Origin of the sequence: Colwellia sp. Bg11-28 (assembly GCF_002836245.1) — a bacterium.
Classification (GTDB): Bacteria; Pseudomonadota; Gammaproteobacteria; order Enterobacterales; family Alteromonadaceae; genus Colwellia; species Colwellia psychrerythraea_A.
In genome coordinates this window covers 1-57671 of the sequence record NZ_PJBA01000002.1, presented here as the reverse complement: position 1 = coordinate 57671, position 57671 = coordinate 1, and the positions used below count along the sequence as shown (strand labels likewise).

General features: G+C 37.5%; 50 protein-coding genes (1 of these 50 running past the window's edge). 22 read left to right on the top strand and 28 right to left on the bottom strand.

The features are described 5' to 3' along the window. Window positions 1-2060, top strand: the 3' portion of a protein-coding gene (locus tag CXF79_RS02175) for a TonB-dependent receptor plug domain-containing protein (protein WP_011042540.1). Its footprint begins 394 nt before the window's first position; 2060 of the gene's 2454 nt are visible here — the last part of the coding sequence; its start codon lies off the left edge, out of view; the stop codon is at window positions 2058-2060. Window positions 2061-2150: 90 nt separating this feature from the next. Here CXF79_RS02175 and CXF79_RS02170 read toward each other — a convergent pair whose 3' ends face one another. Then, entirely contained in the window at window positions 2151-3986 is a 1836-nt protein-coding gene (locus CXF79_RS02170; protein WP_011042539.1) for a protein kinase domain-containing protein, read from the bottom strand. 157 nt (window positions 3987-4143) lie between these two features. Next, a complete protein-coding gene (locus tag CXF79_RS02165) occupies window positions 4144-5742 on the bottom strand; it encodes a sigma 54-interacting transcriptional regulator (protein WP_101153730.1) in 1599 nt (532 codons plus the stop codon). Window positions 5743-6152: 410 nt separating this feature from the next. Here CXF79_RS02165 and megL point away from each other — a divergent pair, with 410 nt between their 5' ends. Continuing rightward, complete coding sequence (gene megL, locus CXF79_RS02160; RefSeq protein WP_101153728.1) at window positions 6153-7394, top strand: methionine gamma-lyase; 1242 nt, start codon at window positions 6153-6155, stop codon at window positions 7392-7394. A gap of 178 nt (window positions 7395-7572) precedes the next feature. Here the strand turns inward: megL and CXF79_RS02155 are convergent, their stop codons facing one another. Together CXF79_RS02155 and ylqF are read right to left on the bottom strand one after the other, a co-directional pair. Beyond that, window positions 7573-8007: an HIT domain-containing protein gene (locus tag CXF79_RS02155; protein ID WP_101153726.1), complete on the bottom strand. Its 435-nt coding sequence runs from the start codon at window positions 8005-8007 to the stop codon at window positions 7573-7575. 93 nt (window positions 8008-8100) lie between these two features. Continuing rightward, the gene (gene ylqF, locus CXF79_RS02150; RefSeq protein WP_101153724.1) at window positions 8101-9033 is read right to left on the bottom strand and encodes a ribosome biogenesis GTPase YlqF; all 933 of its coding nucleotides are present in this window, start codon (window positions 9031-9033) and stop codon (window positions 8101-8103) included. 570 nt (window positions 9034-9603) lie between these two features. On the opposite strand from ylqF, the gene CXF79_RS02145 reads away from it, so the two are divergent. The 5 genes from CXF79_RS02145 (at window position 9604) to CXF79_RS02125 (ending at window position 14170) form a co-directional block, all read left to right on the top strand. Further along, on the top strand, window positions 9604-10950 hold the full coding sequence (locus CXF79_RS02145; protein WP_011042534.1) for a DUF3422 family protein: 1347 nt from the start codon (window positions 9604-9606) through the stop codon (window positions 10948-10950). Between the two features lie 395 nt (window positions 10951-11345). Then, window positions 11346-12164: a ribonuclease H family protein gene (locus CXF79_RS02140; RefSeq protein ID WP_011042533.1), complete on the top strand. Its 819-nt coding sequence runs from the start codon at window positions 11346-11348 to the stop codon at window positions 12162-12164. A gap of 120 nt (window positions 12165-12284) precedes the next feature. Continuing rightward, window positions 12285-13553, top strand: a complete 1269-nt coding sequence (locus tag CXF79_RS02135; protein WP_101153722.1) for an MFS transporter — start codon at window positions 12285-12287, stop codon at window positions 13551-13553. Between the two features lie 76 nt (window positions 13554-13629). Further along, window positions 13630-13866, top strand: coding sequence for a hypothetical protein (locus CXF79_RS02130; RefSeq protein WP_011042531.1), 237 nt, complete (start codon window positions 13630-13632; stop codon window positions 13864-13866). Window positions 13867-13960: 94 nt separating this feature from the next. Next, on the top strand, window positions 13961-14170 hold the full coding sequence (locus CXF79_RS02125) for a hypothetical protein (protein WP_101153720.1): 210 nt from the start codon (window positions 13961-13963) through the stop codon (window positions 14168-14170). Between the two features lie 3 nt (window positions 14171-14173). Here CXF79_RS02125 and CXF79_RS02120 read toward each other — a convergent pair whose 3' ends face one another. The 12 genes from CXF79_RS02120 to CXF79_RS02065 all read right to left on the bottom strand — a co-directional run bounded on the left by CXF79_RS02120 (window position 14174) and on the right by CXF79_RS02065 (window position 28602). After that, window positions 14174-14518, bottom strand: a complete 345-nt coding sequence (locus CXF79_RS02120; protein ID WP_011042529.1) for a YajD family HNH nuclease — start codon at window positions 14516-14518, stop codon at window positions 14174-14176. 165 nt (window positions 14519-14683) lie between these two features. Further along, complete coding sequence (locus CXF79_RS02115; RefSeq protein WP_011042528.1) at window positions 14684-15061, bottom strand: acyl-CoA thioesterase; 378 nt, start codon at window positions 15059-15061, stop codon at window positions 14684-14686. A 273-nt stretch (window positions 15062-15334) separates the two neighbouring features. Next, window positions 15335-19624, bottom strand: coding sequence for an alpha-1,6-glucosidase domain-containing protein (locus CXF79_RS02110; protein WP_101153718.1), 4290 nt, complete (start codon window positions 19622-19624; stop codon window positions 15335-15337). 148 nt (window positions 19625-19772) lie between these two features. Next, window positions 19773-22796, bottom strand: a complete 3024-nt coding sequence (locus CXF79_RS02105) for a TonB-dependent receptor (RefSeq protein ID WP_101153717.1) — start codon at window positions 22794-22796, stop codon at window positions 19773-19775. Between the two features lie 629 nt (window positions 22797-23425). Next, window positions 23426-24220, bottom strand: a complete 795-nt coding sequence (locus CXF79_RS02100) for a transporter substrate-binding domain-containing protein (protein WP_041736795.1) — start codon at window positions 24218-24220, stop codon at window positions 23426-23428. Window positions 24221-24665: 445 nt separating this feature from the next. Further along, the gene (locus CXF79_RS02095) at window positions 24666-25268 is read right to left on the bottom strand and encodes a CAP domain-containing protein (RefSeq protein WP_011042522.1); all 603 of its coding nucleotides are present in this window, start codon (window positions 25266-25268) and stop codon (window positions 24666-24668) included. Between the two features lie 206 nt (window positions 25269-25474). Beyond that, on the bottom strand, window positions 25475-25849 hold the full coding sequence (locus CXF79_RS02090) for a cupin domain-containing protein (RefSeq protein WP_011042521.1): 375 nt from the start codon (window positions 25847-25849) through the stop codon (window positions 25475-25477). A gap of 106 nt (window positions 25850-25955) precedes the next feature. Then, window positions 25956-26396 (bottom strand): SRPBCC family protein, encoded by a 441-nt coding sequence (locus tag CXF79_RS02085; protein ID WP_011042520.1) that lies wholly within the window; start codon window positions 26394-26396, stop codon window positions 25956-25958. 136 nt (window positions 26397-26532) lie between these two features. Beyond that, on the bottom strand, window positions 26533-26829 hold the full coding sequence (locus CXF79_RS02080) for a hypothetical protein (protein WP_101153715.1): 297 nt from the start codon (window positions 26827-26829) through the stop codon (window positions 26533-26535). 110 nt (window positions 26830-26939) lie between these two features. Then, window positions 26940-27299, bottom strand: a complete 360-nt coding sequence (locus CXF79_RS02075) for a VOC family protein (protein WP_011042516.1) — start codon at window positions 27297-27299, stop codon at window positions 26940-26942. A 106-nt stretch (window positions 27300-27405) separates the two neighbouring features. Next, a complete protein-coding gene (locus CXF79_RS02070) occupies window positions 27406-27654 on the bottom strand; it encodes a hypothetical protein (protein WP_101153714.1) in 249 nt (82 codons plus the stop codon). Window positions 27655-28002: 348 nt separating this feature from the next. Continuing rightward, window positions 28003-28602, bottom strand: coding sequence for a TetR/AcrR family transcriptional regulator (locus CXF79_RS02065; protein ID WP_232769054.1), 600 nt, complete (start codon window positions 28600-28602; stop codon window positions 28003-28005). A gap of 111 nt (window positions 28603-28713) precedes the next feature. Here CXF79_RS02065 and CXF79_RS02060 point away from each other — a divergent pair, with 111 nt between their 5' ends. The 4 genes from CXF79_RS02060 to CXF79_RS02045 all read left to right on the top strand — a co-directional run bounded on the left by CXF79_RS02060 (window position 28714) and on the right by CXF79_RS02045 (window position 31667). Beyond that, window positions 28714-29469 carry an SDR family NAD(P)-dependent oxidoreductase gene (locus tag CXF79_RS02060; protein ID WP_011042512.1) on the top strand — a complete coding sequence of 252 codons (756 nt, stop codon included), beginning with the start codon at window positions 28714-28716 and terminating at the stop codon, window positions 29467-29469. An 87-nt stretch (window positions 29470-29556) separates the two neighbouring features. Next, window positions 29557-30135, top strand: coding sequence for an FMN-dependent NADH-azoreductase (locus CXF79_RS02055; RefSeq protein WP_011042511.1), 579 nt, complete (start codon window positions 29557-29559; stop codon window positions 30133-30135). 100 nt (window positions 30136-30235) lie between these two features. Beyond that, window positions 30236-30589 carry a DOPA 4,5-dioxygenase family protein gene (locus tag CXF79_RS02050; RefSeq protein ID WP_101153713.1) on the top strand — a complete coding sequence of 118 codons (354 nt, stop codon included), beginning with the start codon at window positions 30236-30238 and terminating at the stop codon, window positions 30587-30589. 178 nt (window positions 30590-30767) lie between these two features. Continuing rightward, entirely contained in the window at window positions 30768-31667 is a 900-nt protein-coding gene (locus CXF79_RS02045; protein WP_011042509.1) for an MBL fold metallo-hydrolase, read from the top strand. A 265-nt stretch (window positions 31668-31932) separates the two neighbouring features. Here CXF79_RS02045 and CXF79_RS02040 read toward each other — a convergent pair whose 3' ends face one another. Both CXF79_RS02040 and CXF79_RS02035 read right to left on the bottom strand, forming a co-directional pair. After that, window positions 31933-32478, bottom strand: coding sequence for a carboxymuconolactone decarboxylase family protein (locus CXF79_RS02040; protein WP_011042506.1), 546 nt, complete (start codon window positions 32476-32478; stop codon window positions 31933-31935). A gap of 55 nt (window positions 32479-32533) precedes the next feature. Then, a complete protein-coding gene (locus CXF79_RS02035) occupies window positions 32534-32812 on the bottom strand; it encodes a DUF1330 domain-containing protein (RefSeq protein WP_011042505.1) in 279 nt (92 codons plus the stop codon). A 117-nt stretch (window positions 32813-32929) separates the two neighbouring features. Between CXF79_RS02035 and CXF79_RS02030 the strand changes: the two genes are divergently transcribed. After that, entirely contained in the window at window positions 32930-33826 is an 897-nt protein-coding gene (locus tag CXF79_RS02030) for a LysR family transcriptional regulator (protein ID WP_011042504.1), read from the top strand. Between the two features lie 724 nt (window positions 33827-34550). Next, window positions 34551-34943 carry a hypothetical protein gene (locus tag CXF79_RS02025; RefSeq protein ID WP_011042503.1) on the top strand — a complete coding sequence of 131 codons (393 nt, stop codon included), beginning with the start codon at window positions 34551-34553 and terminating at the stop codon, window positions 34941-34943. Between the two features lie 224 nt (window positions 34944-35167). On the opposite strand, the gene CXF79_RS02020 is transcribed toward CXF79_RS02025, so the two are convergent. Next, window positions 35168-36055 carry a LysR family transcriptional regulator gene (locus tag CXF79_RS02020; RefSeq protein ID WP_101153712.1) on the bottom strand — a complete coding sequence of 296 codons (888 nt, stop codon included), beginning with the start codon at window positions 36053-36055 and terminating at the stop codon, window positions 35168-35170. A gap of 153 nt (window positions 36056-36208) precedes the next feature. Here CXF79_RS02020 and CXF79_RS02015 point away from each other — a divergent pair, with 153 nt between their 5' ends. The 5 genes from CXF79_RS02015 to CXF79_RS01995 all read left to right on the top strand — a co-directional run bounded on the left by CXF79_RS02015 (window position 36209) and on the right by CXF79_RS01995 (window position 41738). Continuing rightward, complete coding sequence (locus CXF79_RS02015) at window positions 36209-36364, top strand: hypothetical protein (protein WP_232769053.1); 156 nt, start codon at window positions 36209-36211, stop codon at window positions 36362-36364. A gap of 69 nt (window positions 36365-36433) precedes the next feature. Continuing rightward, on the top strand, window positions 36434-37201 hold the full coding sequence (locus CXF79_RS02010) for a glutathione S-transferase family protein (protein ID WP_011042500.1): 768 nt from the start codon (window positions 36434-36436) through the stop codon (window positions 37199-37201). Window positions 37202-37232: 31 nt separating this feature from the next. Then, complete coding sequence (locus CXF79_RS02005) at window positions 37233-38135, top strand: MBL fold metallo-hydrolase (RefSeq protein WP_011042499.1); 903 nt, start codon at window positions 37233-37235, stop codon at window positions 38133-38135. Between the two features lie 274 nt (window positions 38136-38409). Further along, window positions 38410-40452, top strand: a complete 2043-nt coding sequence (locus CXF79_RS02000) for an alkyl/aryl-sulfatase (RefSeq protein WP_101153711.1) — start codon at window positions 38410-38412, stop codon at window positions 40450-40452. 383 nt (window positions 40453-40835) lie between these two features. Further along, window positions 40836-41738, top strand: a complete 903-nt coding sequence (locus tag CXF79_RS01995; protein WP_101153710.1) for a hypothetical protein — start codon at window positions 40836-40838, stop codon at window positions 41736-41738. Window positions 41739-41907: 169 nt separating this feature from the next. Here CXF79_RS01995 and CXF79_RS01990 read toward each other — a convergent pair whose 3' ends face one another. Then, the gene (locus CXF79_RS01990; protein ID WP_101153709.1) at window positions 41908-42465 is read right to left on the bottom strand and encodes a helix-turn-helix domain-containing protein; all 558 of its coding nucleotides are present in this window, start codon (window positions 42463-42465) and stop codon (window positions 41908-41910) included. Between the two features lie 59 nt (window positions 42466-42524). Here CXF79_RS01990 and CXF79_RS01985 point away from each other — a divergent pair, with 59 nt between their 5' ends. Beyond that, window positions 42525-43724: a benzoate/H(+) symporter BenE family transporter gene (locus tag CXF79_RS01985; protein WP_269801439.1), complete on the top strand. Its 1200-nt coding sequence runs from the start codon at window positions 42525-42527 to the stop codon at window positions 43722-43724. 119 nt (window positions 43725-43843) lie between these two features. Continuing rightward, entirely contained in the window at window positions 43844-44362 is a 519-nt protein-coding gene (locus CXF79_RS01980) for a DUF1697 domain-containing protein (protein ID WP_011042493.1), read from the top strand. A gap of 74 nt (window positions 44363-44436) precedes the next feature. Here the strand turns inward: CXF79_RS01980 and CXF79_RS01975 are convergent, their stop codons facing one another. The 3 genes from CXF79_RS01975 to CXF79_RS01960 form a co-directional block, all read right to left on the bottom strand. Then, complete coding sequence (locus tag CXF79_RS01975; RefSeq protein ID WP_101153707.1) at window positions 44437-45081, bottom strand: LiaF domain-containing protein; 645 nt, start codon at window positions 45079-45081, stop codon at window positions 44437-44439. A 364-nt stretch (window positions 45082-45445) separates the two neighbouring features. Beyond that, window positions 45446-46018, bottom strand: a complete 573-nt coding sequence (locus CXF79_RS01970) for a tRNA-(ms[2]io[6]A)-hydroxylase (protein ID WP_011042490.1) — start codon at window positions 46016-46018, stop codon at window positions 45446-45448. A gap of 395 nt (window positions 46019-46413) precedes the next feature. After that, window positions 46414-47049 carry a sulfotransferase gene (locus CXF79_RS01960; protein WP_011042489.1) on the bottom strand — a complete coding sequence of 212 codons (636 nt, stop codon included), beginning with the start codon at window positions 47047-47049 and terminating at the stop codon, window positions 46414-46416. Window positions 47050-47640: 591 nt separating this feature from the next. On the opposite strand from CXF79_RS01960, the gene CXF79_RS01955 reads away from it, so the two are divergent. Both CXF79_RS01955 and CXF79_RS01950 read left to right on the top strand, forming a co-directional pair. Next, window positions 47641-49509 carry a GNAT family N-acetyltransferase gene (locus tag CXF79_RS01955; RefSeq protein WP_101153706.1) on the top strand — a complete coding sequence of 623 codons (1869 nt, stop codon included), beginning with the start codon at window positions 47641-47643 and terminating at the stop codon, window positions 49507-49509. Between the two features lie 17 nt (window positions 49510-49526). Continuing rightward, complete coding sequence (locus CXF79_RS01950) at window positions 49527-50480, top strand: histone deacetylase family protein (RefSeq protein ID WP_101153705.1); 954 nt, start codon at window positions 49527-49529, stop codon at window positions 50478-50480. 122 nt (window positions 50481-50602) lie between these two features. Here the strand turns inward: CXF79_RS01950 and CXF79_RS01945 are convergent, their stop codons facing one another. From CXF79_RS01945 to CXF79_RS01925, 5 genes are all read right to left on the bottom strand, one after another. Further along, window positions 50603-51916, bottom strand: a complete 1314-nt coding sequence (locus tag CXF79_RS01945; protein ID WP_101153704.1) for a hypothetical protein — start codon at window positions 51914-51916, stop codon at window positions 50603-50605. Window positions 51917-51920: 4 nt separating this feature from the next. Further along, window positions 51921-52721, bottom strand: coding sequence for an outer membrane lipoprotein-sorting protein (locus CXF79_RS01940; RefSeq protein WP_011042485.1), 801 nt, complete (start codon window positions 52719-52721; stop codon window positions 51921-51923). A gap of 64 nt (window positions 52722-52785) precedes the next feature. Continuing rightward, window positions 52786-55125 carry an efflux RND transporter permease subunit gene (locus CXF79_RS01935; protein ID WP_101153703.1) on the bottom strand — a complete coding sequence of 780 codons (2340 nt, stop codon included), beginning with the start codon at window positions 55123-55125 and terminating at the stop codon, window positions 52786-52788. Window positions 55126-55232: 107 nt separating this feature from the next. Further along, entirely contained in the window at window positions 55233-56000 is a 768-nt protein-coding gene (locus CXF79_RS01930) for a TetR/AcrR family transcriptional regulator (protein WP_101153702.1), read from the bottom strand. Between the two features lie 354 nt (window positions 56001-56354). Then, window positions 56355-57671: hypothetical protein (locus CXF79_RS01925; protein ID WP_232769052.1), on the bottom strand; the 1317-nt coding region annotated here is incomplete at its 5' end.

Sequence of the window (57671 nt, the reverse complement as noted above, 5' to 3'; positions counted from 1 at the left end):
TACAAGAGAATGTTGGTCGCGGTAGTGCAGGTACAGATTTAAGCTCTATCCCTATGACAGCTATTTCACACATTGAAATTTTACGTGATGGTGCTGCAGCACAGTATGGCTCTGATGCTATTGCTGGTGTTATTAACATCGTACTAAAAGACGATTTAGGCGGTAGTGTTTGGGCACAATATGGCCAAACAAGTGAAGGCGATGGTGAATCAACTGAATTTGGTGGCAACTATGGCTTTGGCGTTGGTGATAAAGGCACATTAAACTTAACGTTTGAATATGCTGATAATGGAGAGATGAACCGAGCAACGCCAACCACATGGTTTGACGCAATTGACGAACCTCGCCAATTATTACTTGTTGGTGAAGCAGCAACAGAGATGACTAGCCTCTGGGCAAACTTTTCTTATGAATTAGGCGAAAGCAGTGAATTATACGCTTTTGGTGGTTTCACCACTAAAGAAGGTGAATCTTTAGGCTTTTATCGTCCTGCCGATGATAACCGCGTATGGAGTTCATTATACCCTGAAGGTGTAACACCTAAGCTTGGCTCAAAATCAGAAGATTATTCAGTCGCTGTTGGTTTTAAAACACAAGTTGCAGACTGGGATATAGATGCCAGTGTAGTAACGGGTGAAAATAGATTTGAATTTAGTAACTTAGAATCTCTAAACGCAAGTTATGGTCCAGATAGCCCAACATCAGCTTATGATGGCGCGCTAATTTATAGTCAAACCACTTTTAATCTTGATGCAGTAACCGCTGTAGACTTAGGATTTTTTGATGAAACCTCTTTAGCTTTTGGTGCTGAGTTTCGTATAGATGGTTTTGCTCAAGAAGCTGGTGATATGGTCACCTATGCACGTGGTGATACCCTTTGTGCTGAATCAGTAAACCCAACGGGCGACCCATTAATGACTGGTTGTATGGGTGGTGATATCACTACACCTGGTATGCAAGGTTTCCAAGGTTATAGCCCTGCAATGGCAATAGATACCGACAGAAATAGTTTTGCGTTATATTTTGATACTGAAACAGCAGTTACTGAAGACTGGTTAGTTGCTGCAGCCGTTCGTTATGAAGACTATGATGACTTTGGTAGCACGGTTATTGGTAAGTTATCGACCCATTTAAGCTTAACAGAGAATCTTGCTATTCGAGCTTCAGCATCGACAGGTTACCGTGCACCAGGTATGCAACAAGCTAACTTCACTCAACGTTCAATTTCGTTAGATAATGGTGAACTTGCCGATTTAGTAACTTTACGTCCAAATGAAGAATTGGCTGAAGAATTAGGTTTTACTGACCTTAAAGAAGAAAATTCTACTAACTTCTCGGTTGGTGTTATTTACACTAATGGTAACTATTCATCGACTCTAGATGTTTATCAAATAGACATCGATGATCGTATTGTTTATTCAGGTAATATTTCTCGCGGAATTAACGATGAGATTGATGCTTTCTTCGATCGTCACTCTGGTCCTGGTGACTCGTTAGATGGCGTAAAAAATGCCTCAATATTTACCAACGCAATAGATAGTGAAACCTTTGGTCTTGATTGGGTAAACCAATATACGCAAGAACTGAGCAGTATGGATGTTGTTTATGAGCTTTCTTATCACCATAACAACACTGAAGTAAGTGCTATTAATACTTCTTCTTCTATCGTACCAAATGAAGTTGTTTTTGATAACGCACAAAGACTATTAGTAGAAAAAGCACAACCTCAAGACAGAGCCTCTTTATCAGCCATGTTTGATATGGACACCTGGTCGGTAACAGGTCGCATGACTTATTACGGTGAAGTAACTTCAGCTTCTTACGGTACGCCTGAAAATACTTGGGGTGCTAAAAGTTTATTTGACGTAACGGCTCAATGGGAAGTTACCGATAATATTAATATTAGCGGTGGTGTTCTTAACTTAACTGATGAATATCCTGATGAATGGGGCACAAATGGTTCTCCATTTACTGACCTTGGCTTCAAATATGGTTGGACTAGTTTCCCGTTCTCTCTTGCAGGACGTGAATATTACGTAAGAGCTTCATATAACTTCTAACGTTAATTAGTAAATCAAACAATAAGCCAGCTTTGCATAACTTGCCTCGCTGGCTTTTTTATCCCCTCTATTTCACTTAACCAACTAATGCTAAAGTTTAGGGTTTTTTGGATAAAACTTGTCTGGCATACTGCTGATGTGTTCAAAAAAACGGGTATCTTTGTAGGGAAGTTTCATAAAACCTGAAATGCCAACACCGTCAATAGTCGGTAACAATGTCAGTACCTTCGCTAAACAGTCTGTAAACTCGGCTTCTTTCTCATGATTCAACAACATTAAATAGCTATGAATCTTTAAATGCTTGGGTAGCACTTCAAAAATAATACAACCAGTATGATGAATTAAATTGAGCTCGGCCAAAACAGACATTAACTCATCTGGCAGGTGTAAGTATTCATCAGGATCTTTACCATCCTCAAAATAAGAATGTAAGCGGGTTATATCATCAACATCAGGTACATCACTCACTTCAAACTGTATCACTTGAGTTTCATCGGCAACAAAGGGCTGATTTTCTTTAATACGTTCTACGTGAAGCGTGTTTCGGGCGTTAAATAAACAACTTTTGAACATACCGACACGGAATATGCCCTGAGCCAAATAAATAATATTGTTCACTGCACTAGTAAACGCGGTTTTGAGTGCTTCATCAAATAACGTTAAGTTAGAATCAATGTAAACCCCCTCTTTCGCCCAACGAATCGCAATGCCGCCTACCACAGGAAAATTACCAAGCCGACTTAATGCAGCAATGAACGCTTTTTCATTATCCCCCATACCCATAAGATAGTTTTTATAGTATTTGTCCAACTGAGCATCATCAATGTTCGATAAACTATCATGCCCTGTTTGCTCGCGTAAAAATGATTTTCGTGAACCATATACTACGGTATCAATTTGCTCACCTTGAGGTTTTACCCAAACTGGAATTTGTGCAATGGCGTTAATCTTGGTTGGTTTATCTGCCAATACAACTTGTTTAAGGTAAGTGAGATTATTAAAAAAGTAATCACCTGCTTGCGCTCTAAGTTTCTCATCATCGCTTAACATCCCCGTTAAGACTTGAGCCAGTAATTTTGGTAAACCCAAGGCATTCGGTGGTATCACTTTTACGCCATATCGGCATGACTGACCTGAAGCGAGTGCATATAACGTCGCTGCTAAGCCCTGTTCATCAAAACGAGGACTAGATAGACCACCATTGAGCTGTTCAGGCCCAATAAAATAAACATCTCCTAAACGTGCATTGCTATGTTGTAAGTCACTGCTCATTAGGTCCATCACATTAGTACTAGTGCTTTGCTTGTCACAATCAAGTTGTGCACTAACGGATGAGCCCCAATCAATAAGTTGTACCTTGCCTGTGCTTTTATCGTAAACCAAGTTTGAAGGCTTTATATCGCCATGCACAATAGGTTTTAACTGTCGGTGATTATTAGCTTGGCGTAAGTACAGTAATATATCGGCTAATTGCAATGCGATACTGACCACCAACTCTGGTGCTAATGGCCCTACTTGCAACGACAATTGCTCTAAATCTATGCCAGGGGCTCGCGTCATTTGCAGAATTGATTGTCGCTTTATTTTCTGATAATCAATTACTTCTGGAATTTGTGGGTGGCTAAGTTGCCCTTGAATCTCGGCCTCTTCTGCCAACCTATCTTGCACATGTTGAGGTAAATTAATGCGAGAAAACTTAAAGACAACGGGCAATTGATCTGCTGAACTACCTTTGCGCTTGATACCTGAGAAAACAAAGCCATAGGCTCCTTTACCTAACAGTGCAACATCCTCAAAGCCGAGTTGCTTTAATTGCTGCTGACAAAGATCAACCCATTGTTTTAACTTAGTCGCATCTTTATGACTGAGTAAGTAAATGGATTGCTCTTGGGCAATGTAGAAATGCTGTAATTTTTTATTAGTCACAAGTTGTTTCTATTGTTATGGGGTAAGAAAAATATTCAGTAAAAGAAAATAACGCTTGCTGAATACGCTACCGATTATTGTTTTAAACTACAAGATTAGAATGAAATTTCAGCTTTTTCTTTTACTGATTTAGTAAATTTAAATCTACACTCAAACATTATTTTATGCCATGTTCTCTTAGTTTCATCGCTATTTTATTGTGTGAGACATTTAAACGCTCAGCCAATTTTCGTGTTGTCGGAAATAACGGATGGAGATGTTCAAGTAATTTAGCTTCAAAATCAGCTTGAGCACTAGACCAATCTTTAATTGTTTGAATATCTATATCATTACTAAGCTGTTGTTTACCAGCATGCTTATTGAGGACTTGTAACAAGTCATCAGAACAAATATCACCGCCATTATTCAAAGCAACAACACTGAATAAAACATTTTGTAGTTGCCTAATATTTCCTGGCCAAGCGAATCCCTGTAATAAACTAAGTGCTTGTGCAGTAAGTTTTGGCTTTGCAATATCTGTTTGTTGACTGTTACTGACTTGTTTAGCCGCATTTTCAATAAACAAGTTAGCCAAGAGACTCATGTCTGCCATACGCTCTCTTAGTGGTGGTAAATCGATACTCAGCACATTTAAGCGATAATAAAGATCTTCTCGAAAGGTTTTCTGACTAATGAGTTTGGCTAAGTCTTGGTGACTGGCACTGACAATACGTATATTAGCAACCAGTTCTTTAGTACCACCAACACGACGATAAGTGAGATCTTGTAAAAATCGTAACAATTTTGCTTGTAAATACGGTGACATTTCTGCAATTTCATCTAAAAATAAACAACCACCTTCAGCTAGTTCAATTAATCCAGGTTTACCGCCTTTTTGGGCCCCCGTAAATGCGCCACTAGCATAACCAAATAACTCACTTTCTAATAAATGTTCAGGTAATGCTGAGCAGTTTATCGCTAAAAAAGGCGCTTTAGATCTTGAGCTCGCTTGATGTAATGCTCGAGCGATTAACTCTTTACCTGTACCGGTTTCACCACTGATTAATACCGGTAAATCTAATTCCGCAAAGCGCTTACTTTGCGCCTTAATTAAACTGATGCTTTTTGATTGGCCAATAATACTATCAAAACTGTGATCTTGATGACTTTGCATTAATGAGATTTGACGCCCTAGAGTGTTCATTGAGCGAAAAAGTAGCACTGAGCCACTTACTTGCCCAGTATTGTCTTGTTCTAAGGTTGAGCTGTTACTCGATACTACGGGACTTATATCAAGAATGTAGGCCTTCCCTTCAATTGTCACGGCTTGGCTGGTGGCGGTATTGGTGAGCATAGCTTTATTAATTTGCCCAAGAAACGCTTCGATTGGCTTGCCCAAGTAATCCGTTGTAACCAACTCAGGTTCAGTTGCATCCTTTGACGGCTTAAGCTTATGACTTGCCTTGTTCATAGCCAAAATCAGTCCATTACTATCAACATCGATAATAGGCTCAGGCATTTTATCTAATAAGGCTTGTAAATGACTCTCTCGTTGTTCACTCGGTAATAAATTAATCACCTCTACACTGTTAACGCCAATAACTGAGGCTAAGCATTCTCTAATTGACGAAAGCGTTAACGCAGCATATTCAACATGCACATAGGTAAAACAGCTGGTAATTTCTACGGTTTTTAAATTCCAAGCTTGCTTGGCAAATATAGCTAATATTTCTTGGGAAATACCTATTCTATCGCTTGATTCAATAACAACACGCATAAGATGACACATCTACAGATATAGTGTACTACAAATATTACATAGTAATAAAATTAGTACAAGCTGTATTTATCCCATTAAAACAGTGAATAACTAGTGCTTCGTGGATGCAATAGGAAAACACACTATCATTTTGTAATTATTTTAGTACAAGCATTCTTAAGTTTATTTTAAAAAGCCTGTATCTACTTGTTAAATAAACGTTTTATTTAGTTGGCAACATAGTTGCAGGCTAGTAAATAAAGAATAAATGAAAGAATGAAGAAATCAATAGATTAAGAAGAAACATGAGTTCTACATGGCTGCTTAGTGATATAGCTGCAACAAATCATTCTGTCTATATCACTGAAATCCATGTTTCCTCCATCAAATAAAGCATAATAATAATTACAACTTATAGAAGAGAAACTATGACCCAGTTTAAGAGCAAAAACATTGAAACTAACGCTATTCACGCCGGCAGAATTAATGATACACAGTTTGGCTCGCTTGCTACGCCTTTATATCAAACATCTACTTTTATCTTTGATAATGCTCAGCAAGGTGGCGATCGTTTCGCCGGTGAAAGCGAAGGTTACATTTACACGCGCTTAGGTAACCCAACAACTCGCCAATTAGAACAACGCGTTGCGGCTATGGAATGCATGGATGATGCAGCTGCAACCGCAACAGGTATGGCTGCTGTCTCAGCAGCGTTACTGACTAACTTGCAAGCTGGCGATCATATGATTTCATCTAAAGCGGTTTATGGTTGCTCATTTGCGCTAATGAATCACATGCTGAAGAAATTTAATATCGAGGTGACGTTTGTCGATATGACTGAGCCTGACAATATCAAAGCAGCCATCAAGGAAAATACTAAGTTAGTCTTTTTAGAAACCCCCATCAATCCAAACTTAGTGGTATTAGATTTGGAAAAGATTTGCGCCATTGCCAAAGCGCACAACTTATTATCGATAGTAGACAATACTTTCCTTACCCCTGTATTACAACAGCCTGCAAAATTTGGTGCTGATATTGTGGTGCATAGTGCAACTAAATACCTTAATGGTCATGGTGATGTTGTCGCCGGCATCGTCTGTGCTAATTTTGAAATGATCAACGAAATAAAAATGACGACCCTTAAAGATATCGGTGCCACCATAAGTCCTCATGATGCTTGGTTGATTATGCGCGGCCTTAAAACTTTGCCGATTCGAATGGATAGACATTGTAGTAATGCACAAACAGTCGCAGAGTTTTTAGAACAACACCCTATGGTTGATGAAGTTTACTATCCTGGTCTTAAAAGTCACTCTGGGAACAAGTTTGTGGGTAATCAAATGAAAGCCGCAGGTGGTGTAATTGCTTTTGAATTAAATACCGACTTGACGGGTGGAAAAACCTTTATTGATGCAATGGAGCTTTTTTCAATTGCTGTCAGCTTAGGTGATGCAGAGTCATTAATTCAACACCCTGCGTCAATGACACACTCGCCTTATACCCCCGAAGAAAGAGCAGATGCGGGCATCAGTGATAGCTTAATTAGGATCTCTGTCGGTTTAGAGAATGTCGATGATATTATCAGTGATTTAACCCAAGCTTTGGAAAAAGTGAAACTGCCAAGCAGCGATAAAGTCACCAATATTAATCAAGCAAATAATGCAGCATAACGAGTTGTAGCGATATTCATTCAAGATGAATGTTATAAGTTAATTATAAAAAAGCCTCAATAAGCAATTAGCTTGTTGAGGCTTTTTATTACAATCATCGGTGATATATGGAATAACAAACTAGCTTTGAGTCATTGCATACTAACTGACCATTATCTATTTACCAATTACTGACCAATTATTTATCAGAGAAAATAATCGCTAATTGCGGTAATAACTTTTCTTTGAGCGTCGCTATTTCTTCATCAGAATAAGGTGTTAATGGTTGTTGGCCCCAAATTGGCTTCGGCCATTGTGCATCATCTTTAAAACGTACAACATGATGAACATGCAGTTGCTCAACAACATTACCTAACGCAGCAACATTCATTTTGTCACCAGCAAAGACTTGCATTAATAACTCACTCAATAAGCTCGACTCATTAAGCAATTGTTGCTGTTGGTCCCACTCAAGTTGGAACACTTCACTAATATCGGCAACTTTAGGTACTAAAATAAACCAAGGGTAAGCACTATCATTACATAGTAGTAATTTACACAAAGGAAAATCAGCCAACTCAATACCATCTGTTGCTAATTGAGGGTGTAAATTAAATGTTGTTACTTCACTCATTATAAATACCTTGTTATGAATACATATTATGTAAATTGACTATGATAATTTACCGTTAAATAGCTTGCCGTTAAAAACTGACTATACAACTAATTAACGTTTATTTTTACGACCACGACCACGGGCTGCCTTTTTAGCTTCTCTAGCGGCAATGCGTTTCTCTTCAAGTTCAGTGAAGTGCGCGTTCTCAGCATCAATGATATCCGGTAATTCAAAGGAAATAGTACCCAAGGTTTTATCACGAATTTCATTTATCAAAATGACAGACGCTTTATGTAAATCAACGCGACCGCCACTTTTAATACAACTGCGTTTACGGCCAATCGCTTCAATTAAGTCTTCTTCGTGTGCAGGTAACTCGCTAAGTTTATAACGCTCCATTATACGTTTAGGATAATTCTTGAGTAGGTAATCCGCAGCAAAATAAGCAATATCATCATGATCAAATGCTGTATCTTTTACCGCACCTGATACCGCTAAACGATAGCCAGAATTTTCATTCGCTATTTTAGGCCATAACATACCTGGGGTATCGAAAAGGTATAACCCCTCTTCAAGACGAATACGTTGCTGACCCTTAGTTACCGCGGGTTCATTACCCACTTTTGCTTTTGCTTTGCCTACTAAGGTATTGAGTAATGTCGATTTACCAACGTTAGGTATCCCCATTATCATCGCGTTAATTTGCTTACCTTCTTCATCTTTATTCGGCACAAGTTTACGTATTAAGTTGACAAGGTTCTTTGCTACACTCGGCTGCTCTGTGGTTAGAGCAATCGCTTTTACATTATGCTGCGACTCTAAATAATCTAACCAAACTTTGGTGCTTTCAGGATCAGCTAAATCACTTTTATTAAGGATCTTTATCAGTGGTTTATCACCTCTGATCTCAGTGATCATAGGATTTTCACTACTAAAGGGTAAACGCGCATCACACACTTCAATCACCACATCAATTTGCGGTAATATTTCTTTTATTTCTTTTTGTGCTTTGTGCATGTGGCCTGGAAACCAGTTAATCGCCATGAAAATCCTAATGTAACTATTATAATGGCGCAATTTTAACAAGCTTTTAGCTAACGTGGCTAGCCATACTCGTTAATAATACTAAACGAATTCATTAATGGGTTAAGTAATGCTCTTTGTACTGACGGTTTTGATACGTTAAAGCTGATTAAAGCTGTGACTGATATAGTTAATATTGGTTTCATCTAGTGAAAAATATCCTTGGATTGATTGCTAATTTCACGTTTGGTAGATGTAAGAATCAGCTGCTGATTATGAAATCCATAAAATGGTATTAGATCAATACTCAACTAAGAATAAATTTACAGATTAATCCGTCAGCTCAGGTATTCACTCGCTTTAAAGGAATGTTCCTCGTTTTTTCCTTAGGTAACTATCCCCCCTTCTTTCAAGCTTTCTGGAGAGTATATACCGTTTATTCAGCGCCAAAATACCCCCGTTATTGAAAAATGACTTACTATGTCCGTTGGCAGTAATTTTAAAATCCTCCCTAAGGGGGATATAACTAAACGGGTATAACGGCTAACATATACTCAATACAAAAACACAAATAGCGTCGAGAGTTGTACTTTGTTAAATAAATTAATATCTAATGAATTATCTGAAAATACAGTACTACCTTTATCTTCGTTGCATAAAATAGCGATTCATCCGTTACGTGAAAAACTTTATAACGAATTGCATAATAGACCTTTTCAATCAATATCATCGCCCGCTCAGCTCACGCATATTGCTATTCAGCATCAAGGGGAATTAAAGCAGCAAGAGCATGATTTCATCTCACTTTTATGTAATAGATTTCAAGTAAACTCTCCCGCTAAGTCAATGCCATGTTTCTATCAAGACTTTGGTTTATTCAGTCTTCGCTGGGAGCGCCATTTAGAATATTCCACCTATACCTTTATCCACCAAGCGCCATTAACTGACCAACCTTTTGTTAAAAATGCGATTGATTATGTTCCCAGCAATTGGTTTGAGCAAATGCCCGGTCAAGTTATCGCGGCAGTTCATTTGATTATTGAATCTGAGAATATAGATAAAGCGAAAACACACAAGGTTGAACAATTTTTTGACAATATGTCATTGATCGCCAGTGCTCCCGTACATTCACAGGCGAAAGTCTGGAGTTCATTTAAATTACATGAAGATGGTTTTGGTCGTTTTCTGATATACCAAGAAGACTTGTCACCTGCACAGCTTGGGCGCCTAGCACAGCAATTATTACAGCTTGATACCTACCGTTTAATGGCAACACTGGGTTTACCGCTAGCACAAGCAATTAATAGTGAGCTGAATCAACTCGACATCCAACTGCAACAAGTGACAACTTACATCGCGTTAGGTACTGAAAAAAGTGATAGAGAGCTACTAACACAAGTCTCTAAAATAGCAGCAAAAGTGGAAGATTATCGTAGCCAAAGCACTTACCGATTTTCTGCTACAAATGCCTATTACGACGTGGCATTGCAACGAATGGAAGAATTAAAAGAAGAAGAAATCCCTGGTTATATGACCTTGCAAGAATTCTTAATGCGTCGAATTACCCCGGCAGTTAAAACCTGTCAAACAGCGTCTAATCATTTAGAAGATATCTCTAAAAGAGTGACCCGTGCCAGTGATTTATTACGCACACGTGTTGAAATGGTACTACAGGAGCAAAACCAAACCTTATTAAAATCAATGAATCATCGTGCTCACGTGCAAATGCGCTTGCAACAAACCGTTGAAGGTTTATCTGTTGCTGCAATAAGTTATTATGGCATGCAATTATTCGAAACTATGCTCACCTCATTACCAACCTTAGGTGTTGAATATAATCATGAACTAGTGAGTGGTTTTGCTGTACCTATTGTCATTGGCATTGTATTTGTTGGCACACGCTTAATACATAAGCGCTTGATGAAAGGGTTAAAATAGTTCTTATAGCCGTAAACATTCAAACCAAGGTAAAAGCAAAAAGTTCCCCTATGTCCCCTCTCTTTTTGAGGGAGCACCCTTAATAAAAAAATGTGCTTCGGTCATGAATTGCACGGGCATCCTGAAAATCCTATCTTGAAGTTTCATGGGTATAAGCACTTGAGCAACATCACTTCATCGTTGCTCTGACTTATAATGGAACAACCATTATTTCATCACAGCGCCTTGAATTGAAATTGCTCAAGTACTCTGAAACATGCATCTTGAATGATAACGGGTATATAATCCCTTTCTTCCTATTTTTTAGTAGCTAAGCATTAACTTATTGCTGATAATGCTAATCATTAAGTATCTTTATCATTAAATATCTTCAAATAAGAGCTAGCTATTAAGTTATGAGTAAAAAATTCTATGTGATCTGGAAAGGCGCGAAAACAGGTATATTTACCACGTGGCCAGAAGTTCAGCAACATACTGCGGGTCGCTCTGATGCTCAGTATATGGGCTTTGAATCTAAAAGTGCTGCCGAGCAAGCTTTCGCAACAACTTACACAAAAGCATTGATGCAACGCTCTTTAAGTAAGAAAGGTACAGCAAGTTCTGCACCTACATCGAGTCGCACAGCAACCAGCAAAAAAACCAGTAAAAGTGCTAGCGCTAAAACTACCGCTGTTAGTCCAAATGGTCCAAGCGATATTGAAATATACTGTGATGGTGCTTGCTCTCCTAATCCAGGTAAATCAGGCACTGGCCTTGCGGTTTATGAATTAGGCAAAGTTACCTCGCTGTATTACGGTTTGTATTTGCCTAATGGCACCAATAATACTGCCGAGTTAAGCGGCATGCTTTCTGCTTTTCAAATTGCACAACACTTTATCGATAAAAACAGCGAGCAAAGTATTTGTATCTTATCCGACTCTAAATACTCTATCGATTCAATTACAAAATGGGCGAAAGGTTGGAAAGCAAAAGGCTGGACCCGTGGTAAAGGTGAGGAGATTAAAAACTTAGCATTAATACAACAATGTTATGCGCTTTATAAAACCATGCATACCAAAATAACCATTCGCCATGTTAAAGGTCACGCAAATATAGAAGGCAATGAACTGGCAGATAGAATGGCAGTACTTGCTAGAAAGCAGCAACAAGTTAATATGATCCGCTATAGCGAAACAATCAACATAAAAGCTATTCTTGCTATGGACTCTGGTTAGACTGATGTTGATGCCTACGTTAATTGACCATAACTTAAGCTGAGTTGAACTAAACTAAATTAAACTAAATAAACAATAATAGAGCTGAGCTAACCAGATCTTAATTAAACTGATAAGAATATGCTAACGAATATCCTAATTACTATTACGTTATTATTAATAACAGCCTTTGTTCTCTCTCGCGTATTTACCTTACCGAGAAACATTTGGATATTATTTATCTCTCAGCCTTTAGTGATGTCTGCATCGCCTATTATTGTTTTTATTGGCGGTATTTTATCCAGTAAAATGGCCAACGATCCTTCTCTAGCAACCCTGCCAATTACCTTAATGATTTTAGGTGTCGCTGCGGGCTCAATTCCTGCCGCTATGTTAGCTAAAAATAAAGGCCGAAAGTTTGCCGTTTACACCGGATTAAGTTGTTCTTTAATTGCCGTAATTGTTGCGTTATTTTCAGCAAAACTAGCGCTGTTTGAACTCTTTTGTTTTGCTAGCATGTTAATTGGCATCGGTGGAGCCTTCACACAACAGTTACGCTTTGCAGCAATTGAGAGTAGCTTGAATAAGGAAGATGTCCCTAAAATATTATCTATTTTAATGCTAAGTGGCGTCTTTGCTGCATTTTTAGGTCCTGAAGTAGCTGTAGCGGGAAAAGATTGGCTAAACTCTCCTTATGGTTATGCGGGCTCTTTTCTATTTTTAGCCGCGCTGATCCTTTGCGCCATGATAATGATGTTAGCCTTTAAAAATCCTCCCGTTAGTGCAAATGAGACCATTGGAGAACCAAGAGAATTAAAGGTTATAGCTAAACAGCCTATATTTTTAATTGCTGTTTGTACCGCGACCATTGGATATGCATTAATGAGTTATTTAATGACCGCGACACCTATTAGCATGCACCATATGCAAGGACACAGCTTACAAGAAACTAAATGGGTCATACAAAGCCATATTGCCGCCATGTATATCCCGTCATTATTCACCCCTTGGTTAGTAAAATATCTAAAACTAAAAGGGCTGATGCTCATTGGCATATCAATTTATGCTGTAGTTGCTCTGATAGCCTTATCAGGCCATGAAGTGATGCATTATTGGTGGGCACTTATTTTATTAGGTATTGGTTGGAACTTCTTATTCTTAACTGGCACCTCTTTATTACCCGAGAGTTATCACGCCAGCGAGCGTCATAAAGTTCAAGCAACCAATGACTTTGTCTTATTTGGTTTTCAAGCAGTAGCTTCTCTATTAGCTGGTTGGGTATTGTTTAATGCGGGTTGGCACTGGGTTGTGATAACGAGTCTCCCCTTTATTCTTGTACTGTTTACTGTGGTTGGTTTTTATCATAAACATCAGAAAAAGTTAACATTGAATATGCTGAAAACTAATTAAGACTATAATTTATACCAATCGAATTAAAGTATTATGGTCGAGAACCTTAAATCAATAAAAAAAGAAGGATGTAATTATGAGTGGAACAACTATGGTCGTTGTTATTGTCTGTGTCGTCTTCGGTATTTTATATAAAATGTATAACAAACATTTAGAGTTTAAAGCGAAAACGATTAGCCATAACAATAGTACTGACTCACTAAATGATGAACTAAAAAAAGAAATTATAGCACTCACCGAGCGCGTACAAGTATTAGAAAAAATTGTCACCGACGAAGGCTACCAAGTGCAAAAAGATATTAATAAACTTTAAAGTAATCTAAAAGGTAAACTATAAGACTAGCTATAAATTATAGGCATAACTTATAGGTACAAACTTCACCTATTATTGACGGAGTGCTGATGCAATGAAACTCATAATGAAAACTGAATTTGATAACCTCAGAGTCAATCCTCTACATGATTATGAAACCGATAGTAATGGAGAAAAGCAGGTCGTCAAAATTTATTATGGTGAATTACTGATTGCCAAAAAATTAAAAATTAAAAAATCCATTCGCTTTTTTGGCATAGCGACTTATCAGCAGTATCTAACGCAAGAAGATGTATTGAAGTAAGAGTTATTTCTTCAACATTGATTTTAAATCCGCAAAGGGATTATACGTGGCAGTATCTTGGTTGGTATCGCCCGCTTTTACTTCGGTTGTATAATTAGCATGGTCAGTATATTTAGCATGCTCATTATCGTGACAGTAAATACACAATAGTTCCCAATTGCTACCATCATTTGGATTATTGGTATGATCATGATCCATATGATGCACGGTTAATTCTCTTAAGTTAGAAAACTCAAAAGCACGGGCACAGCGACCACATACCCAAGGGAATAATTTTAATGCTCGGTCACGATAACCTTTTTCTTGTTGTTTGTAGTTGGCACTTGTGCCAAAGCGATCTGAGGACATAGGAATATAAGAAGGTAAATAAATTATATTACTAGTGTATTGCTAAGCGCGAAGCTTAGCAATAGCTGGATATAAGGGAATACTACTGATTAAGGGTATTTTTTTTACGCTATACCCGAACAACTTCAAACGGCATGATTCAGTTTAAAATAGCTTTAGTCTAATTTACTGATCTAGTGATTCCAGTGTTTTACCGTGTGGAATAGGTAAACGTGTTTTCGCATCAACTTGTACAAAAACAATGTCATCCGCCAAACAAATGGTTTTTTTAGTCACTTTATTACGTACTAAACACGTCACAGTAATAGAGGTACGACCTACTTTTTTAGTTTCTAAACCAAACTCTACTACATCACCTTGCATAGCGGCCGACTCAAAACTAATTGCACCTATATGTTTTGTTACTAAGCAGTTGGTTTCTAATTGACAGATAGCGTAAATAGCAGCCTCTTCATCAATCCATTCGAGTGCGCGACCACCAAATAGAGAGTTTGCGTAATTTAAATCGTTGGGCATAACAAGACGACGGGAAAGAAAGCGCATAAAAAGCCTTTAAGTAAAATGTATATCTAAAATAGTAAGGCTTATTATAGCAAGGTTTCTTACCAATTACTGAGCATTAACTCTAATTGATGCCCGGTTATACTTATTTTCTGTAGCTATTATTTTTGGATCTCCATATACAATAAGAATCGATACAAATAGTTTTTTACCTATAAAAAAGCTCCCTAACAAGTAGAGAGCTTTTAACGTATTCTAGGTCGAGACAGTTTAACTGTAACCTTCTATTCCACTGCTATTAACTGACAGTAGGCATTACAGTTTTTTGCTAATATTGATAGTCGGTGTTGTCGGATCAGGCCCTGTAACCGTAACAATATAAACACCATCATCTATAATAGTGACACTCAAATTATCTTGTGAGTCTTGTAATAATGTCAACGGAGAATCCAGGGTAACAACATTAGTATCCTCTGGCGCACCTAAATTGAATGTTGACCAATCACCCGAGGCAATTTTAAAGCCATAGTCACCTGCGGTTAGGTTTACTTCCACTGAATAACTACTTGCGCCAGCATAACTAAGCTGATCAACTTCACCCCAACCATTCATGTCACCACGAATAAATACCGGTGTGGCACCAAACATTTCAGCTGAATAAATACTCAACGTTGCTTCAGCTAAATCAGAGGCGTCAAAAACAAAAGTGTAATCTCCATCGACAGTAAAGTTCATACTGAAGTTATCACCACTACCTGATAACAATAATTGATTTTCACCTTCAGTTATTTCCATATCATCAGCTGGTGCGCCCATATTTACTGTAGACCAATCAGCGGAAGCTATTTTAAAGCTAGGCGTTGAAGCACTAATAGTTATAGTGGCTTGATATTTACCATTACCTATATAAATTAATTCGTTATCTTCACCCCAACCATTCATGTCGCCACGAATAAATATAGGTGTTCCAACAAACGGCTCTTCATTTTCTACTAACAAAGTAGGAGCGTCGGTATTAGAGGCATCAAGGGTAAAGAAGTAAGTTCCATCAATCGCAACAGTAATACTTAAATTGTCATTACTGCCTGGTAATAAATTAAAAGTTTGATCTTCTAATACTTCACCACCTGATCCTGGAGCACCTAAGTTAATGTTTGATGACCAATCAAAATCTGCCACCTTGAAACCATAAGATCCTGCTGCAAGGGTAATTTTAGCTTGGTAGACTCCATCTCCAATATAAGTAAATGCATCATCAGGATTCCAACCATTCATATCTCCACGAACGTAAGCAACGGTATCGCCATAAGGAACCACATCAGGTGCGCCTGCTGTTACATAAGCGGATAAACCGCTTGCTTGGCTTTCACCTTGTACTTTCACAAAAACAGCGGTAGTTAGCGGAGGAACCGTAAAGCTGCCTTCATCTGTACCCTGCTCAAAGGTAGCGCTAGCAACGGTACCATCAACAGAACCAGCTAATAAAGGATGTAAGGTAAAATTACTTGCGGAGGCAATAGTATGTGTTTGTTCGCTATTAGTACCATTTACCACAACCACTAATGCATCATAATTTGGGTCGATATCAGTAAGAGTTGATCCGTCATCTATACTCATCACAATCAAACCTTGCGTTTGATTTTTACCAATATTATGAAAACCAACGCGATTGATAATATCTGTCGCAGTGGTCAATCTAAATAATGGACTGCTTGTACGAATCGACAAAAACTCATTGAACACATTTGATGCGAATAATATATCCGTCATTGAAACAGTACTTGATGAACTTGACGCTAGAGAAACTATGTCATCGTAGTCTCGACCACCATTATCTAGAGGCAAACCTTTATTCCAGTTATTTAACTCAAATGTAAAATCAACTAGGTTATACCAATCACCGGCATCATAAGTATTACGGTCTAACGACTTAGAGCGAAGGAAATCACCACCCATTTGTAAGAATGGAATACCTTGTGACAATAATACGATTGATTGAGAAATGTTTTGCGCACGAACACGTTCGCTATTATTCATTTCAGGGCTTAACTTAAATTGTAAGATATCCCACAAGGTTTCATTATCGTGTTTTGAAACATAGTTAATAATATCAGCAGGGTCCTTGGCATACATACCTGCAGAGCTACCGACTACGTCAGTGCCCTTAAAGGTTTTCAATACATAGTCAGTTTGCGTGCCTGCCATGCCAAATTTAACAATATCTTGTTGCTCAAACGGGTAGTCTGAATCACTTTCGTTGTTAAACAAAGTCGCATTTCTAATACCGTCACGAATACGATCGTTATAGGTGGCAATTTCAGTACCGGCCATATTTTCTTGGTCAGCGCGTTCAAAACCTCGAGAATCTTTGTACCAACCTTCACCATAAAAATGATTATCAGGGTCTATCGCTTGAATAGCATCACGTGCTGCTAACATCTGTTCTTTAGAGCCTTGGCTCATAATATCGAAACGAAACCCGTCAAACTGGTATTGTTCAGTCCACTGTTTAAGTGAGTCGACCATCAACTTGTCCATCATGCGATGTTCAAGGGCTGTATCACTACAACAAGTACTATTTTGAACAGCGCCAGTAGTAACATCACGGCTGTGATAGTAGCCAGGTACAAATTTATCAAGTACCGAGTTATCCCATAAACCAGCAGAGTTAGTATGGTTATAAACAACATCTAATACCACACGTAAGCCAATGTCATGCAAGGATTTGATCATCGCACGCATTTCTTTAATTCGGCTTACTCCGTCTGGATTTGAAGCATAAATACCGTCAGGCACATTAAAATGTTTAGGATCATAACCCCAATTAAAACTATCCGTATCACGCATCGCTTCTGTTAGTTTTACTGCCTCGTTTGAATAAGGAGAATAACTTTCAAATACAGCACGCAATGTTTGGTCATCTAGATTCTGATAACAAGGTGGTGCTTTGAAATTGACTTTACATAACGCTAAGACCGTACTATCCAAATCGATAATCTTGTCTGCATCTTCATCAATAGTTGCTATATCATTCGCAGGCAACATATGAAAATGCGTTAAACCGTTAGCGACTAGCTTTTGTAAATGCTGCATAGGTGCAGAGTTAATTTCAGTAAACGCTAAGAATTTACCTCTATTTTCAACTGAAGTACTTTCATCTTGTGCACTAAAATCACGTATATGCCCTTCGTAAATTACCGCATCTTCGTAGTTTTCAATGGTAGATACTGCATGACCATCCCAGCCTTCAGGTTGTAGATCTTCATCAGATAAATTTACAAACTGAGAATATTCACCATTGGTTGATAAACTTAACGAATATGGGTCTGTGCTCTCTATTTCTTCAATCGCTTTATTTTCTGGATGATAAAGCGTTAACGCGAAACGATAAAATTGACGGTCAAGACTTGCATCACCCGTATAACTCCAAACACCAGTCATTGAGTCTTCAGTCATATCATGACTTGAAACCATTTCTTTATCCGCGTTATAGACATTCAATTTAAGCTGTTGAGCGGTTGGAGACCACACAGAAACTTTAACGGTTCCATTGTCATAAACAACACCTAACGTTGCTTCATTAGCATCCATTTCGCCTTTGGTATAAAGATCATCTAATACTAAATCAGCTTGCACATTAGTGGCAGCAACCGCTAGCCCTTCTGCGTTATAACCAACTAAAACCAATTGATTTTTAGCAATCGCTTTTGCTTCTTCAATTGACCAATTACCCGAAAAAGCAGGCCAGTCTGCAACTAAAGGCGCCGCAGCTTTTTGTTCGTCAGTTAAATCAACTTCCGACAACTCAACAACCGTCCCTGTGATAACGTCTTCGTTAGCTTCATCGGCACCAATACCTGCAGTCGCTGAATGGTGTAATTTTACCGATGTAACCAGATCAAAATTAACATTCCATGTAAAGGTATTGCTATCAATCCAATGTGCTGAAAAACCACTAATTGCTAATGCTTGTTTACCCAAAGTTACAACAGGATATTCAAAAATAGAAGCGACACCTGAAAAGGTGAAATTCATACGTTGGTATGTTTCATCATCCTGAAACAGTGGCATTTTAAAATCACCACCACCAAACTCTTTTCCTGCGTCATCAGTGCCTTTGTGAATAATAAAGTGACCACATTCGTTATGATCGTCTTTAAGATTTAATAACCAATACGCACCGTACACAGGATCAACCCCGGTATGCGCTAAGCCATTATCCCAAGAAGGCGCCAAAGAATCTGCCGCATACGCATCACATTCAGCACTGTTCCAATTATGCATTTTGTAGTCACTGTATTCACCGTCTGCACGGTTATAAAATAGCAACGCCTGATTTTCGCCTGCAAAAATAATAGGCTCAGGTGCCTTGGGATCTATACCAACAACACAACTTTCATTTAATGCATCAGGCACCGTTGGAACGGGACATTCAATAGGCTCTGGCGCAACACAACTTGTGCCAGCAGCATCAGAAACCATTGGCACATCACAACTAAGTAGTACTTCACCTGGCTCGGTAGACTCTGAGCCACCACACGCGACAAGTACCATTGATACTGATGCTAAGACAATAACTCTTAACACCGATTTTTGACTAAACATAACTTTTACTCCAAATGAATAATTGGCGAGTTAATACCGGAATTAAGACGGAAATTATTAGATTTTTTTTATTTGAATAGTTAATTTCATTCATTTTGAATAACTCCTGACTAATAAATACTGGTTAATAACTCAAAACTAACTGCCGCTATAACGCGTAGGTCATGCCTAAAAAGAATTGACGACCAAAGTACTGAATGGTGCCCGTTTGGCTTTGTACGCCAAAGTAACTTTTAGTCGGTTCGTCGGTTACGTTGTTCACCTGAAAAACCACACCTAAATTGTCATTAAACTGATAAGAAGCCTGATAATCGATGACTAGTTCGTCATCGTAATTAACCGTTTGTGCTTCAACCGCTACTTGCTCTGATACAAACTCATCTCGATAACGCGCACTAATGCGGGTTTCAAAACCCTCATAACCCCAGAAAAGTGTCGTTTGTAAAACATTTTCAGATAAGCCGGGCAGTGTAATAGGTAAGTCTTGCTGTCCTAATTGTGAAATTTGTTGAATTTCACTTTTGGTATGTGAGTAACTTGTACTAAGTCCTAAGCCAGACCAAAAATTAGGTAAGAATGAAAAGATTTGGGTGTAACTCACTTCAAGCCCTTTTATATAACCGCCTTTATCATCATTAAACGCGGTTTCAAAATTACCGTTACGAATTTCTAATGGCACACCACTTAACGGATCGATAAATTCGTCTGGCACTATTAAGCCATTACCAGCAAAGTCATATTCACTGATTGTTTGCGTAACAATACCAGCCGATTCTATGTCTTTATAAAAAAGCGCAAAAACGAAACTACCATCAGATTCTGAAAAATATCGTTCATAGGAAATATCATACTGATTGGCATAAAACGGTTTTAAATGTGGGCTGTTTTTCGCGTTACCACTGATTTCAGCATAAGTGCCACTGTCAGTTGTTACTTTATTGATGCTCACACTGCTGTTAGAAGCAAGTCGGTCAATATTAGGACGACTCATTACTTTAGCCGCAGCAAAACGTATTTGGTCGTTCGGCGTTATATGAAAATTTAAATTCATTTGAGGCAGGTAATCGGTGTAAGTATTTTCGATAATACCCGGTGCATATTTTTGATTGATTAGGCCAGCATCATCCGTAATAAACTGCGCACCTAAATCTGCATTCGCTTGAACAATAACATCGCCATTTTCGTCAATAGCGTCTTGTCCGTACGCATCTTTTACCCTTGTTTCACCAACATCTTGTAATGAAGTAGACGCTTGTTTAGTTCTAACAACACGAACACCAAAGTTACCAGTTACCGGAATATCACCAATTTCTACATCAATATTTGCCATGATATAGGCCGCAAAGATATCTTCAAAAACTTGACCACTTTCTTTCACGGTCCAAGCTGTATCTTTACCTAATGGATCGCCATTAATTACACCGCTTGCAGAGCCGCCCCATGTTTGCACTGGTTGAGGTATACCTTGAGGAAACCAAGCATTTAATACTTTGTTTTGATCAAGTGCTAAGTAACTTGGAAAAGAAGAAAAATCGCCCTTCCAGTCCACCACGGTAGCCATGTCTTCAGTAATATTTAAGGGTTTTTCCTTTGAATTAAAACCACTATCGCTACCAAATTCATATACTGAACGATCGCTGCTGTATTCTCTTTCTGAATAACGTGCGCCAAATTCTACAGACGAAATATAATCTGAATCAAGGGAGTACTGAAAATCAACACGAGCAGCAATAACTTCATCAGAATTCACATAAGGATAAATACCGTATTTAGTTACCATAACGCGATTTAAATCAGTTAAAGCATCCGCTTGATTTAAACTAACATCAGGTAAATCTAAGCCGTTTAATAAATAATTTATTGAAACATTATTATCAAATTCAGGTTGCGCAGCATTAGCATCATCAGCAACTAATGACCAAATCAAGCCATTTCTAAAATCACTGGTGGCGGATGAATACGATAAATCTACCGCCATATTAAAATTATCAGTGATTTGCCAGTCGGCATTTATCCCGAAACTTTGTACTTCATCAGAATCACTGTTGTCATCATTAACAATTTCAACACGCGTTGAACTGTTAGACGTTCGATTGAACGTCCCGCCTATGACTGAATTGTCTATAATGGTCGCATTACCTATTGCCGCTTGGCTGCCATCAAATTTCACTCGATAACCACGGGCAAACTCTTCCGAATCAAATTTCGAATAGAAACTATCAAATTTTAGACTAAAGTTATCAGCGGGCTGCCACTCAAGGGTCGCTACAAAACCATCTCGGGTTTCTTCCCCTCCTTTGTGTTGCAACTCAAAACCTTCACCAACATATTCTTTAGCTAGGTGAATCCCCTCTTCCTTGGTTGGTCCATTGGTATCATCAGCTAAGCCGTCTACATCTCTTAATTTACTGTAGTTAAGGCCAACAAATTGTGTGGTGGCACTTGGTTGAAATAAACGCGCGTAACCTAGAGCGACACCAAAGGTGTCATCAGCAAATTTACCTTGGTAGGAAACACTAAAACGATGACCAGTTGATGTGGCATCAGGTACGTCACTTGCCAAATCGTTATACATCCCACGAGCATTTACATTAAAAGAATGCTTGTCTTCATTTTTTAAAGGGCTGGCAGTTTTTAATTCAACCGTACCTGCCACACCACCTTCAATAAGCGATACTTTGGGTGATTTGAATACTGAGGCTTGTGATATAAGTTCTGATGGATATTGGTCAAATTCAACGCTACGCTGACCGCTGGTTGATACTTGCTCGCGACCATTTAATGTTGTCGATACAAAACCGCCTGACATACCACGAATATTAATCTCAGCGGCCTGCCCACCTGTTCTTACGGCAGAAATACCCGGTAAACGTGTTAACGCATCAGCCATTGAAACATCAGGCAATGCGCCTAAATCATCAGCAGTTATTTGCTCTGATACCGTATCCGCAAAACGTTTCTGATTAATAGATTTAATAAGTGAACGTCTAAAGCCAGTCACTTCAATCACTTCGATTGCGTCAACCTCTTGTTCATCACTCTTTTTTGCGGCAACGTTTTCTGGTTCGGGTGTGGCTTTCACCGCTTCTTGAGCATAAAGCCCGCCAGAAGACACCATAAAACCACAGGAAAGTAAGGCTATAGAGAGCTTACTCGGTTTAAATGTACGCATAATTTTTCCCTCATATTCATCCTTGAAATATTATTATCATCAGTTTTCTAACTGACTTCGTTTTTATAATTTCAACTTAATATAAGGGGCGAGTTTTTCTTTAGATATGTTTTGCATACGTATTCAAAAATACGTGAGTAATAACAAAAAGACTAAAACAGACATAAAAACCGTAACCGTTACATGGTTAATAATAAGCCAATAGCCCATTAACATTGATGTTGAGGATGTATACATAACAGTGAGAAATCAGAATAAAAATCAGACAAAATGTAACAATTGATTACATGTGAATACGTATGCAAAACAGCTCTATACAAGTTGTATTTAGCTTTAACGAGGGTAAGTTGAAATAAAATTAAAGCAATTATGAATAAAGAATAACAAACGTTAAATGGAAGATTTATGACGTGAAGGGATACGATCTATATGATGTATTGTGCCCAAGAGTAAGATTGGGGCTAACCGTAACTATTGCCACAGAAGACTAGGAACAGCTTATTTTTAATTCAATTTCTTTCTCCATGTAACAACAATGGACTTCAAAGTTTTGTACCCCCGCTGTGATAATTTAAAGGATAAGCTTGGTGAACTTGTAATGACTAATACCTCATAGCGTTTCACATCAACTAGTTATGCTCTTGAGGATTGAATCGACTAAATCCAGTGTCATCATTCAGCTCTAATATTCCCTTTCGCAATAACGATTCAACGGCTTTATTAATACCATTGCATAACTTAATGCCATCGGCATCATTTTTACAAACATAAAAACTTTCTAGAACAGCTACGGGTTTATCTAGATTGTAATGGATTTTATTGGCCGCATCATTCTTTTTTACTGCTATCACAGTTCCTGGATAACCCCCCAAAACACCACCTATACGCTTATTTAACAACAATTTAATATTTACAATATCATCCTCTTGGGAGGTGAAATGTAAGCGTGGATTTGATTTGATTTCTCTTCCGTAAGAAAACCCCTGAACAACACCTAAAAGTTCATTTTCAAAATCGGAGAGTTCAAGCAAACCAGAACCTTCTAATGTGAACAATATTATGCGTTTATAAAAAATGGGTCTTGAAACAACATATTGATGCTTTTCTCCAGGTAGGTTCTCCCACAATTCAGGAAAATAAACATCAAACGTTCCATCTTTGATACCTTTTCTCGTCCTATTTAAAGATGTTAGCGTTAATTCGGCATCTTTACTCATTTCCATGAATATAGCATTATTCAATTTATTAAATATGCCTGTGCCATCTGCTTTAAGTAAGCCTGGCATCAAATAGCTTCCTATTTTTATAGGTTCTTTGGTATCGTCGATAGATGCCCAAACTATAGGCATAAAGGCTAATTGCCAGCTGATTAAAAAGAGAAAAATCAGCTTAAAATTCATTACATTGATTATATATTTAGTCAAAATTTACGTTCCGCAACATGAAAAGCTACTCAATAGTTTTTCATACTCTCGTTGATAGTCAGGTAATAAAGTAGCAGCGTATATTAGTCGCCACAACCTAAATAAAGACTTATTAATTATTTTTAATATCAGAAATATGTATATAACATCCAGATAAATATCTGCTCTGTATAAAGTGAATTCGGATTATTTTTGTCTCGATAACGCCTCATTTAAAGGCTAAAAATAGTTGGTTAAATATTAGACGACGGAGCAAAAACAACTGTTTTGTCCTTTTGACTGACCTGCTAAGTGCCTTTATACATATTCTCTCTGTGAGATTTCATCTCATCTAGTAAACAGTAATGATCGTGGAAATCGTTACTATTTATAAAAACCACAAGTAATTATTCTAATAAGTTATCCGTGTTTTTCTGCAATATCAAAGGCTCTTCACTGTTTACGATTAACGAGGTTTAGCAAATACTTGTGTCCAGTAATAGGTATAAGTTACATTGCTGTTTTCACTACACGCTAAGCCCATTTCCGTTGGGTTTTCGCTCATAATATTCTTACAATGTCCGACACTACCCATCCACGCATCAACTACAGACTGCGCATTAGGTTGACCCCCAGCAATATTTTCTGCCACATAAGACCACGTGTAACCTTGAGCTGTAACCCGGGTCGAGACTGTACTTCCGTCAAGGCCTGTATGGCTGAAAAAATCATAGTTAGCCATATTATCCGAGTGCTCTTGTGCAGCCAAAGTTAATACAGCATTCCAGTTTAGTTCAGCTACAGGGCCATAACTTTCACTGCCACAAGTTTGTTCCTGTGCACGCTTTTCATTAATCAAAGTCAAAACGGCAATCAAGTCATCGTTACAGCTGATTTTGCTATAATTGGTATCACTTTCTGTGTCACTGCTCGAGTCGGTACTCTCATCAGGGCTTTCATCATTAGAGACAGTTTCATCAGATCCCTGGTTGTCACTAGATGATCCATCATCACCACCACAGCCAGAGATCAGGCCCACACAAAAAAATCCCACTAACCAATAACGCATATTGCTCTCTGACTATTATTAAATATAACAAGCCTCATCATAGCAAAAGTTTTAACGCTTTAAAGTAATTGATTTAAGATTTTATAGTTCTGGTGAACCAAGTGTTGATAGGCACTAACGCCCTACTAAGAGGCAAATAAATACTTGGAAAAATCTGGCATGCATTGACAAAAGCCAAGCTTTATTTGTCCTGCTTTAGTAACTTATTATGTGGCAGATACACTCTGACTTGGAAATGAAACTTCCAAAACTAAACAGTCTTGCTCACAAATGAATGGCCCATGAATTTCACCTGGGGGACGACTAGCAAAATGACCAGCCTCTAACCATTGATCAAATGCCACATCATAAAGTCGGCCAGAAATTATATATATTTCCTCAGGATAAGCATGTGATTTACCACCAAATAATTTTGTATCGGCTCCAGCTTTGAATCGTGTCAACCTAGTGTAATCGCCTGTAATTGAATCCATAGCAACGGTTAGCTGTTCTAGCATTCCATCACTACCTTCTATAGATTCCCATTTATGGGCATTACCTGCGGATAAAGTATTCCAATATGTTGCAGTATTTTTAGACATCGCAGTCTCCATGACACATAACTGTTCTCCAAAGTGGCACAAGATCTAAGCGGAACCTAACCAACTGCTTTTGTTCCGTTTAAAGTTATTATTATGTGATTTTTTATCAAGAATGATCAATTTGTATATCATTTGGAAAGGGGGTTCCCTTACCAATTTCAAGCGCATCCTTGAGGCTAAGTAAGAATACTGCCCATTTAGTATTACAATGAGCCATAAAATCAGTTGTTTCATGCCAGTTAGAATGAGTAAACCTTACAAATGTTTGATTCTCTACAGTTTCTAACTGAAATGAAATCTCTGTACCCATCCATGATTCGGGCATATTCCCAGCATGTTGCCAACATACAGTTTTATTTGGAATGAGTTTTGTAACCTTAAAATCGGGACCTCCACCGTTAAAACGAAACTTAATCGTTGAGCCCACAACTCCTGCTCCAGATATATCGTTAGTCCACCATTTTTTTAGTCCATCATCTGTAGTCAATGCTTGATATATTTTTTCAGGTGAAGCCTTAATACCAATTCGGTGATTTATATTAACCATAACAATCTCCTAAAGTTGAATAAGCACATAACGCCCTGTTAACAGACAATAATATAGTTAGTTTAAATGAGTGACTAAGGAGAAAAGCCAACTGTATTTTGTCCCTGTTTAACAGCTAGTGATAATTCATTTTACTCTAACTCCCCGACTTTAAAAAGAACCAGGCAGCAACAATAATAATAAAGAATGCAGGAATCCTTGCTATAAACCATGAAGTCATTTTTGGTAGGTTTATTTTATTCACAATAAAATTAGGGTGAACGGATAATAATAATAATGCTAACCAAACAATTGGATAAAACCAAATTAAATAATCCCACGTGCCAAAGAGGATTTTTTGAAATAGATAAGGAAAAGCTCTCAATAATATTAATGCTGCCAATCCTCTAGTAATAACATCAATAGTAGAAAGAATGACCTTGCTATGACTCATACACTATCCATGGTTTATAACGCCCAAATAAGGTTTTGTTATTAATTTCCTCAAATTGTTGATCGAAGCGAAACTGAGCAAACTGTTAGCAGTCCCGCTTTAAATTCTTGTTAGCTGAAAAACTCCATTAGTTCATGAACAATGCCAGATGGATCTTTAAAAGCCGAATAACGTCCCCATCTATTTTGGTTTGGTGATTCATGCACAAAAACAACACCTTTTGACTTCAAATCTCTAATTTTTTCATCCAAATTTTGAACAGTAAAAACCAAGGTGGAATTAGCATTATAACCATGCTCATATTCGATTGATTCCATCCCGCTCTGGAACATAAACACTATATGATGACCAATATTTAATTTTAAACAGTCGTTATGCTCTTCCATCAATTCAAGTCCTAAAACATTCACATAAAACTCTTTTGAAATATTAAGGTTATGAACGACTAATAACGTTGATGGATTCTCCATAGTTTACTTTGCTCCTAACGCCCCAATAAGGGGCTAAAAAGTTGTTGGCTAAAATCAGCGAGGCACGAGCATGGCCAACTGTTTTTAGTCCTGCTTTATTGACTCGTTATAAATCGCTTGCACTAGAGTTCTTGTGTCGCTTTACAAAACGCCTAACTTTCAATGTTGGCACCCAAATTCCAGCAAGAATAACCATTGCAGGTAAATACAAACTCATTATTGAGTCTCCACTAATATCATAGTTCACACTAACTAAACCAACCTGAAGTAAGAGCATTAGCATAGCTGTTGAAACAAGAGCATATGATAAATCTCCTAGCTTATTAATTTCTACACTTTCTTGAGATTTATTCATTTAATGATTTCCTTTGTGATAGCTGCACCACCGTTTTGAACTAGACTCATAACAGCTTATTATGTATATGTCTCAGTAATAACGCCCACTTCAAAGTTTAATAACATAACAGAAGACATCATAAATTCAATCTGTTAAACACACGGTTACATAGAGTTGTTTATAGTACTAGATATCTAACCTTTACAGATGAAGTAATCTATTTACTCCCTATGAACCAGAAAAGAAACTAACTAGAATAAATAATAAAGTTGCAAGAGCAATTAGTCGAATTCCTTACAAATCTTATGACTCTATGACTATCACACGCAACATTCACTTTTTATTATTAGTCTGTGTATTTAACTATTAATTAAAAAGACTGAGAGACACATTTATAGTCTCTTTCAGATCTTCTAAGTTACTCCCATTTCTCGCAGAAATAGCTAAACCGAATTGCAGTGTTAAAAGATAATTTGCTATTGCTTTTGGCGAGTTTTCATCTATCCCCCTCCCTGCCTGTTGTTCTTCAAAAAACTCAGTCAACGTCAATAGGGTTTGCTGATTAATGCCATTAATATTCATTGCCGAATTTTCAGGTAAACAACAGCCCGCTATTTCTGAAGTAGATTGACTAATCAGGCAACCTTTAGGTAAGTCTGGGTTTGTTAACATGTTCGCTATCGAGAATAAGTAGTTTTTGACTCGTTCCTTTAAGCTTAGTTCTGTTTTAAAAAGCTCAGCTAAGTGCACTACACCATGTTTATTTAAATAATACTCAATAGCTTGATTGAATAAATTTTCTTTATTGCCAAAAGCAGCATACAGGCTCGACTTGTTAATACCCATTGCATTTGTTAGATCTGTTAACGAGGTGCCTGGATAGCCATTTTTCCAAAAAACCAACATGGCTTTTTCAAGTGTTTTGTCTTTATCAAAGCTGCGATGTCGGCCTGCTGTCATCATCATTTTCTCATTTTATAAAATTCATGCTTGCAATTCTGAACCGTTCGGTTTAAATTGTCAACATCTGAACTGAACGGTACAGAATTATTTTAAACTTATAAAGGGAATACACGAATGAATGATCTAACAGGAAAAGTCGCGGTAGTAACGGGTGGTAATAGTGGTATTGGTTATGAAACTGCAAAATATTTTAAAGAAGCTGGCGCGAATGTAATTATTACAGGTCGTTCAGCAGATAAAATCTCTACTGCGGCGGCTACATTAGGTGTTAGAGGTATTGTTGCTGATGTTATAGATTTATCTGCAATTGATGCCCTTGTAGAGCAAGTAAAAAATGAGTTTGGCACTGTTGACGTGTTATTTGTTAATGCCGGTATTTTCAGTCCAGCTTCTATAGGGGAAAATACTGAAGAAATGTTTGATACTCAAATGGGAATTAACTTCAAAGGTGCAGTATTTACCACTGAAAAGTTTTTACCGATAATTAATGATGGCGGATCTATTATTAACCTTTCTTCTATTAATGCTTATACCGGTATGCCAAATACGGCTATTTATGCTGCCTCTAAAGCGGCACTAAATTCATATACTAGAACAGCAGCAACTGAACTTGCGCCAAGAAAAATACGTGTAAATTCAGTAAACCCAGGCCCAACATATACCCCTATTTTTGGTAAAACAGGTATGCAAGAAGAACAGTTAAATGAGTTTGCAGCTGCTATGCAGAATAGGATTCCATTAAAACGTTTTGGACAACCGGAAGATATTGCAAAACTCGTTACCTTCTTAGCTTCTGACGATGCTTCATTCATTACAGGTGGAGAATATAATATAGATGGCGGCATTAATATAAACCCCATTTTGTCTTAATGAAATCAATGTAAATATTTTTCACCTACTTAAACTGAACGGTAGGTGTTTATATTATTCAATATTACAACGAGAGGAAGTATGATTATGAACATTTTAAGGCTTGATGCAAGCATGAGAAAAACAGGCTCATATAGCCGAATTTTAACTGATAAGTTAATTGAACAACTTACAAGTGGAAAAAATAACGAAGTAACAATTAGGGACTTGGCTGATGGTATTCCGTTGATTGATGAAAATTGGATTAAGGCTAATTTTACTGATGTTGATGAGCGAACTTGTGAGCAAAAAGTGTGTTTGGTCGCGTCTGATATATTAGTTGATGAACTATATAAAGCAGAACATATTGTAATCGGTCTTCCTATTTATAATTTTGGTGTACCGGCAGCCTTTAAGGCATGGATTGACCAAGTTGTTAGATCTAAATTAACCTTTCGTTACGGTGATAATGGGCCAGTTGGTTTAGTAGAGAATAAAAAGGCATATATCATTATTGCTTCTGGTGGCACAAAATTAGGCACTGAAATTGATTTTATTTCTGACTATCTACGGCATATATTAGGCTTTATTGGCATTACCGATGTCACCTTTATTGACAGTAGTGGTCTTGGGCGAGATGAATCTCAAACTTTAGCTCATGCACATAAAGCCATTGAACGTGTTTAAACAGTAAATACATTGATAACGCTAATTTCGGTTCGCTCGCCTGTGGTTAGGTATTAATTCAAACTGCTTGCTGTGCTGATATTAATAAGGAACTAAATAAATGAACAATCAGAAAACTCCAGTTAATATTCATGACTATTACCATGCTCATGTTTATTTTGACCAAGAAACTTTAGAAGTTGCTAAAGATTTATGTATCAAGGCCGGTGATTTGTTTTCCTTGAAAGTTGGTAGGGTGCATCAAAAGCCTATAGGACCTCACCCTAAGTGGAGTTGCCAAATAACTTTTTCATCAAATAATTTTGATCAACTTATTCCATGGCTTGAAGATAACCGTCAAGGGTTAAGTGTATTAGTGCATGGGTTAACCGGTGACAACCTCCAAGATCATACTGAGTATGCATATTGGCTTGGGAGTGATGTTGAGTTAAGTTTAGCTATGTTTCAACCTTAGCTAACTCGTAGATTATTCAATAAAGGCATGTGTCTAAATTTGTATAGTTCGTAGTAATGATTTTTATTGCTCTATTAATCAGTGTTAGTTATTGGACAATCACATTGTTGTAGGCGGTATTTATTGAACATTTTATTAACCAAGACAGTGCCAACGTGCATGAATAATAGGAAATTTGATGAGCGTTATAAAACTAAAAAGTAAATTGAAATACTGCCACTATGCTTATGATGATGAAGGGTATGTTATTCATATGCTGACATCAAACGAGCGTACATTTTTTACTAATGCATATATTATAGAAACGAAGAATTCCATCGTTGTTGTTGATACTCTAATGGTTAATTCTGATGCTATATTATTGCGACAATATATGGATAACATTAATAAACCATTAATTGCGGTTATTATTACTCACGGGCATCCTGATCATTATAATGGCACCGAGATTATTACTGGTTTTAAAGAAGTTCCAATCATTAGTACCAAGGGAATAAGGGACTGCATCCAAGACACCGTTGATTCAAAAGAAGTAAAGTGGAAGCCATATTTTGGTCAAGATTGGCCGGAGCATAAAATACTACCGAACCAATTAGTTATAGATAGTGAAGTAGTCAATTTAGATGGCCTAGATTATAGTTTCAGAGATCTGGGAGCTGCGGAATCTAGCAGTGACTTATTTTTTACATTGGGTGAAAAACGGTCGGTTATTTTTGTAGGAGACGTAGTTTTCAACAACATGCACGGATTTATGAATGATGGTAATAGTGCACAATGGTTGAAGGTATTGCAGAAGTTACTAACCGAAATAGCTGATGTTAAGCTGCTGTTTACTGGTCATGGTGATCCAGGAGACACACATCAATTAGTTCAAAGACAAATTGACTACATTAGTCATTATAGATCTAATCTTCTTGCAATAATTAGGGGTAACCAATTATTAAATGACACACAAAAGCAATCATTCGAGCAATTGATGATGGCGAATTACCCTGAATTTCAATTAAGCTCTTTTATCAAAGCAGGTATTGATGCGGTTTCTCAAGAATTGATAGTTGAACAAAATGATAAACCCTAACAATCTAGACTTAATATTACCCCAAAATATACTCACTTTATCAAAGTATTTTCACCTACAATTTATGGCCTTGCGCGCAGTGCTTGCTTTATTTTTTTAACAAAATAATTCAGGAGTTCAACTGTAGTGGTGCAGTAATTTTGGTCACTAATGTAGAGTGCTTGAGTCATGTTTTTAAGGTGCTCTCTTTTGCCACAGAGCAGAATTGAGCACCTTAAAGTTAATCTTGATTCGAAATAGAGCTTATATCGCTAACGCTAATAAATCACTTTGACCAAGCGAACTCTTTAAAAGCTTCATCTATAGGCGTTTCGGATAAATGATTTATATAGTTACTCATTATTTTTTGAGAAATGCCTAGCACTATTTCTAACAATTGACGGTTTTCATAGCCTACTTGATAAAATGAAGAGATTATCGTGGGATCTGGACGCCCCCTATCGCGCACTAAAGCTAGCGTGGTTTCATGTAGTACCTGTAATTTTTGAGTCGGCAATGTAGTGCTATTTCTTAATGCCTCAGTAATTTCATCATCAATACCCATCATTTTTGCAATGCCTGTGTGTGCAGGCACACAATAATGACAATCATTTTCTACGTTAATCGTTTGCCAAATAACGGTTAGTTCTTCATTATCAAAACTCGTCTTTTGAAACAAATCATGCAGTAATTTGTATGCTTTCAAAACGTTCGGTGCTTCTGCCATTACCGCATGTAAATTAGGTATCATGCCAAAGGATTTTAATGAAGAGTCTAACTGTGCTTTACTTTCTTCTGGGGATGATTCTTGCGTATGTAATTTAAAATTCATGCTAATAATTCCTGTAGAGGGTTAATTTATGGAAAATAATAATGCTTAAATAAACTTAGCCAATTAATTGAAATTGCGAGTCCATCCCTAGATCTCGTGTTGAAATAAGTGCCTGATACTCCTCTGAGTGATACCAGTTATAAGCATCCTCTCTTGAAGGAAACTCTAAAATCACCTGTGCTTTATGCTCAAATTTCCCGTGTAATTGCTCAACGCTTCCTTTAACTAAAACTTCACCAGAATACTTGGCAAGTGTAGAGGCTACCCTTGCACCATATTGCTGTAATTTTTCCGCATCTTTTGGTGTTAATCCAACAATAATATAAGCAGTCATGATTTTGTCCTTTGGTTAATTTTTAACTAAACCGGTGTGATTCAGTTGATAAGTTCATTGTATGGAGGCAAACCAATCTATACAATACCGAAACAATGAACTCACTGTGTAGTATTTATGGACAATATAAAACAGCTATCTCGATTAATAATATTTGCTGAAGTAGTGCAACAAGGTTCATTTACTGGCGCTGCAAAACAATTAGGCATTACGAAATCAGCCGTAAGCCAACAAATAAAATCACTCGAAGCTGATATGGATATTCGTGTGTTAAACCGTACTACCAGAGGAGTATCAACTACGGCTTTAGGACAAAAATTGTTATCTAGATGTCAGGTATTAAAAGATCAGGTAGATTTGATTTTCAAAGATATAGTGAATGCTGAAGAGAACCCAAGAGGTCGATTTGCTATTACCTTGCCACATTCTTTAGAAAGTAACGTGGTGATGCCGGCCATTGAACAATTATGTATTGAATACCCAGGAATTGAGCCTGAGATTATTGTGAGTGATAGTAGCTTAGATTTAGTTGAAAATAATTTAGATGTTGCTATTCATGCCGGCGATTTACCTGATAGTAGTTATCGCGCCCTACCTATAGGTACTATCACTGAAATATTTTGCGCTACTCCACTGTATTTAAATAAAAACTTTACGCCTCAAAAATTATCAGATTTAGCACAATTAAAATGGATTTCTACCAGCTGGCAAAAACAAAAAATGTCAGTTTACAATAGTACGAATAAAGAGAAAGTAACGATTGAGCTTACACAATTTTCAAAGGTAAACACTTTTTCTACTGCACTAGCTATGGCACTTCGGCATTTGGGTCTCGTGCTCTTACCTGACAACGTAGCAAAACCTCTTATAAAGTCAGGAGAACTGGTTCACATAATGGAGCAATTTACCGGCCCTGTGTGGCCTGTACATACATTACACGCATATCAAAGAGAAAAGCCGGTTCATTTAACTAGGTTTCATCAATTACTTTGCAATCATTTCCATAATTTATGAATTTAATATCATAAATCACGATGAAATTACTGCACTGAATTATTAAGTAAAACATCAGGATAGTAGATTTTTAACTTAATCAAAAACACATAAAATATGCTCAAGGAATGTTATTAATACTTATGAGCATCATGGCTAACCATTACATTAGAAAATAGAACAATTGAGGATAACCTCTTTCGTTCGCACAAAGTGAGCATATTTTTTAATGTGCTTTGTGCCTCATAATTTCACAAGAATTTGAAATTTATTCCAGCTCTATTGCTGAGAGTTAGCCAAACCCTAAGGAGAGTCAAACTGTTTGCAAAGAGCACTATCGAAACATGATCACTTTTGCCACAAAAACGACCTAATTTAGACCTGAATTCATCTTAATATATACTCCGCACTGCCACCAAGTTTTTATCAATAGTTATAAAAAAGAGTATTACCTCTAAAGCGCTTTCCCACCTATTGCGAGGTTGGATATATAAACCAATGACCCGAACCACTTAGCCACTAGATCTAGGAAATGATTTAGTTCCCCCCGACACTCCATGCCGCAGCAGTAGATTCCCAATCCCGACAACGTCGATAAAGTTTTCCATAAGAGTTAAAAAATACTCACATTCCCCCCTGTGAGTGAACAATGAGTTGACGATTAGCGTATATATCAGCTACTTAAAATACAATAAAATTAGTAAGGAGAGCAATCACCATTAATTTTTATCTAAGGACATTTTTTATGAAAAAACTACTACTTACTTATTCACTTGTTTTATTGAGTCTTTTTTCAATGACATCAATACACGCAAGCGAAGCTGATATGCGTAATACCTATGCTGTCACATGGACGATTGAAACGAATGATACTAGACTTTTTCAGCATACGATTAACGAACAAATGACTAAAATGTTAAAGTTATGGGGCGAAGGCATATTAGAAAACGTCTACCTAGATAACAAAAAAGACGAAGTTAGTGTTCATAAAGGCGATGTAGGCAAAGTGATGTTCTTTATCAAAGCTAAAACTGAGGAAGAAGCTAAAAGCGTGCTAGATACAATGCCTTTAGTTAAAAATAACGTAGCAAGCTACCAATTAAGACTAGCTGGCGTACTTTGGTTAAAGCAGTATTAATCTAAGGTTAGGATAGCCTCAAGGCTTATTTCGTGTTTTGCCGCCATTAATAAATTGCGTTAATGGTGGCTTATATCCCTCTCTTTTATTCTCCGACTGTCTTGATACTTTAGGTAAAAAATGTTTTTAGGATTAGCCGCCAACGTTCGGCACTAAAAAGTGCGATAAGAATGAAGTTAGGCACTATAAATAGTAGGTATCCTTAGAGAATTTAATACGTAAAATCAAACAGATAATCGCTCAGATAAATAATCAATTAATAGTCTAATCCTTCGTGATAGATTTCGATTTAGCGGGTATAGGGCAGAAATAGCAGTGGGCGGTTGATAGTAATCGCTAAGTAATAATTTTAATCGACCTTTTTCTACGTGCTCATTGAACAAAAAGCTTGGCCCAAAACCAATACCTAACCCATTGAGCATGCCCTCAACAACCAAACCACCATCATTACTTATAAAATTTCCTTTGGCTTTAACAGTAATTGATTCACCGCTAGGAGAACGAAATGGCCAACCTTTATTTATTTTAGAATCGCCATAAATTAAACAATTGTGCTGCATCAAATCTGCCGGTTGAGAAGGTTCTCCCCACTTTTTGATATAGTCAGATGAAGCAACAACCTGAAAGGTGCAGTCCATTAATCGACGAGATATAAGACTTGAGTCTTCGAGTTGCCCTACTCTTAGCGCAATATCTATCCCTTCTTTTACTAAATCTTCAATACGACCACTAGCAATAACTTCTAGTTTTATTTCAGGGTATTGAAGTTGAAAGTCGATTAGTAACTGACCAAAACCTGAAATGATAAGACTCTGTGGTATTGTCATTCTAATTTTCCCCCGAGGTGCCCCTTGTCTATCCATAACTTCAGCACGAGCATTCTCTGCTTCATCCATAATTATCTTACAATGGTTATAGAATTGGCTACCTTCATCAGACAAGCTCAATGTTCGCGTGGTGCGATAAAGTAAACGGCACCCTAGCTCTACTTCTAATGTTGAGACTTGTTTGCTGACAAATGATTTAGAGAGTCCAAGCTTTTCAGCTGCCCCAGTAAAACTTCCTGCCTCTACAACCGCAGAGAAAGTTTCCATCAATGTTAAAATATTCACATTAGAACCTGTGAGTAAACAATAAGTTGACCACCAGCATATATATCACTATCAAAAATTACAATAAGCTGTGGTTAAGAAATTAGGAACAACTCGTTAGAGATGACATTAATTGTCAGTAATATGATTAAAAGGTAGTGATGAATACTAAAAATGGGACTATTAGCCAAACAAGCGCATTTTTTACTGGTTTATACACTTATTACAGCATTATTTGCGCATGTTACCGGTGCACTAAAACATCGTTTTATAGATAAGTCTGAAGCCGATGTATTGCCACATATGTTGCCAATTAAACCACGCGTATAAAAGCAGTTTATCGTTGTTTAATTAGACTATTAACGGTTATTCAAATTTAACTCTACGGGAGCTAACACAATGACATCATTCATGCTTTACCATCATCCTTTATCGGTATGCTCAATGAAAGTGAGACTGGCACTCGAAGAAAAGGGACTTGCTTGGTCGGGACGTGTTATCGATATTGTACAAAAGCAAGAGCAGCTTGAACCTTGGTATTTGAAACTTAATCCAAAAGGAGTAATTCCCACAGTAGAGTTTAGAAACGGAACCACAAAAGTATTGACTGACTCTGCTCATATTATTCGGGCAATTGCTTCGTTATCCGAAGGAAACGCTTTGCTCCCCAAAGATGAAAGTGATAGGCCATTAATGGATCAATTAATTGATTTAGCTGATGATATTGATCTGCATATTCTCAGTTATGCCCGACATCCATCGATGGAAAAATCTGAAGAAATATTGAATGAAAGAATACAAAAAACATTATTGATGTCTGAAAAACATCCTAAACTTAGCGCTAACTATGTTGTATGTGCTAATCGCTCAGAAAAGACTAAGAAATTTCGAGTTGATAAACAATATATCGAAACAGTTGAAAACAACGCATTAGAAGCAATTATCTTTGTTGAAAAACAATTGCAAGATAATGATTTTCTGCTGGGTAATACCTACACCGTAGCTGATGTTATTTGGACGGTAGCACTCTCAAGGTTTGATTTATTGGGTTATAGCAGCTGGTTAGATAAAAATATATTTCCACGCCTCGCATCCTACTACTTAAGAATGCAACAACGAAAAAGTTACACACTTGCTCAAGTTCAGAGTCACTGGTGGAGCAAATAAAGATCTACATTAATTTTTAAAGGAATAGTTTATGAGAACAATATTGCAAAAGGTCACGTTAATCGTTGGCTTGCTCATCTCTTCACTTGTCATGGCATCGTCAACATTTCCAACACAAGAGCCTATGGGGGGTAAAACATTTGGCCACAGTGTTAAGCATGTCGGTAACGGCATATACGTATTTCGTTGGTGGGTTTATCGTAATTTTTTTGTGGTAACTGATGATGGCGTGATTATTTCAGATCCCCTAAACCCGAAGGCTGCGAAGCTAATGCAGAGTGAAATTCGAAAGATAACAGATAAGCCAGTTAAGTTTGTTATTTATAGCCATAATCATCATGACCATGTCTCTGGTGGTAATGTATTTAAAGCAGAAGGCGCAAAATATATTGGCCACAAAAATATGTTAAAGCAGCTTGAAGACCACCCTAGTCCTGTATTGCCAACTCCTGATATTGTTTTTGACGATAACTACACAGTGAAGTTAGGTAAACGTACCATTGAGCTATCTTACTTTGGACCTAATCATGGTGATAGCCTTATTGTGATGCGATTCCCTGAAGAAAAAATTCTTTTTGTCACAGATATTGTAACGCCACGCAGAGTTGCCTTTAGAGGCATGCCAGATTTTTGGCCTGACGAGTGGGTACGTTCTTTAAAAGAAATTGAAAGAATGGATGTTGATTATGTTATCTCTGCTCATGGCCCAGAAAGTGAACCCGCCATTGACCCTGCCTCCGTAATAAAAGAGCAACGCGTTTACATAGAAGACTTAATGACTGCAGTTAAAAAAGCAATGGATGCTGGAGTCCACAGTCCTGATGCCTTAAGAAAACAGGTTAAATTACCTAAGTACGAAAACTGGCAATATTACCAACAATGGCTACCAATGAATATTGAACGCATATGGGCTTTTTATCATATGGGCTGGTAATGCTAAGCATTTTTGTCTTATTAAATAGTGTGTCTTTATTATTTTAAATCAAAGAAGACTTTGAAATCTATTGATTGGACAGTAATTATCATCTATATAAATTCACCAGTGTTAGAGTATTACTATGTAAATAACACATTAAAAATGATCGCTACAAACTGATATATAAGGATTTTAAAAGAATTATTTGTTCACGACACCAAAATTTTAGCAAACAGTTTTTACCTGTCTTTAGGTATTAACTGAATTTAGTCATCAATATGGAGATAAATACATGATTAGAAAATTAGTTTGTATAACAATGACTTCCGTCTTTATTAGTGGAACGTTTTCCACCGCCTTTGCCGCAAGCAGTAGCGGAGAAATAAAAACAAGCGATCCAAGTAAGCATTTTGATGTAAAAGGTAAAATGCCATCAAAATTCACCATTGAATTACAAGAGGGACAGCGTAAAAGTCTACCCTTTGAAGACAAACGTGATTTTGAAGAAGCAAAAAGAGGCTTTATTGCTGCACCAGATTACAAGCAAATAATGGCTGAAGCAGGACACGTAGCTTGGGACATGGGTAGTTATGAGTTTCTCCTAAAAGAAGGACAGAACTTCGACAGCATGCATCCTTCACTACAGCGTCAGGCTACGCTTAATATGGCTTATGGCTTATATGAAGTTCTACCGGGGAAAATATACCAAGTACGTGGTTATGATTTAGCTAACATCAGCTTTATTAAAGGCGATACTGGCTGGATTATCTTTGATCCACTAACGACAAAAGAAACTGCTGCCGCCGCGCTTAAATTCATTAATGAACAACTTGGCGAAAGACCTGTTGTTGCCGTTGTTTATTCTCACTCTCATGGAGACCATTTTGGTGGCGCTCGTGGTGTTGTTGATGAAGCCGATGTTAAAAGCGGTAAGGTGAAAGTTATTGCATCAACAGGTTTTATGCATCATGCAGTTTCCGAGAACGTAATGGCAGGTAATGCCATGACTCGACGATTATTCTTTCAATATGGTGCTCTTCTGCCCCGCAGTCCATTTGGTCATGTTGATCAATCCATTGGTAAAAACATTGCAAGCGGCAATGCTGGCTTGCTTGCGCCGAATGTCATTATTGAAAAAGACTTTGAGACCATGACCGTTGATGGTATCAAAATGGTCTTCCAAAATACCCCTGGCACCGAAGCACCAGCCGAAATGAATACCTGGTTCCCAGAGATGAAAGCGTTCTGGGCAGCCGAAAACATCACAGGCACCATTCATAATATTTATACTCTACGTGGGGCATTAGTGCGTGATGCACTGGAATGGTCAAAACAAATCAATGTAGCACTATACAAGTTTGGCCAAGATGCTGATGTTATGTTTGCATCACACAGTTGGCCACGCTGGGGAAATGAGCGTATTCAGGAAGTTATGCGTACCCAACGTGATACTTATGCCCACCTAAATAACCAAGTTTTGCATTTGGCTAACGAAGGTGTAACGGTTAACCAAGTTCACAATGTTTATAAATTGCCTGATAGCTTACGTAACCAATGGTCAGCACATAGCTACCATGGTTCTGAAGAACATAATAGCCGTGCGGTTATTAACCGTTACTTAGGCTATTGGGATGCTAATCCTGCGACATTGATGCCTTTGTCTCCTGAAGACTCATCTCCCTTGTATGTTGAAATGATGGGTGGTGCTAAGAAAATAATGAAGAAAGGTAAAGAGCTGCATGATCAGGGGAAATATTTTCACGCCATCGAAATTCTAAATAAGTTAGTTTATGCCGAACCTAACAACCAGCCTGCAAAAGATTTACTGGCCGACGTATATGAACAAATAGGTTATCAAAAAGAGAGCCCGAGCGTTCGCAACAGCTTCCTAGCTGCAGCTTACGAATTACGCCATGGTATGCCAAGCGGTGCATCCCCTTCAGCGGCTGGACCTGATGTAATTCGTGGTATGTCTACCGCGTTATGGTTGGACTTTTTAGCCGTACGTTTAGACGTTAGTAAAACGGAAGGTAAGCATTTCACCATTAACTTTGTTACTCCAGATAATGATGAGAAATACTTGGTTGAACTCAGCAATTCTGCTCTAACCAATATTGAAGGTATTCAGTCGCCAAAAGCTGACCTAACCATAACCATGAATCGCACTGAACTTAATGATGTGATGATGGGCATGGCAACCCTTGATGATAAAATTAAGGCAGGTAAAGCAAAGTTAAAAGGCAATAAAAAGCCTTATGACGAACTGAAAAATATGTTGACTACTTTCAGTATAGATTTTGAATTGATACCTGGCACCTTGCCTAGTGCTAAATAGCTTTTCATCGTACATTTCTAGTGTGAGTACTGCCCATTACTGGTAGTTAATAAATAGTTTCAGCGGATGGTTCATAGCCACCGCTGAATCTATAACCTACCAAAACACACTATTTCTAGCTTATAAAACTCCAACAACCTTTTCTCTATATTGAGTTAACTTAGAAGTCGAAAAACAAGCAACTGAATACGCCTAATTACATGGGAGCGAATTATTGGATGGCAAAACTAACGAGTAGACCGAAATGTGTTAGATTCCAACTAACGTTATATTTGCTAAATAATGACGTTTTCGAGATATCCACCTCCTTGTATTTTTTTATTTACTCAAAAAAAAAGAACAATTAATTGTGAGTATAATTTCGATTAAATTGGAATAAATCAATGCTGTTAAAAACTACGGTAGGCTTAATTTTATTTGTATTTTGTACTTTTTGCTGTGCAAAAGATCTTGAGGATAAAGTACGACCTAGAGCCGACCTCTTTCAAAGTAAACTTAATAATATGATGCAAGATACCGCTTCTTGGTTAGATGATATTGATGGCTCTACTGAGGGCGGCGCGTCTGCAAAAGGGTATTTACAGTTAGGTTGGTTACCACGTACAGCAGATTTAGATGAGTTTGATGCCAAATTTAAAGTTGCCTTTAATTTACCTAACTTGGATGAAAGACTTGCCTTAATTATTGATAACGACAATGAAGATGAGCTTTTACTTGATTATGAGTCAGACCCTTTTCAAGACAGCCAAGAAAGTGTGAACTTAGCAGTTCAGTATGCAAAAGAATTTAACAAAAATAACAATATAAAAACCAGAGTCGGCGTTAGTCGTAAGCAATTATACGTAAGAACCGAAGCGAGCTTAAATTGGAAAAGTGAAACGTTTAAGTTTGAGCTACTCCCACGAGTTGACTATTTTTATAAAGATGGTTGGGGTCCAGGTTTAAAAGGAGCGATTGCCTATTACCTCGAAGGTAGTACTGTCTCTTTTTCAGCAAGTTGGCAAAAGCTCGAACATGAGGCTAGATCTAGAAGAAAGGTAGGGTTATTTCATGTTTTTAAGTTAGAAAAAAATCAATTACTAGTAAGTGGTATTCAATATAATAAAAGTAATAACAAACAAGATATATCAAATGAAACCTATTATTTATCATTACGATATAGAAACTTGTTCTATAAATCATGGCTATATTTTGAAGTTGAACCTTTTATTGAGTTTAACCAAATTAGAAATTTTAGAAGGGAACACGGTATTGCATTGAGTTTGATCAGTTATTACGGTACTTAATTTTTAGCGCTAATACTCCGACTTATAAGGGTATAGGTTTAATCACCTCTTCTGCCAAATTCAATGGTAAATTAGGGAGGTTTTTCAGCCACTTTGTGCCAAAAGCAGTAAGAGATAAATGATTATCCAATTGACACTAAAAGAAACGCATATTAATGGGGACTTTCACTTATCTTGTGGTTTTATCTTCATTTGTATAACAAATAATATTATGAAATACAGCCTGATGTTCTGACACATTGCGATAACCGTGCTTTTGATTGGCATTGAACTTTACCACGTCACCTTTGCTTAAATGGTGCCACTGCCCACTGAGAAGATATTCCATATCTCCTTCTATCACCAAAATATGCTCTATCACTCCATCATTATGGGGAGCAGAAATTTGCTGGTGTAACGACGCTAAGGTTAGGGAAAAAACCTCACTCTTTGTTTCAACATCGAAGGGAAATAAAGTAGAGATAGATATACCTGCCTCACTATTTAACATATTTTTAGATACGTCATCATCCTCTATCGCTAGAAAAAAATAGCTTAACGGTAAATGAAAACCAGTGGCTATATCCCACAAACGCGCAACAGTTGGGCTTGATTCGCCTCGCTCAATTTGCCCTAACATTGCCTTTGAAACGTTAGTGTTCTTACTTGCAATATCAAGACTCCAACCTTTATTGGTTCTCGCCAATTTTAGTTGACTACCTATGGCATTGTTGAAATTTATACTCATTACTTCCCTTGTGCGTTATAACGCATAGTGGTACATTGTGCGCTATAACGCACATTAAAATCATTGTGAGGGAAATAGGTATGTTAGTCAATCGCATAATAAGCGCGACTGTTGCTGGATTGGTTGCCGTTGTTATTGGTTTTGCCAGCTCCGTAGCTTTGATCTATCAAACAGTTATTAACTTAGGCGGTGATGCAAGTCTCGCATCAAGTTGGATATTAACGTTAGGATTATCAATGGGCATAACGTCGATTGCCCTCTCATTTTATTACGGTGTGCCAATACTGATTGCTTGGTCAACACCAGGCGCAGCATTACTTATTGCAAATACTCAAAATTTTAACCTCAACGAAGCGATAGCTGGCTTCATGTTCTCAGCATTGCTAATTTTCTTGTGCGGTATTACCGGTTGGTTTGAAAAATTAATAAACAAACTGCCCTTTCAACTTGCTTCTGCAATGCTGGGTGGAATTTTGGTTAATTTTGGCATTGATGTATTTAATCAAATGAATAAGGCGCCACTGCTGGTAATCGTCATGTTTTTTACCTATTTAGTTTGTAGACAATTGATGCCAAAATTCACCATGTTATTCGTGTTGATCATTAGTGTAGTGCTTGCGTGGCAACTTAAGTTAATGACGTTTACTGCATTTTCTTGGCAGCTAAGTGAATTTACCTATATTTCTCCCGAATTTAATATATCCGCAATACTAGGCATTGGCATTCCCTTATTTCTAGTCACGATGGCAGCACAAAATCTGCCAGGCATTGCGGTATTAAAAGCTCATAATTATAAAGCCCCGGTATCGTCGATATTAAGTGTTACCGGCTTTTTGAATATGCTTGCCGCTCCCTTTGGTGGTTATGCCATAAACCTAGCGGCAATAACAGCAGCGATATGTATGACTAAAGACGTGGATAAAGATCCTAAAAAGCGTTATTGGGCTGCAATCTCTGGTGGTGGCTTTTATATATTAATGGCCATTTCTGCTGGATACCTGATGCAAGCTTTCGCATCATTACCTAATGCACTAATTTATTCATTAGCGGGTATGGCTTTATTTACCACTATCAATAGTAGTATTCAGCAAGCGCTCTCTGACGATAAAATGTCTGAAGCGGCAATCATTACCTTTCTCGTCACAGCGTCTAACTTGTCACTATGGGATATTAGCTCTGTATTATGGGGGTTAATCGCCGGCTCAATAACCTTAATGACTCAAAGCTTGATAAAGAGATCCAACGAAAAATTATGCTAACTATAAGTACGATTTAAAAATTAAATACTTTAAGGTATGTTAAGAGATAATAATACTGTAGGTTTCATACATATGAATGCTCATACCTATGAGCATTCATAAACACTTAAGGTACTGACATGGAAAAATATGTAATACTTTTTAGAGGAATTAATGTTGGGGGTAAAAATTTATTACCTATGAAAGCGCTTGTTCCTCTGTTAGAAGAAGCTGAATTTGAAGAGATATCTTCTTATATTCAAAGTGGTAATGTGGTTTTAAAAAGCTCAACTAATCCAGCCGATGTCATTCATAAACTTGTAATGGACAATTTTGGCTTTTCTCCTGAACTCTTCATTTTGAATGAAGCAGAATTTAGTAGCGCTATGACAAATAACCCCTATCAAACATTCGAAGGTAAGTTCGTGCACTTTTATTTTTGCCATAATGCCATCGAGTTAAACCAAGAAAAAATGACTAAATACCTCGCTGAATCAGAAGTCTACCTTGTAAAAGACAAGGTATTTTATTTACATGCCCCACATGGTATCGGCCGCTCTAAACTAGTCACTAATATAGAAGCTTGTCTAGGCCAGCCAGCTTCAGGTCGCAATTTAAATACCACCAATAAAGTCAGTGCTATGTTAAAAAAAATGTAAAAGGCCCTACTAAAAGTAGCACCTTTTAACTATATAGAAGTCTTACGTTTGATGTGAGATAAACTGAACTCTTATTACGAAAATATATTTTTCAAACTATCTGCCAGCTCAACAAAGCGCTCTTTCATACTTCGTTTAATTGTAATATCAACACTACTGAAAATAGAAAAACCTTCAATAATAATGGTCGGTGCCGATATTGCAGCATTACTAGTTGGAGCTGAATTATCAATATTACCAAAAATACAAAAAGCTTTAGAAGCTACATTAATATTCTCTGGCACATAAATGCTGTCACTACTGAACAAACTAAATATTTTAATTCGTACTTCATTTTGGCTAAATCGTGCGTCGGTAAAGTCAATATCACTGCTGCTGAATAAACTAAAGTAGCGTATTTCTTTCGCCACCTTAAAAGCTCCACCACGATTACTACTACTGAATATATTCACCATAGTATCAACTTCTTCAGCCTCACCTGGCAAAAAGTTAGGCGCTAAATCCTGCTTTTTATTTTCTACATATGCTTTATCAACAGCTAAGGGTAAGTCGCTGGTTAGATCAACTAAGTCTTGATGGTTAGCCAATTCCATAGCTTGGTCTAAACGACGTTCAAAAGCCTCATAAGATAATTCAGCATGACTATAATTCATGATCAATTGGTCAATCACTTCACTACGTACTGTTTCAATAGGTCTATCTTTTAGGGTAACGGTCATTTTACTTTCCTTGTTTTTTTAAGTTTCGTGATTACTTATTTACAAATGAGTAACACTCTAACAAATAAAGAAGCAACGACAATGCCAAAAATATTTATCTTTAAATACAAAAAGTTATGAACACAAAGAAATATTCGAGTGATACAGATACAATTATATGGTGATTTTGACCAAAATAAGGGGAATACGGTAGAGTAATATTTGAGATGTTTAATAAGTAATTCAGAAAGAAAGAGAGGTTTTCAGTTTAAAGATGTGCTGCGAAAATATAAAATGAAAGCACTCATTGTTCAAACATTCGATGTTAGTCAATGAGCACTTTAGACGTATTAATGATGCAATACACTACTATGATGAATAACTACTAGTGAAGTACTGCGCGGATAGGGAGACCTGCACATATTTCTGCTTCAGCGATTAATATTTCTTCTAAACGCTGATCAACTTCTGCTTTATCGCAATACTCGTATGCAAGCTCAACAAATAAGTTTTTATGCTTCTCTTCTGATTTAGCAATCGCTTCATAAAGGTCTTTGTCTTTACCTTCAGGCAGTGCTTGTGAAACCAACCAGAACTTCTCATAACCACGGGCTTCAATAACTGCTGCAACAAGCAATCTATCCATTAAAAAGAAGCTAGTACCGTTACGAAATAAGGCACGAATTTGAGTAATGTATGGGTCTTTTTTATCTTGACCTAAGGTAACATCGCGAGCCACAAGTAACTTTAGTACTTGTTTGAAATGAATAAGCTCTTCAATAGCTAAATCAGTCATAGCACGGACAAGTTTAGCTTTGTCTGGATAATGAGATAACATTGCCATTGCCATACCTGAGGCTTTCTTTTCCGCTGCCGCATGGTCTTGTAAAAAACGGTTAAAATCAGCCATTACAGCATCAACCCAATCTTGACCAGTGTGGTGTTTTAATTCAAACATAGTTACTACTCTCTAAGACTATACCCGTTCCACTTGAAGATGCTCGTTTCAGGAAGTCTGAGCGATTCATAATCAAGGCGCATTTTTTTATTAAGGGTCATTCCCTTAAAAATAAATGTAACGCTGAGTATGATTTGCTCAGCCTTCCCCCAAGGGGCTGGTTTAGAAACGCTTTACGCTACGTTATTGATTTCGACAATAGAATAACTATTCTCTTCAATCAATGCCATGCCTAAAGGCGTTTCTAATTCCAGCTGAATCATGCATCTTCAAGTGGAACGGGTATATATTTATTTAATGAAATTTAATTGACGAAATTGGCATGATTTTACCTGTGAACTTTTCACTCTACAATAGCTAACCACTGAGGGGTTTAATAATTACTTTTATCGCAGCTAATAAAGCACCTTATCAATGCGGCCCTTATTAGTAGACTCTACTTTTAGCGGATTATTAAGGTGCTGCCAGGCTCTCACTTTACCACCAATATTTATTTGTTTAAAACCGCCCTCTCTTGCTTTTTCTTTTTCAATATTAAGGAAAGACAACATGGCTAAGTAACTCCCTTCGTCACCTACATCTATGGTAAGCAGATCTTGAGGTCTGTCTTGAAAGTGTTCAGTAATCCCTTGCTGATGACGGGTGTAACAATCTAGCAAGAACTCATCACTGTTAATATTCTCTTCGGTTAATGGAGAGAAGGTTTCACTGTAACAACGCTTTATATGGGGATTAAACCCTCCATCAGTACGTTGTAAGTTAACTAACATGCGTTGTAAAAGTTGCTTAATTGAAGGAAGCCAAAGCTCTGGAGCACGCGTTAAGTGAATGAACCGACTATTAGGGAAGTCTTTATCAAGTGTTTGATAGTCACAAAATATTGGCGTATCAGCTAACACTTGTGCTTGAGAAAATGAATCCTGTGTATACGCATTATGAGCCGTTTTATAACCTTGCTCTAACATTGCTAAACACACGCTGGTGGTTGCCGTTCTCGGTAAACCAATAATAAAAATTTTCTCTGTCGACACTTAAGCTAAACCCTTTAAAAGTAAAAGTTGATTGCAGTAAAACACTCTGAAATCACGTTAAAAACATGCGATTATAACTTATTTGTTTGGCGCTGTTGAATTTTGATGTGCAAAGTTGGTTCAATTAAGTGCCTTTAGAACGTACCTTAAGAAATACGAACGTCAGTTTGTATTAAAAATAGATAATTGACAGCATAAATATCGACAAATATCTATATAACAAACGTCCAATTGACAGTGATCAATAAATGCCTTATTTATGAGAGCATACTGAATTTACCCGTTATCATTCAAGATGCAGTTTTCAGAGTGCTTGAGCAATTTCAATTCAAGGCGCTGTGATGAAATAATGGTTGTTCCATTATAATTCACAGCAACGATGAAGTGGTATTGCTCAAGTACTTCTTTGATGGGTTTAAAATCACTTTATTCGGCGTTAAATAATCAAACCATAGAATGACTATGCTTAAATTATTTACCTAGCCTAAAGTGGTTTTAATTCCCACTGAAATTCAGCACTTTGATTGGTAACGGGTATATACCTAGTACATATCTAGCACATAACGAGTAAATATTAGTCAAGGAAATTTCATGACAGCACAAGACGAGCAACGTGATAGTGTCAAATGGGGTGATTACTTAAAATCAGGTAATCGTATTTTTATCGGCTCTAATGCCGCCGTACCTAATGCCTTAATAGATGATTTGATAGCCAATAGCAAAGGGCTACATGATATTGAAACCGTTCATATTTTAACTTTGTCTGAGAATGTTTGGGCGAAACCTGAACATAAAGACTTATTTAAAGTAAATAGTTTGTTCATTGGCGGTAAGAATATTCGTGAAGCTATCGCCGAAGGGCGTGGTGATTATACACCTTGCTTTATTTCTGATGTTCCACGTTTATTTAATGAAAATAGTTTACCGCTTGATGCAGCACTGATCATGGTGAGTCCACCTGATGAATACGGTTACTGTTCATTAGGCGTGAGTGTAGATATTGTTTCTGCAGCAGTAAAAGCTGCCAAATATGTCATCGCCCAAATAAACCCTAAAATGCCACGTACCAATGGTCATAGCTTTGTTCATGTAAATCAAATTCATAGTTGGATAAATGCAGAGCAAGATTTACCACAAATTTTTGCCCCTGAAATGGATAGACGTACTGAACAAATTGGTCAATACGTTTCTATGCTAATAGACAATGGTGCTACTTTACAAATTGGTATCGGTAAGATCCCAGAAGCGGTATTAACCTATTTAGGTAATCATAAAGATTTAGGCATTCACAGTGAAATGATCTCAGATGGTGTGATTGATCTCATGCTAAAAGGGGTTATCAATAACCGTAGAAAAACCTACCACAAAGGCAAAGCCGTAGTAACCTTCTGTATTGGCAGCCAAAAATTATATGACTTTGTTGATGGTAATCCTCATATTGAGTTTTATCCTTCAGAACATGTTAACTCACCCGTAAAAATTGCCAAAAATGACAACATGGTGTCAATCAATAGCGCCATTGAAGTTGATTTAACCGGACAAGTAGTTTCTGACTCTATTGGTTATCAATTCTATAGTGGCATTGGTGGACAAGTAGATTTTGTTCGTGGCGCTTCTTTAAGTAAAGGCGGTAAGGCAATTATAGCTCTACCTTCCACAACCAAAGATGGTACAACTTCTCGTATCGTTGCCCATATAACTGAAGGCGGCGGCGTAGTGACTTCTCGCGGTCATGTTGCTTTCGTCGTTACCGAGTTTGGTATCGCCTCGTTGCAAGGTAAAAGTATTCGCGAACGCGCACTAGAGCTGATTCGTATCGCTCATCCTAAATTTAGAGATAAATTGCTTAACGATGTTCGTAAACATTATTGGGTGCCTGAGTATCAAGAAAGCTCTCCTAGCTCGGTGCCTGAATTAGGCACCATAGAAATGAAACGCTTTAATTTTGCCGATATTAATTACACATTAAGGGCATTAGCGCCGGCTGATGAACGTAAATTACAAGAGTTCTTTTATTCTCATAATAAAGAAACGTTAATCATGCGTTATAACCATCATATTACCCAGATGACGCGTGAAAAGTCCTGTAATTTGGTCAGCGTAAATCAACACACAGACCTTGCTCTTTGTTTTACCAAGAAAAACTCTTTAGGTGAATCGATACAAGCCGTTGCTCGATATTATTATATTGAAAGTATGAATAGCGGTGAGGTGGCTTTTGTTATTAAAGAGAGTCTACGTGGTCGAGGCATGGCAAGTACCCTATTGGGTGAGATGATCGCCATCGCTAAAATTCGTAAGCTTGATAGTTTAGTTGCCTGTGTGCGACGAGATAATGGCTCTATGTTAAAAGTCTTCGAACGTGCAGGTTTTGTGCGCCAGCCAAGTGAAGATTTTGATGAAGTTAGCTTAGAGCTAACGTTAACGACACCGGAAACGGGTGATACTGAAAAACACTAAAATTATAAGGGATAATTATGCCAGTAGGAATAATAGGCCACTATCGATGTGGCGAACATAATATGGGTGAGCATCACCCGGAAAATGGTAAGCGCTTAACGGCTATTTCAGACCAATTAATTCGAAGCGGTTTAGATTATGTGGTGCGTCAATTTGATTCTAAACCTATCGATAAAAGCTTGCTAGCCTTAGCGCATACGCAAGAACATATCGATTTTGTTTTTGATAATGCCCCAAATGAAGGTGAAGAAAATTTTACCGTGGGTGAAGATTCTGTGATGAATGAAAAAACCCTCACTTCTATTATGTATTCAGCAGGCGCTGCTGTTGATGCTGTAGATTTAGTGATGGAAGGCACCTTAGGTGCTGCATTTTGTGCCACAAGGCCCCCTGGTCATCACGCAGAACACGATAAAGGCATGGGTTTCTGCTTTTTTAATAACGTCGCTGTAGCTGCCGCGTATGCCAAACAAAAGTATGGTTTAAAACGCGTCGCAATCGTGGATTTTGATGTTCACCACGGTAACGGCACTGAAGATATTATAACCAATCATTTTAATGCCACCCCTGAAGATGACAAAGGTTATCTATTTTGCTCAAGCTATCAATATCCGCTCTACCCCTTTGAAATTAAGGAGAGTGATACTCCACCGATTATCAACACACCATTAGCTGCAACCACTAAGGGAGAGCAGTTCCGTGAAAAATTAACTGCACACTGGTTACCTGCCTTGCATAGATTCAAACCTGAGCTGATCCTTATCTCGGCTGGTTTTGACGCCCATATTGAAGATGAGATGTCACACGTTAGCTTAACAGAGGCAGATTATCGTTGGATCACCGATGAACTTAAAATCATCGCTGAAGAATATGGTAAAGGCAGAATTGTTTCTGTGCTTGAAGGCGGTTATGCACCCAGTGCGTTAGGAAGAAGTGTCGTTGCTCATGTTAATGGTTTGATTGGTAACTAATTTCCTTTCAACTGTCATTCTTTAATGATTTCTCGCAATAAAAAAGCCAATAAGTTATGTCACTTATTGGCTTTTATTTTGAAGTATTGTTCATTAACAGATTAAGTAAAAATTCTAATTTACTAGAAATACCAAGCTAGAGACAACTGTGCATGATCATCACTGCTTAAGGTGTACAATAAGTCATTCGATTCGTTACTTTGTAATAACCGCACATCAAAACTCGCAATAAAGTTATCACCAAAACGACGACTAGCTTCAATAAGGAAACTAAAAGCGTTGTGATCTAAATCACTGCCAAAGCCCATCAATACCTCGCTACTCTGCATGTCGTTAAAGGCTAATCGAGCCCCAAAAAACAAATCATTTTGCATTAACGAGCCTTGCGCGCCAAGAGCAACTTCACCACGAGAATCCCAGCTATGTTCCATCAATAAACCTAAGTCGAGGTTCGAATCAAACACACCAATAAAGCTGTATTCAAATCCTGCTTGCGTTGCCCAAAAATCTTCAAGGCTAGTGCTACGATAGATACTTTCAAACTTCCATAACCAATCACCTAAGGTTGCTTGAACATCAACGCCTAACTGGTCCATTTGAGAATAGTATTGCACTAAACTCGACGATGGCGCTTGGGGTGATGGACTTAAATAAGCCGCTCTATTGGTACCATGAAACCAGTAAGCGCCTAAATCAAAATCACCGACACTGTGCGCCCAACGAAGGGCAAAATCTAAATGTTGTTGACCCGCAGACGATTCATAACTGACATTATCCTCATCGACGACTAAAGGTCCACGTAAACGCCCTTCTTCGCCAGCATAAGTTCTTTCTCGAAAACCTGGTAGTAAAAATACATCAACAATTCCCCAGTCATTCACTAGTGATAAGTTAACCATTTGCTGACCGAGTTTATCTTCGCCATCAAAATCTTCCACACCATCCGTTTGGTTAATCACGTCAACCAAGTGTTGAAATTCGGTAACGCCCCAGAATTCTTTACGAATACCAACCCGCAATTCCCAATCATCACTGGCATGAATATAAGCGAGTTCACGAATGTCACCATGAGTTCGCTGGTCATCATGGCTATCAACGCGATAAAAAGGCGTAAAGACAAGGCTGTCACTGCCATCATTCCACTGCCAATAAAGCTCAGGTTCGACCGAGAAAGAGGTTTGGCTATGACTCAATTGCTCAGAATAAAGTGCATCTTTAAAAAAGTAACGCTGTTCAATAGCTAGATTACCCGATGCCTCAAATTCAACATCGCTAGCGACTTCACTGGCAGATAGAGGGCTACTAAGCACTAAACTTGCGCATACTGCCAGGGCAGTAACAGACAATTTTAGTGTATTACCTAACATATTACTTAGGGCTTTAGTTAAAGGCTTATCTAAAGCCTGACTTAAAGACTCATTTAAAGAAAGGTACATCAGCTTAGCGCGCTCGTTTTAATGAGTTACGGTTAAAATCACTGTCTGATAAACCTGTTTTAAAAGCGTAGTTAGTCCATTTAAGCTCAGTGCTTTTACCATTTTGGTGATTAATCATTTCTTGGATATCAGCACGCCAATGCTTTGCTAAATACTGCTTATAACCTTTAAACGATAGAGTCTTTAGTAATGAATCTTTACGGTCATAAAAATCAATTTTATGAACGCGGTACTCTTCGGTATCAATCCATACTATTCGACGGGTATAACCTGAGTTCTCATCTGCTGGGTATTGCTCAACTTTAAAGGTTTTTAAGCCATTTAATTCTTCTTCACCTAAAAACTTATAAGTGTACTTTTCCACTTCAAAAGAACTTAAGTCTTCAAAGGCAAATTCAGAGCCCATAAAAGGTCCCGATTTGTTACGTGATGATATACGTTTAACACGCTTTAATGCCGGTAAAAATAACCATTGTTCATCGGATGCAATTGGATGAGAAAAACTCAAAAATGCGGTACCTTTTACATCACGTGGTTTATTAAATATTGTTAAGCTTTTATCCCCATCATCAAGAACTTCTAGTGACTTCATCTTAATTTCGCGAATACTTTCTTGGCCCTGCTTATTACGCAATAACATCAACATATCAGCAGTACTATCTTGCCAGCCTAAATCACGTTTTTTAGCTTCTAAAGAAATATCTAAGCCCTTTTGCTCTTCGGTACTCAAGGCAAAAGAAACATTTGAAACAAGCAGCAAACTGAGTGCAGACAAAGTACTGATCAGTATTTTTTTAGTTAACATGTAAAATCCTTATAAAAATTTATCATCAAAAATTGGTAAAATTGTTTGGTAAACAGCGGCTCTATTAAACCGCTTTAATTGTTGGTGCTTCAGTGGTCACTGCAGCACTCTCTTTTGTTTCACTTTTGTTCTTGTCTAATAACATCAATAACGGAGGCAGGAATAAAAAGTCAACCACAAGCGCTACAAAGATAGTTAATGCAGTTAAGAATCCCATATCGGCATTCATTTTAAATGATGACTGTGCCAGTACAGTAAAGCCTGCAACGAGTACAAAAGTAGTCACCCAAAGCGCTCTACCAACATTATCAAAAGCATAATGTACGGCTTCTTTGGTATTGGCATTTTTGTCACGTCTTGCATGAAGGTACTTACTCAAAAAGTGAACGGTATCATCAACAACAATCCCTAACGTCATACCAATAACAACCGATAAACCTAGACCGACTTGCCCACTGTATAATCCCCAAATACCGAATCCTATAGCTGCTGGTGCCAAGTTTGGCAATAAACTGATTAGACCAAAGCGCCAACTTTTTAACGCTACACCTAATAAAATAGAAATGAGTATTAACGCCAGTGTTGTGCCAATTAGCATACTGGTAATGTTACGTTGACCAATATGGGCAAACATTAAACTAGGGCTAGCGAAATCAACTTCATACTGCGGCGCATGTTTGCTAAACCACTGGATCATGTCACGTTCAACATGAATCAATTCATTACTGGTCATATTTTTAAAGGTAGCAACAATTCTTGATGATGATTTATCGACATCTAATTGATTATTTAAATCTAAGCCGTAAGGTAAAGACATTTCATACAATAAAAGATACTGGGCTGACATTTCCTGACTGTCCGGTAATTTATACCAACTAGGATCGTCACCATGCATATTTTTATTTAAACGTTTTAATGTATCTGTAATAGTATTTACGTGATCAGTTTCAGGGCGAGCACGCAACCAATCGCTAAAATCTGACACACTGTTCAAATATTTAGGATTGTTTATACCGCTTGGTTCACCGGTTTTAACCGAAATTTCAACCATCATCATGCCTGATAAGTTCTCTTGCATAAAATCAGTCGCCACGCGATACGGCACTGTTTTATCAAAGTACTTCACAAAATCATCATTGAGCTGATTGTTAGGAATAAACATAACAGAGGCGATGATAAATACACTGGTTAAAGGCAATAAGACTTTACGCTTGGCAATAACAAAATCGGCCAGTTTTGCCATAATATCTTTTTTATTTTCTGGCTGTACTTTAACGCGTACAGGTAATACGGTTAGCAATGCCGGGAATATTGTAATTGAAAAAACAAAAGCCAACATTACGCCAATGGCAACTAAGTTACCCAAGTCTCTAAACGGTGGAGAATCAGAGAAATTCATACTTAAGAAACCAATAGCAGTAGTAATACTGGTTAAAAATATTGGTTGTAAGTTAATTTTTATACTGCGTGCAATCGCGGTACGTTTATCAGCGCCTTGACGCATCTCATAAAACATAGAGGTTAAAATGTGAATACAATCTGCTACAGCGAGCGTCATAATCATGGTAGGTGCAGATGAAGAAGGTCCCGTTAAATAAAATCCTAACCAACCAGCAAGCCCCATGGTTGTCACAATACTCATAATAATAATAAGTACGGTAGAAATGGTACCTGTAATGGTTCTCAGTAATAAACCGATAGTAACGATAACAACCAGAAACATCAGAGGAATGAGGGTTGAACTATCACTGATTGAAGATTCACCAAATGAAGTGTTCATCATCGCCATGCCTGAAAGGTAAACATCAAGCTCAGGGTGTTCCGCTAGAAATTGGGTTTTAATAGCGCGAACGCTGGCTGCAACCTCTGGCGTTTCGGCCATTGGGTTAATACCAGGGAATTGCACTGTCACATTAACAATTGAAACATGGCCCGTTTGAGAGATAATTTTATTCACTAACAGCGGTTCACTGATAGCTATTTGTTTTATCTTTTCGAGCTTATCGCTGGTTAAGTTTTTAGTCGACATAACAAGATCTTCAACGATCATGTCATCTTCTTCAGCATAGGTATATTGGAAGTTAGTAACTGAATCAACTCGGGTTGAATATGGTACTTGCCAACTCTCTTTAGTTAACACTTTTAACGCAGCTAGATGCTCAGCAGTAAAAACATTGCCATCTTTAGGTACAACAACAAAAGAAACATTATCGCTTTTGTTATAGACCTTTTGCATGGATTCAAAAGCCGTTAATTGTGGGTTTTCTTCACTAAAGAACACACGATAGTCATTTTTAAACTCTAACTTTTGTGCCCCCGTTCCTGCCAGCACCATAAACGTAATACAAACAAGTATTACCCAATATGGATTTTTTCCGACAAAATTGTAAAGTTTGTCTCTCATTGTTAAGTCCTTATTTATCTTTATAAAAGAAGTGTTTTATCGATGACGAATCGTCACCTTATAGGTCAAAAAAATGCGGCTATACACCGCACTTCCTTTGTATTTATTTAGCTAAAACTATCAAAGTTTAGCTCTCGTCCTTTTGCACTAATTAGCGCTAATTCTTCTGGAAATAATTCAGCCAATGCAATTTTTAGTTCTGCACAATGACTTCTGTCTTTTGTAAAAGGTTTCCATCCCATACCGTCAAATAACATGTTACTCAGGTTAAAAAGCTCACGTTCAACAATTAAACTCGTTCTACCACTGCACTGCTCAACTTCACCTGAAAGCAAAGTGATAGCACCATACGCCATAGACCAGTTACTAAAACATAGTTGCTGTATATCCATATTAATAGGAAGTGAGAGACTATTATCGTTTAAACCGTCTTCTACTATGCCGTGAATAGAGGTCATTAATTTAATTTCTAATTGCTCTCCATCATTAATGTGCTTTTCACTTGATTTTCCCACAACGTTAGGCGATTTTGAGCAAAGCACCGTTTGAAATAATGCAGGATATAACATTGCATAAATAAGGTAAGAGAAATTTAATAAAAGCATTCGCGAACGTGAACAACCTTTAAATTGATATGCGCGATGAAAAAGATCGCCAAGTACTTTGATTGAGTAATTACTGATAGCTAACAATAAATCTTCTTTACCAATAAAGTGTTTATAGACGGTACCTTTTGAAAATGGCACTTGGGCAACCACTTTATCCATGGTGAGGTTTTCAATACCATTTTGTTGGATAAGAAGCACAGCTGAGTTAATTATCAATAACTCTCTTTCTTTAAGCGCTGTTTTATCGAGTAACTTAGGTGGTGTCATAATGTCTACTTTTATAAATGTGACGAATCGTCACTGACGTTTCGTCATCTTATAACAAGTGTAATTATTGTCAATACATTTGTAACTAAAATGTACATGTGAATGTTCTTTCATCACATAATTTTAGTCATGAGTGATTTTTGTAAAAGCTATTTAATTCCTTTATCCCAGAGGTATAGGTTAAATGGTTTAAAGCTATACATGATTATTGAAGTGAATTTGATTCTTTCTGGAATAAATATGTGGAAGAAGGAGTTGTACTATTTGTGTCAGCTTGAGTCAGAAGAAATTGTAGGTGGGGTTAAGTAATAATACAGGGATAAAGATGCTTTATCCCTGTATTTAGAAAACAGTCTAACCGAAAATAGCTCTCATCAAACCAATAACGTGTTCAACACTCTTACCAGCTTTAACTTGCTTAAGAATGGTATCACGCTTAGTTTGAATGTACTCAGGTACACCCTCTTCAGCTAAAGCTTGATCAACAACTTCTTCTGCTGTTAGCTTGATACGACCGCGACGGCCTGACTTGTAGCTACTTTCAACGCTATTCAACTTCTTATCACGAATACGTAAATAATTAGAGGTAAAAGCAAAGTCTTCATCAGCAAACATAAATAAGTCGACTAAAATTGCGCGAACTTTCCAAAGTTTTAACTCTCGTTCATCTTCAGGTGCATCTTGATGCCACCAAGCAAAAGTTCTTAAAGTGCCGATCATATCCTGCCAGTAATTTTCAAAATCAAAAGCATTAAACTTAGCAATCGAAAGACCTTGGCAAAATACATCTATTTTTGCATTGGTTAAGGCAATAAATTGATCTGGACGTTTCATTGCTAATAAACGAGTAGCTGCTGCCAGCGGTGCTTTTTCACCTGCTTCTTTATCAACAGTGTAATCATTAAATATTTTTTTGTAGCTATCAACAAATTGCTGATATTGCTTTGGTGTTACATCACCAGTATCGGGAATATGGCTTAAGGCTAGATCAAAACTTTCTGGCTGTTGTGCTAATAAAGTATGAAAAACTTTAGCGCCTTTGGTTGAAGCAAACCACTCTACATCAAAGTTATACTGTGTATGGCAATGCTGACTGGTATGTTTACCACTAAAGGCAAGACGCTCTACTTCAGTCATTTCTTTTAAAGGTTTAACTTTTATTCTTTCGATATAATCGAGTAACGCTAATCTTTCTTCCAATGCATGTAACGTTGCTTGTTGTTCAACAAAAAGTGTAAATATTGGCCAAGGAGCGATACGTGCCATTTTAAATTGACTAACACTTGCACCAAGCACAAGTACTTGTTCTAGCTTTTTTAAACTAGGTAGCTGATGCTCTTCTAGCAGCGCCATATTAATTCGATTACGACAGACATCGATTAACTCTTTACACCAACCCAGAAAATCTTCAGGTCTATTTTCCACTTTAACCGCAATAAGGTTTAAGCTTATTTCAGTAATGTATTTTAAAGAATTTTGGTATGAAGCATTTTCGGCATCACTTAGTGCCATTTTTACAGGGGAAGATAACAACTTTCTCATTAGAGAATAAAACTCCAGAATTACATCAGTACAAATAGACGATTGCAGATAGGCGATTAGCAGTAAAATCGCAGTGAAAATTAGATATTCAGAAAAGCAAAAAGCCCGACTCTTTCGAATCGGGCTTCT

Excerpts from the sequence above, each read along its gene's own strand:
- CXF79_RS02165 (WP_101153730.1), bottom strand. The coding sequence starts at position 5,742 with ATGCGTGTTGTTATTGAATCAAGCGATAGAATAGGTATTTCCCAAGAA.
- megL (WP_101153728.1), top strand. The coding sequence starts at position 6,153 with ATGACCCAGTTTAAGAGCAAAAACATTGAAACTAACGCTATTCACGCC.
- CXF79_RS02155 (WP_101153726.1), bottom strand. The coding sequence starts at position 8,007 with ATGAGTGAAGTAACAACATTTAATTTACACCCTCAATTAGCAACAGAT.
- ylqF (WP_101153724.1), bottom strand. The coding sequence starts at position 9,033 with ATGGCGATTAACTGGTTTCCAGGCCACATGCACAAAGCACAAAAAGAA.
- CXF79_RS02140 (WP_011042533.1), top strand. The coding sequence starts at position 11,346 with ATGAGTAAAAAATTCTATGTGATCTGGAAAGGCGCGAAAACAGGTATA.
- CXF79_RS02135 (WP_101153722.1), top strand. The coding sequence starts at position 12,285 with ATGCTAACGAATATCCTAATTACTATTACGTTATTATTAATAACAGCC.
- CXF79_RS02130 (WP_011042531.1), top strand. The coding sequence starts at position 13,630 with ATGAGTGGAACAACTATGGTCGTTGTTATTGTCTGTGTCGTCTTCGGT.
- CXF79_RS02125 (WP_101153720.1), top strand. The coding sequence starts at position 13,961 with ATGAAACTCATAATGAAAACTGAATTTGATAACCTCAGAGTCAATCCT.
- CXF79_RS02120 (WP_011042529.1), bottom strand. The coding sequence starts at position 14,518 with ATGTCCTCAGATCGCTTTGGCACAAGTGCCAACTACAAACAACAAGAA.
- CXF79_RS02115 (WP_011042528.1), bottom strand. The coding sequence starts at position 15,061 with ATGCGCTTTCTTTCCCGTCGTCTTGTTATGCCCAACGATTTAAATTAC.
- CXF79_RS02110 (WP_101153718.1), bottom strand. The coding sequence starts at position 19,624 with ATGTTTAGTCAAAAATCGGTGTTAAGAGTTATTGTCTTAGCATCAGTA.
- CXF79_RS02105 (WP_101153717.1), bottom strand. The coding sequence starts at position 22,796 with ATGCGTACATTTAAACCGAGTAAGCTCTCTATAGCCTTACTTTCCTGT.
- CXF79_RS02095 (WP_011042522.1), bottom strand. The coding sequence starts at position 25,268 with ATGCGTTATTGGTTAGTGGGATTTTTTTGTGTGGGCCTGATCTCTGGC.
- CXF79_RS02090 (WP_011042521.1), bottom strand. The coding sequence starts at position 25,849 with ATGTCTAAAAATACTGCAACATATTGGAATACTTTATCCGCAGGTAAT.
- CXF79_RS02085 (WP_011042520.1), bottom strand. The coding sequence starts at position 26,396 with ATGGTTAATATAAATCACCGAATTGGTATTAAGGCTTCACCTGAAAAA.
- CXF79_RS02080 (WP_101153715.1), bottom strand. The coding sequence starts at position 26,829 with ATGAGTCATAGCAAGGTCATTCTTTCTACTATTGATGTTATTACTAGA.
- CXF79_RS02075 (WP_011042516.1), bottom strand. The coding sequence starts at position 27,299 with ATGGAGAATCCATCAACGTTATTAGTCGTTCATAACCTTAATATTTCA.
- CXF79_RS02070 (WP_101153714.1), bottom strand. The coding sequence starts at position 27,654 with ATGAATAAATCTCAAGAAAGTGTAGAAATTAATAAGCTAGGAGATTTA.
- CXF79_RS02065 (WP_232769054.1), bottom strand. The coding sequence starts at position 28,602 with ATGATGATGACAGCAGGCCGACATCGCAGCTTTGATAAAGACAAAACA.
- CXF79_RS02060 (WP_011042512.1), top strand. The coding sequence starts at position 28,714 with ATGAATGATCTAACAGGAAAAGTCGCGGTAGTAACGGGTGGTAATAGT.
- CXF79_RS02055 (WP_011042511.1), top strand. The coding sequence starts at position 29,557 with ATGAACATTTTAAGGCTTGATGCAAGCATGAGAAAAACAGGCTCATAT.
- CXF79_RS02050 (WP_101153713.1), top strand. The coding sequence starts at position 30,236 with ATGAACAATCAGAAAACTCCAGTTAATATTCATGACTATTACCATGCT.
- CXF79_RS02045 (WP_011042509.1), top strand. The coding sequence starts at position 30,768 with ATGAGCGTTATAAAACTAAAAAGTAAATTGAAATACTGCCACTATGCT.
- CXF79_RS02040 (WP_011042506.1), bottom strand. The coding sequence starts at position 32,478 with ATGAATTTTAAATTACATACGCAAGAATCATCCCCAGAAGAAAGTAAA.
- CXF79_RS02035 (WP_011042505.1), bottom strand. The coding sequence starts at position 32,812 with ATGACTGCTTATATTATTGTTGGATTAACACCAAAAGATGCGGAAAAA.
- CXF79_RS02030 (WP_011042504.1), top strand. The coding sequence starts at position 32,930 with ATGGACAATATAAAACAGCTATCTCGATTAATAATATTTGCTGAAGTA.
- CXF79_RS02025 (WP_011042503.1), top strand. The coding sequence starts at position 34,551 with ATGAAAAAACTACTACTTACTTATTCACTTGTTTTATTGAGTCTTTTT.
- CXF79_RS02015 (WP_232769053.1), top strand. The coding sequence starts at position 36,209 with ATGGGACTATTAGCCAAACAAGCGCATTTTTTACTGGTTTATACACTT.
- CXF79_RS02010 (WP_011042500.1), top strand. The coding sequence starts at position 36,434 with ATGACATCATTCATGCTTTACCATCATCCTTTATCGGTATGCTCAATG.
- CXF79_RS02005 (WP_011042499.1), top strand. The coding sequence starts at position 37,233 with ATGAGAACAATATTGCAAAAGGTCACGTTAATCGTTGGCTTGCTCATC.
- CXF79_RS02000 (WP_101153711.1), top strand. The coding sequence starts at position 38,410 with ATGATTAGAAAATTAGTTTGTATAACAATGACTTCCGTCTTTATTAGT.
- CXF79_RS01995 (WP_101153710.1), top strand. The coding sequence starts at position 40,836 with ATGCTGTTAAAAACTACGGTAGGCTTAATTTTATTTGTATTTTGTACT.
- CXF79_RS01990 (WP_101153709.1), bottom strand. The coding sequence starts at position 42,465 with ATGAGTATAAATTTCAACAATGCCATAGGTAGTCAACTAAAATTGGCG.
- CXF79_RS01980 (WP_011042493.1), top strand. The coding sequence starts at position 43,844 with ATGGAAAAATATGTAATACTTTTTAGAGGAATTAATGTTGGGGGTAAA.
- CXF79_RS01975 (WP_101153707.1), bottom strand. The coding sequence starts at position 45,081 with ATGACCGTTACCCTAAAAGATAGACCTATTGAAACAGTACGTAGTGAA.
- CXF79_RS01970 (WP_011042490.1), bottom strand. The coding sequence starts at position 46,018 with ATGTTTGAATTAAAACACCACACTGGTCAAGATTGGGTTGATGCTGTA.
- CXF79_RS01955 (WP_101153706.1), top strand. The coding sequence starts at position 47,641 with ATGACAGCACAAGACGAGCAACGTGATAGTGTCAAATGGGGTGATTAC.
- CXF79_RS01950 (WP_101153705.1), top strand. The coding sequence starts at position 49,527 with ATGCCAGTAGGAATAATAGGCCACTATCGATGTGGCGAACATAATATG.
- CXF79_RS01945 (WP_101153704.1), bottom strand. The coding sequence starts at position 51,916 with ATGTACCTTTCTTTAAATGAGTCTTTAAGTCAGGCTTTAGATAAGCCT.
- CXF79_RS01940 (WP_011042485.1), bottom strand. The coding sequence starts at position 52,721 with ATGTTAACTAAAAAAATACTGATCAGTACTTTGTCTGCACTCAGTTTG.
- CXF79_RS01935 (WP_101153703.1), bottom strand. The coding sequence starts at position 55,125 with ATGAGAGACAAACTTTACAATTTTGTCGGAAAAAATCCATATTGGGTA.
- CXF79_RS01930 (WP_101153702.1), bottom strand. The coding sequence starts at position 56,000 with ATGACACCACCTAAGTTACTCGATAAAACAGCGCTTAAAGAAAGAGAG.